Here is a 47,055-nt window from a genome sequence, read left to right on the forward strand (position 1 = left end):
TAACAATTATATGATTCGAGTTCTCAGTTCCTGTTTCATTGACTCTACATTAGATTCCTCTCATCCCTTATGTCAAGCCTAATTGAGATGCTCTTACCCTGATATTTATACCCAAACTATTTGCATATTTAAAATAAACCCTGGTAAAATATCTTCACCGGATAATTCTGGAGGAAATTCTGATATTTCCACTGGTTTACCAAGACGATAAATTTGAACTTGATGCATTTTTCGATTAATTAACCAACCAGATTTAACTTCGTAATATAGAAAAGCTGTATTAATTATTTCATCATTATTATAAATCCAATATGGAAGAACTAAATTTAATCTCAGATGCAGCTAATATCCGAGAGATATATATTGAACAACCATTTCCAAAAAGTAACATTGCTATTGCCGAGGTGCGATTAGAAGATGGTAAAGCTTTTGGAATGGGTGCAACATCTAGAGCCAAGAGTCCAGCACCTAAACCAGAACCTAAGTCAAATGGTGGACAATTTGAACCTACTGTAGATTCTCGTTTACAACGTACTACCCCTATGGATACTGATGCGGAATATAAGGTTTTGTCAGCTATTGCAGAAACTTTAGAATTTATCTACAATAAGGATAATAACCGCGTTAGAGGGCAACTGTATCTTTACACAGAAAGAAAACCCTGTGAAAGTTGTCAAAGTGTTATCAATCAGTTTGAGCAAAAATTTCCTGAAATAAAAATAACTATCTCCTGGACACATCCTTATCCGTAGCAATTAACTATGACATTCATATCATGTGAAGTTGAAAAATATTCTCTCATTTTATCTCCTGAAATTCCTAATTCTTTACGTTTAGTCATAGAGAGAATTCAAGGATATTCTTATGCAGAATTATATGAAGAAAAAGATATTCAGGGAATAAGTTTAGAAGATTCTTTAATCACAGTATTTGATGCAATAGAAAAAGAGAAAAATAGTTTAGATATAAGTTATTGCTATTTCTTTATGGCTATAGTTATGGGAATTGCTGTGCAACCAACCATTAAAACTTATTTACGTCGTGAGACAATCACTGGTAATATATTCCAGTATCTTTTTCAAAATTGGATATATCCTCAAGATAATTATCAGCCAAATTTAAACGTTTCATTTCGGGATTATCAGAATTATTGGGGACAATATCAGGCTCTGGATGAAGCTGTTGATGTTTTTGAGAATATGCTGCAAGTGCTGGAGTCTGTTAAACCCAGAGAAGCCATATTAAATATTTTGGATGATTGCTTCCAGGGTTATGCTATTTTTCCAGGATCACAAGGTAGACGGGAACTTTTTGATTGGTGGTTATTAGATGTTGTTCCATCTGTTTTTTGTGGACGTTTACCTAAAAATATTCATACTTTAAAGGGAGTTGATAAAATGACTAAACATATTTCTAAAATACGAAACTATTTTTGGAAAGTAGTCGAGAATAATCAGTCTCAAGTAAATATAGATTTGGAAAAACAAAATTTATTATTGAGTTTTCTAGCTAGATAGTTTTAGTTAATTTCTAAAAGAAAAAGTAATATCTATCCCCAAATAATTTGCATATTTAAAATAAACCCTGGTAAAACATCTTCCCCGGATAATTCTTGGGGAAAGTCTAATATTTCCACTGGTTTACCAAGACGATAAATTTCAACTTGACACATTTTACGATTAATTAACCAACCTAATTTAACTCCGTTATTTATATATTCTTGCATTTTGGTTTGCGTTTCCTGCAAACTATCGCTAGGTGACATTAATTCTAAAACAAAATCTGGGGCAATTGGTGAAAACTTTTCCTGTTCTTCTGGTGTAAGTGCATCCCATCTTTCTTTTTTTATCCAAGCAACATCAGGAGAACGATTTGCACCATTGGGAAGTTTAAAACAAGTGGAAGAATCGAAACAAACACCTAATTTAGTTTGACGATTCCAAAACACAAAATCTGCTGCAACTTCCACATTACGTTTTCCTGTTCCTCCTCCTGTTGGTGACATGATCAATATTTCTCCTTTTGCATTACGTTCAAATTTTACTTCAGGATTTTCCTGACAGAGTTGATAAAATTGGTTGTCGCTAAGTTGGATAATAGGGTTTAAGTTGATGGTGATAGCTGTCATGATGAATCTCCTTGAGGATGATATCAACCTTAACTAAATTATAAAGTAAGTCGCAATTTTTGTCATCACATATTAAGTTAATTAGATAATCCCAATTTGATTTTTAATATAGCCAAATCCAGCATCAAAATTAAATAATATTCGGCAACTATATCTATCTAAAGCTTCTTGAATATCTGGATTATCGAAATCTTTAGAGTTTCTATTAATAAAGCAACGTTGTCGTTCACTTGACTTATTCAAATGTTCAATAACCGAAGCGTAAACAATAGCATCTTGGGGTGTAAATTCAAGCTCGGACTGATATCCTATAGCTGCGGTTAGTATCTCCACTGTTAAAGGGATGACTTTGCTAACCACTAATAATTTCTCTACAACTATTTGGAATCTTTGCTTTTCTTCTTTGCCACTATTTACCAAAAACTCAGTAATCTCTTGATAAGTATGCACCTGCTGTTGGTAAGGTAGAGAACGTCCAAGCTGAGAAAGCTCTCTATGCAAATCTTGTGATAAATTCCGGCGGTTTTTTTCCCTACGAATCAGCGTTTCATAAGGTTCTGTAAGACTAAATGCGGGTAAAATCAAATTTATTCGTCCTGCTTCTGCCAAGTCTAGCAGTTTTTGACAACTTTCCTGTTGCTCCTGAAGCAGCGCTAGTTCTAAGACAAAATTAGTTTCTACATAAACATTCATTGTAATTAAACCAGTTCCTCCAATTTTAGGTGTCCGTGGTGAATAGCATCAAATAGACCTGAACTCACTAACCAATCCATATTTGGAGGGAGTAAATCAACAGATGGTATTGTTAATATTTGATGAAGCCAAGCAGAAACTATCAACTCAAAACCTTCACTACTAATTTCATAATTTGGAATATATGCTTTAGGGTAATAAGGCTTAAGAAAAGGTTCAGGGTTAATTTCATAATCTGGCTCTATCAAATCAGTAGATAAGCCTATGTTTTTCCACAAATAAAATTTATCTGGAAGTGCTAATAGAAAAAAAGGTGCTTCTGGAAGTAAACCATGAGCATACATATTGCGTCGCATTTTAGCAGCCCAAATTTTAGATGCACCACGTTTACGTTTAACTTCCACTAAAAGCTGTAAATGTCTATCTTTTCCGTGTACTGCCATATCAGCATAATACATCTATATCACCTCATAACTAAGGAATGACTAACCTATTCTGAAATTTCATTTTAACGCTTCCTTTAACAACTCCCGATGCAAAAAAGCGCCATTTATCAAAGATTGAATTTTCTCGGATGACAAAGAGTCACCCTGATGATAATAATCAATCCAAGTTTTACTAATTAAATTTACATCATCTGGTAAATCTTTTAAATCCCATCCAGGTATTTCTAAATCTTCCATTAAGCGATTTACTTTTGGGTCATAACTCAATGCAAAACAACGAGAACCTTCACTCGCTGCCATAATTAAACTATGTAGACGCATTCCTATGGACATTTCTACACCGCGAAACACGCCTTTTAAAATTTGTGGATCTTCCAAACAAATAATTTTACTAACGTCTTGTAATTGAGTTTGAATTTTTTCAGCAATTCCTAAATCTTCGCTTTTTTGAAATGGCAATAATAAAATAAAAGCTTGAGTAGATTTTTGCAAATTAACTATAGCTTGAGTTAAATTTGCTAACCGAGTTTCTGTAAGTTGAGGATGATTTCTTAAAGTAACTGCAATTCTGGGTTTTGGTAAATCGGCTAATTCCGGTACTGGCTTCGACTCTAACGCCCAAACCGGGTCAGGTGCAAGGATATGGGGTATACTCCAATCTGATAATAAACTAGAACTAGAGCGATCGCGCACACTCACTTTCGTACAACCTGCAAAATTGCTCTTGGCTAAAAATCGAGTTTGGGGACGCAACAGAGGACCTATACCCTGTCCCCAAGCCACAGTTTTCAAATTCATAACTTGAGCTAAAGCCATCAATCCGCCATAATAAAAAGGGCTAATAATGCTAGTCACATCTTGAATTAAACTCCCACCACCCCAAATAAAAGCATCACAAGAACGCAAAGCCTTGATTACCTGTAAAAACGCCATGCGGTTGTAACATTCCACACCATAACGCCGATGAGTTTCTTCAGGATTTCCAGAAAGCACCACAGGAGTGACATCAGATGGTAGCATTTGCAGAAGTGTAGCTAACAAAGCTTCATCACCACCATTACCCTTACCGTAATACCCAGACAATAAAACTCGCATTTTCCCCATTTTGAATTTTAGATTTTAAATTTTAGATTTTGGATTACCAATGTTTTTAAACTAGTTATCTACCACTAACAACCGACAACTGACTATTAATTATGCACGCACTTTCGATTCCTACCTGGATAATTCATATTTCTAGCGTCATTGAGTGGATAGCCGCAATTTGGCTAATTTGGATATATGGCGAACTGACAAAAAATCGTAGTTGGTGGGGATTATCTTTTGGTATGTTACCAGCTTTAATTAGTGCAATGTGTGCTTGCACTTGGCATTATTTCGACAATTCTGAATCTCTAGAATGGTTAGTCACACTGCAAGCTACCATGACATTAGTTGGTAATTTTACCTTGTGGGCAGCAGCTTATCTAATTTGGCGTTCCACCAAGTCTGCAAACTCAATTGAAGCACAATCTATCAAATCAGAACAATGATATCAAAAGAAACCCTCTTTGCCCTCTCTCTCTTTCCCTATTTGGGTTTCTTGTGGTTTATCAGCCGCAGTTCACAAATGCCACGTCTAGCCCTATATGGATTTTACGGCACATTGGTATTTGTCGCTGTCACCATTCCCGCCGGCATTTACGCCAAAGTTCATTATGGAGAACAGTTAGCTAATATAGACTGGTTACATGGTAGCGCAGAAGTCTTTTTAACTCTTTCTAACATCTTACTAGTCTTAGGTTTTCGCCAAGCCGTACAAGAATTAAAAAGCAAACATTAAGTACAGAAAAACTCTGTCTTTCTCCTTTGCGCCTCTGCGCCTCTGCGTGAGAAAAAAATTATTGTTTATCAGGAAAAAATAAATGGAAGTCATACCAGCAATTGATTTACTAGAAGGTCGCTGTGTGCGACTATATAAAGGAGACTACGAGCGATCGCAAGTATTTAGCGAAAATCCCGTTGAAGTTGCGAAAATGTGGGCAGACCAAGGCGCAACCAGATTACATTTAGTTGATTTAGATGGCGCAAAAGCTGGTAAAGTCGTCAACCTAGCCGCAATTGAAGCCATTAGAAATAATCTTGACATACCCATTGAAGTTGGTGGAGGTTTGCGCGATCGCTCCAGTGTGCAACAATTATTTAATCTGGGTGTAAATTGGGCAATTCTCGGAACTGTCGCAGTCGAACAACCGCAGCTAGTCCAAGAACTTTGTCAAGAATTTCCCGAACAAATTATCATTGGTATAGATGCCCGTAACGGCTTAGTTGCAACTCGTGGTTGGTTAGAAACCTCAGCAGTATTAGCCACCCAACTAGCCACACAAATGCAAGAATTAGGTGCAGCAGCCATAATTTACACCGATATTAACCGTGACGGGACGTTAGAGGGGCCAAATTTAGACGCATTACGAGAACTCGCAGCGGCAATTTCCATACCCGTAATTGCTTCTGGTGGTGTGAGTTCCGTCACCGATTTGTTAAGTTTATTAGCTTTAGAACCCCAAGGTGTAACAGGTGTGATAGTGGGGAAAGCCTTGTATACCGGCGATATTATTCTCCAAGAAGGATTAAAAGCTATTGGACCAGGAAGACTTCAAGATATTCCTCCCAATTTCGACTTTTCTAACTTCGCTTAATAAGTCTCTCCCTAAAGCTGCACCAATTTCTGGAATCATTGAAATTCTTGGTGTAGCTAAAATCATCACCGATTATACAGTTAACTTTTTATGTCTGATAAAAACGGCAATTCTAACCAAAATTCCAACCAAAACCAGACAAACAAAAACACAAAAAATAAAAGAAAACAACCACCTCCAGGATTAGGAAAACCAAAAACAGAATAATTGCACAATTCAGAAGTTCGTAGGGGTAAAGCGCAGTGCTAAACCCCTTTTTTAATAGGGGTTGCTGAAAAAATGCAAAACGCAGATAAATCAAAAGTTTGAGGCTGATAAATAGGAAAAAGTGCAAGGGTTTTGAAGGATATACGTGAAAAAGTGTGCATTTTTTGGTATTTCGAGAGATGGGAAAGGAATTTTCAAACCTCCTCCTGACTCCTGACTCCTGACTCCTGACTCCTATCCCATCATGGAAAGACTTTCTCAGCAACCCCTAATTAAGTTATTTATTTTTAACTTGACTTTTTGCTTGTTCTAAAGCTATTTCTTTAATAGCCTGATAGGAATTTACATTTGCAGTTCCTTCAATTGCTTTAACTGCTAAATCCTGAACTTGTTTGAGTGCAGATTCCAGTTGTCTAGAAAGGTTCTCAAGTCGCGTTTGCTGATTAGTAATTGTCAGTTCTAGAGATTGCAATCTTTGTTCATAAAACCGCTTTTGTCCTTCCACTTCTTTTCCATATAAATCTGCTTTCACTTTAGCCTGATAACCAGCAATACCTTTACCTTCTTCTGTAGCTTTTTTAATCGCAGCTTCTTTTTCTTTCGGGAACACCTCTACCTTAGTTTTCAACTCCTCAAATTGTTTTTCTCGTTCAGAAATTGCTTTTTCCCGTTCAGCCCACTGTTTATCTGTTTCTTGTTGCAGTTCTTCTAGTTGTTTAGATAAAATTTTCTGTTGTTGTTCATATTCATCATTTCCTAGTTTACGCTGAAGTTCTAAATTATATTTATACTCGGCTGCGTCCCTTTGTCTAGTTCTGTTAAGATTTTCATTGCGTTCTTTAATTATCCGTTGATGTTCTTCCTGTTCTTTTGTCCAAGTATTTTTAAGTTCTAATATTTCTTGAGATAAGACTTCATAGCGTTGACTATACTCTTCATGATAAGCCTTTTCATTATTATCATAAGATGCAATAAGAGTATCTAAAATATTTTCAGATACCTCTAAGTTATGCAGTTGGGCTAATTGTTGAATTTCATTTTCTACAGATTCACCAATTTCTGCTAACTTGGAAGCTTTCGTACTTAGCTGTTCTGACAATTCATTTGCAGCACTACCAAAACCTAGCTGGATTTTGGATAAGCTTTCAATAGTATTATTCATCTTTTGTTGAATGCTAGTAGTTGGAGTCATAGCGATTTTAAGTTCTGTTTTGGCTTCTGCTTTGGGTTTTTCTTGAGAAACAGATTGAGTTACCTTTTGCGCTTGTTCAAGTTGAGATTTTAGGGCTGCTTGTTCTTTTGCTAATTCTTCATAAGCCTGAAGAATTTCCGCTTTCGTATTTTTATCGTTCGGTTTTTTAGTTACCATGAGAAATTTCCTAAAATTCAAAATTCATCTATTTCAAAAAAGAATTAAATCTCTTTCACAGACTTAATTTATATCTCTGCAACTTTTATTCACACTTTATTATTACTTACGCAAGATGTAACTGAAAACCTGATTCTTGCGTAGTAGTGGTAATTCATGAATTACCACTACGTTCATTCGGTTTTGCGTCAGTCCTGTTTATTTACTATTAGAAGTATCAAAAGCCCTCATTGCCAAATCTTGTGCTTGTTTTAGTGCAGTTTGTAATTGAGTAGCAATACCTTCAATTTGCTCAGTTTGTTTAGTAATTGTTTCTTCCAGAGATTGAATTTTAAATTCATAACTCTGTTTGGTAGATTCCCATTCTTTTTCAAATAAATCAGCCTCAATTTTTGCTTTTTGGCTGGTGTCTTTAATAGCCTCTTCCCTAGCTTTCTTAATTGCTTCTTCTAGTTCGGTGGGAAATGTAGCTACTTTTTGCTGGTATTCAGTTAATAGAGGTTGACGTTCGGTAAGAATTTTTTCCCGTTCCGACCAGTCTTTATCTTTCTGTTGTGTAATTTCTTGAATTTGTAATTCTAATTTGCGTTTTCTCGCTTCATATGCATCTGTATTGAGTTTGCGAGTTGTTTCTAATTTATATTGAAATTCCTCTTCTTCCTGCTGGCGTTCTTTCCCTAATAATTCATTGTAAGTTTGCAGTTTTTCTTCAAATTCTGTTTGCTCTTTTTGCCATTCTTTCCGCCTCAGAGCAACTTCTTTTTCTAATTCTTCTCGTTTATTCGTTGTATCTTGTTCTAAAACTTTTAATTTTTCTTGATGTTCTTGTGTGAAAATATCTAGAGTATCTGCTACAATTCTAATTTGCTGTAGCTCTTGTAGGCGTTGCATTTCAATTTCTATTGCTTGATTGAGTTCATCTAATTTAGAGTTTTCTCTGGCTAATTTTTCAGCTAGTGCATTGACTATACTGCCAAATTCTAACTGCAAATCTGCTAAACCTTTAACAATACTATCAACTGTGTAGGTAGAAGCTGCTGTTAGAATTTCTTGGTTTTTGGCTTTTTCTGCTTCTTCTTGTTTAGTGGCTATTTTGGATTCTAGTTTTTTTCTTTCAACACGAATCTGTTGAAATGCTTGCACAAGTTGTTGTTTGCTGTCTTTAATTGCACCTGTAGTCATCTTTCAACTCCCTGGAATCGGTAATGATTAATTGAGTAGTATAAACGGCTAAAATTTGAACTTCTATAAAATTGCGAAAAAACCCTGATGTGTAAAGGTTTCGCATTGCGCTTTACCCCTACCTATAAAATCACATGATTAAGCCATATCGAAATATAACCTATGCAGACATAAGGTTAGCTTTTAGGCGATCGCTTGGATTACAGTATAAATACTGAATCAAGAGAATATATACACACCTTGTAGTCAAGATTTGTTAAGTTCAAATTTCTTTGGTGAAACTAGTATAGTATTTATGTACTAATAAATTTTAGTCAAGCAATTTGCTCTTGTCAAGAAGGAATCCAAATTATTTAAAATAATATACAAAGTCGCCAAAAATACTTGGACGCAGGTAGTCAATGTGATTTATAATATATTCGGTTTGTTATATACAATACAATTTACCAAAAATAAATCCACAGTCAAAGAATTATCGATACAAGCATAATCTCAACATATTTTGTTATCAATGTATACCAGCGAATTAACTAAGTATTCTGCCAAAGCGGATATCGGACAAACCAGCCGCATTCTAGTAGTGGAAGATGAAGAACTGATCCGGGAAATGTTAGTAGTGGCCTTGGAAGAAGAAGGTTATGGGGTAATTGCTGCTGCTGATGGACGATCAGCCATAGAATACCTCAAAAGCTGCGAATCTAATTCTGGAGACTTGCCTTTTGATTTGGTACTTTTAGACTTAATGCTGCCGCAAATTAATGGACTGGATATCTGCCGTCTGTTACGTCATCAAGGCAACTCAGTACCGATTTTAATGCTGAGTGCTAAGGGTAGCGAAACTGACCGTGTGCTGGGTTTAGAAGTAGGCGCAGATGACTACCTAACTAAACCATTTAGTATGCGAGAATTAGTAGCAAGGTGTCGCGCCCTCATCCGTCGTCAACGTTTAAGTATTGTGCCGCAAGTCCCAATCCTCAAGTATAAAGATGTTAGCCTCAATCCTCAAGAGTGTCGTGTACTGGTACGCGGACAAGAGGTAAATCTTTCGCCTAAAGAATTTCGCTTGCTGGAATTATTTATGAGTTATACCCGACGGGTATGGTCACGAGAACAATTGCTAGATCAGGTTTGGGGTCCCGATTTTGTTGGAGATAGCAAAACTGTGGATGTTCATATCCGGTGGTTACGAGAAAAATTGGAGCAAGACCCCAGCCATCCAGAATATATTGTGACTGTGAGAGGTTTTGGCTATAGATTTGGCTAATTGTTGGCGATAGTTGTTAGTTTTTAATAATTACACCGCAACTAACGACTCAAATGCTCTTATTGGGATTTTTTCTGGGTTTAGCAGTCGGACTGGGATTTTGGCTTTGGCAACAGGTTCAACTAAACGGCTATTTGGAGGGAGTACTCCAACCTTTAACCTCCCATTCTCATAAAACAGAGTTACCATTGCTTGGTCGCTTAAGGCAAGAAATGTCAATGGTGAAGCGTCAGCAGCAGGATTTGCAACTTTCTTTGCAAACCTACAAAGAATTGCTAGATTTTGCACCTTTGGGATATTTGCAAGTAGATGAAGAAAATCAGTTGCTATGGTGCAATCAGCAAGCGCGGGAAATGTTGCATCTGCAAAGGTGGCAAGCCGGACAGGTACGTTTGTTGTTAGAGTTGGTAAGGTCTTATGAACTTGATCAGTTAATTGAGCAAACTCGTGATTGGCAAAAACCTCAAGTGAGAGAGTGGGTTTTTCATCCCTCTCGTGAAAATGCTACAGCCATGTCAGAGTTAAAATCTTTAGCTTTACAGGCATCCAGCTTGCCTTTACCCAAGGGACAAGTGGGAGTATTCTTAGAAAATCATCAGCCGTTGCTAGATATGAATCAGCAGCGCGATCGCTCTTTTTCTGATTTAGCTCATGAACTCAGAACTCCTCTCACTTCCATTCGTCTGGTGGCAGAAACCCTTCAATCCCGCTTAGAACCGCCCTTTGACCGTTGGGTTAACCGCTTGATGCAGGAAGTTGACCGGCTGATTAATTTGGTGCAAAGCTGGCTGGAACTGACGCAAATGGAGACTAACTCAACCATGCAATTGCAACTGGAAACAGTGGAAGTGCGATCGCTGATTGCATCGGTATGGGAAACCCTCGAACCACTAGCCAAGCTTAATTCCCTAAATATGACTTATTGTGGTTCCGAAAATATCTGCATTAAGGCAGATAAATCGCGGATGTATCAGGTATTTGTCAATCTATTGGATAACAGCATCAAATACAGCCCTCCTTCCACAACTATTCATATTGAAGCTAAATTTATAACAGCAAAAGAATTTTTTCCAGGCGATCGCCATTCTCAAATTCTGGAAATTAATATCATTGACTCCGGTGTTGGTTTTTCCCCTGAAGATCTACACCACGTATTTGAGCGTTTCTATCGAGGGGATAAAGCCAGATATCGCTCCCCAGTGTCAGAAGGTAGTTCAACAACCGCTATTACTGGTAGTGGCTTAGGTTTAGCGATCGTCCGGCAAATGATTCTAGCTCATGGCGGTGACATTAAGGCTATGAATCATCCAGAAACAGGTGGAGCCTGGATGCAAATCCAACTCCCTGGAGTCGTGGCAAACTCATCCCGACAAGACTATAGTTAAAAAAATATCTTCTATTTTGAGATTACAAGTGTGAAAGCTGTTGTTCATAATCCCAATTCTGAAAAAGCACAGCCAGATCGCGCTATCAGGCGATTAGAGCGTGATGTGTTGCGTATGGGAGCTTTGGTGGAACAATCATTCCGTCTCAGTCACCAAGCATTATTTGCCCGCGATTTAACAGCGGCCGAAGAACTTCCCCGATTAGATAAAAAAATTGATCGCTTTTATAGACAAATAGAATCTGACTGTACATCGATTATGATATCCCAAGCACCTACGGCGCAAGACTTGCGTTGTTTAAGTGCTTTTATGCAGTTAGTAAGAGACTTAGAACGGATCGGCGATTACGCCAAAGATTTAGCCAAGATAGCAATCAAAATTTTTCCTTATCCGCCTCATGCTTCTTTACCAGAAATTGCCCTCATGTCCTACCATGCCCAGGCAATGTTAGCAACTAGCCTAGTAGCTTTGGCGGATTTAGATGAAGTTAGTGGGCTACGGATCAAATACTTAGATGATACTGTCGATAATGCCTACGACAAATTGTATCAAATTTTAGCATACCAGCGAGATGTCCCAGGGATAATTGAGCCAATTCTACTCTTAACATTAGCAATTCGTTGCCTAGAGCGTATGGCAGATCATGCTACTAATATTGGTCAACGAGTGGCTTATATCGTCACTGGTCAACGCCATTAACAGTTATCAGTGAAAAGTTATTCAGTGATCAATTATCAGTCTGTTCACTGAATTTAATTTTTTACTGTTGACTACTTTTTCCCATTTATAACCAACGTATTAATAATAACATATAATTCAAACTAATAAGTTAACCAACATACATTTCACTAAAAGCTTACCTGTTCTTAAACTTTCACCATTAAAGTATCGAAAGATAGCTTACATCAGTTAATTATGTTCCCTAATAATTGATTATTAGGATACGTAAGTATTCAGGATAGAGAATACTCTAAGTCAGGACAATAAAGGCTTTTTGAGTCAAATTTAATGATTTTGATAAAATCTTGCTTTTCTCTATTCTTCATTTCATAAGCATTCTGACTCCTGAACGGCAGTTGCTTTATGCCGGGGAACCCGTCCACCGCACTGCCTCCTCCTGACTCCTGACTCACTCCTGAATTCTTACTAGGATACTTCATTTCAATTTATTATTTATCTAACATTAAAATGACGTATTCTACTACAAATCACACCCTAAAATCCACTGTAAACAAGCAGTTAACCCAACATTTATTCACTCGTCGAGCAGTGATTCCAGTCCGCAAGGATGTACTATGGCGTATTGAGCGAGGAATAGTTCGTACCTTAACCTGGAGTGAAGATGGAACATCAATTACCTTGGGTTATTGGGGCTTAGGTGATATTGTTGGCTATCCTTTATCGACAGTTAATCCCTATCAAATAGAATGCTTAACAAGTGTGGAAGCAACCATTCTTCCTCCTCATCTTTGGCATGAAGATATCAATGCTTTATTATGCCATATCCAGCAAGCCGAAGAACTTTTAAGCATATTACATCGCAAACCAACATCACTAAAACTATGGCAATTTTTGGTCTGGTTAAGTGAAAAATTTGGCCGAGATTTAGAACAGGGGAAATTAATTGATTTGAATGTTACTCATCAGGATATCTCGGAGGTTCTCAACACAACGCGAGTCACAGTAACACGTCTGTTGCAGAAATTTGAAGAAGAAGGAAAGATATTACGTCATAAACGTAGTATTGTGCTGAATTTACCTACTCAATTAACCAAGCATTGAGTATTAAAGGTTAGCAGAGGGGGTTGTGCTAATTATGAATGATATTGTATAGTAGTTACATAGAATTTATGTGTAAATTCTCTGAATAAAACAGAGACTTTATCATAATTGGCAGTTTGTTTAGGTGTGAGAGAGATTAAAAACATGACAAAACTATTTTGGAATGTTCTAAAGGTTAGTCCAGTTATTGCAGCCACTTTCCTGTCCGCTAACAGCGCTTTGGCTGCGGAAGTTAACGAACAAGCAACAAGCGTTGCTCAGTTATCCAAAGAAGCTAACAACATTGGTCAGGTAACATCTGTTTCTCAATTTTCCGACGTGCAACCCACAGACTGGGCGTTCCAAGCTTTACAGTCTTTAGTTGAACGCTACGGTTGTATTGCCGGTTATCCCAACGGTACATACCGTGGTAATCGTGCCTTGACTCGGTATGAATTTGCAGCTGGTTTGAATGCCTGCTTAGACCGGGTTAATGAACTGATTGCTACAGCAACAGCTGACATAGTAAACAAGCAAGACTTGGCTACCTTACAGCGTTTGCAAGAAGAATTTTCTGCTGAATTAGCAACTCTGCGTGGTCGCGTAGACGCACTAGAAGCTCGTACTAGTGAATTAGAAGCTAATCAATTCTCCACCACCACCAAGTTGTCTGGGGAAGCAATTTTCAGCGTGTCTCAAGCTTTTGGGGATGAAAGAGTTGGCGGTAGTAGCTTAGAGTCTAATACGACTTTTTCAAACCGGGTGCGGTTGACCTTAAACAGTAGCTTCACAGGAACAGACCAATTGCAAACCCGGCTGAATGCAGGGAATATTGTCCAAAATAGTTCAGTAACAGGCACTAACATGACCCGCCTGGGCTACGACGGCAATAGCAATAACAGTGTTAGTATCGACAAACTCAACTACGCTTTCAACTTCGGTGAAAGAATCCGCGTCAAGATTGACGCTGTAGGTGGTGAGTTGAATGAGAACGTCAACGTCTTCAACCCCGATTTTAGAAGCAGTGGTTCAGGCGCGCTCTCTCGCTACGGACGGTTCAGCCCTATCTATCGCCAAGCTGGTGATGGTTCAGGTATAACTGTTAACGTCAATCCCAATGGACCTTTGACATTAAGTGCAGCTTATTTTGCAACAGGCAGAAATAGTGCTGCTGATCCTGCTGATGGTAGAGGACTATTCGATGGTAGTAACACCATTTTCGGTCAGTTAGCTTTCAAGCCTAATCAAGCCTTGAATATCGGTCTGACTTATGCCCGCTCTTATCAAGCTGCTGCAGGAAATTTTTTCTATGGAACAGGAAGCGACTTAGCTAATGGTGTCGGCAGTAACGTCCGTACTGAATCCAATCACTACGGTGTACAAGCAAGCTTAAAACCTAGCGAGAAGATCACACTTGGCGGTTGGGTAGGCTTCAGCCAAATAGAAGCTAAAACAGCTGATGCCCCCCGTAACATTCAGGCAGGTGATAGCGCCGACGCGTTCTATTGGGCTGCAACTTTGGGTATCCAAGACTTCGGTAAAGAAGGTAACGTATTAGGTTTAATCTTTGGACAATCACCTAAAATCACTAGTAGTGATGTCAGAATTAATGGTGTAGAGCAGAAAGATCCTAATACTTCCTATCATGCAGAAGCTCTCTACAAGATGAAGTTTTCCGATAACATTCTCATTACACCCGGTTTGTTAGTGATCTTCAATCCTGAACATAACGATGCGAACAGTACCGAATACGTTGGTACTCTGCGTACCACCTTCACTTTCTAAGATTGTTTGAGCGCATAAAATTTGCATCTACACAAACTAAGGTAAAATTTGATTTTTCCTGTATAGATGTAGTTTTAATTTACTTATACAAATGTAGAGATGTTGAATAAAACGTCTCTACATTGTTGTTTTTAACCTCATTTTTGTTCAAACAAATTCCTTGGGGGGGTAGGGCGATCGCTACTCCAAGCCCACCAAGCACAACCACAATGACAATGGTAGAATTCTTGCCATTTGCGACGATGATCCGTTGTTGTTACGGGCGATCGCCTATTTAGCCAAACCTCTACAGCTTCTCGACTACTTGAGTGACATTTAGGACAGCAAAACTCATAGGCGTGAAATGCCTGATTTGTCCATTCTGGCGGAGTGGCAGCAAAAGCATCCATATGAATTATAAAAGTCTAACCTTAGTAGTAATTTAATATACCTATATTATAGGAATAATATTTGATTTTTGAAATATATGTAGGGTTTGCATTGCCCACCAAACCCTTGCTAAGAGGTTGTTTTAAAAGTTTCTGGCTGTGACTTTAAGCACTTATTGATCCCCCCTAACCCCCCTTTACAAGGGGGGAACTTGAATTAAAGTCCCCCTTAAAAAGGGGGATTTAGGGGGATCTAAAAGTTTTTGATACATAACTAAAGACTTTTCAAACATCCTCTAAGGTCGTCAATGCCAGCCCTACACTATTTAATATTTTTCAGGAATCATTTAGGAGTCCTAATATTTATTAGATTTCGTTCATAAAACTATATGTAAATATTAATGTGAAATTGTTAAGAAATAATGCACAATAGTTCTCAAGAGGTCAAGCAACCCAGAGTGATGCAAACCTCCCACTAGTTAACAGCTGATTGAGTTAATAAATTGTGGTGACAATATGACATTCACTTCTGATTCAGCTTCAACCCGCTTTTCTAAGGCTTTTAACTACGGCATCCAGAGTGATGCTGTGGCTTCAACCACTGCTGTATTCAAAGCCCTCAGCGTGGATGATCAACTAGCTGTACTTTGGTATGCATACACAGAGATGGGTCGTTCCATCACCCCAGCCGCTACAGGTGCTGCACGTTTGCAACTAGCCGAAGGTCTTTTGAATCAAATTCAACAGATGTCTCATGCAGAGCAGTTAGAAGTAATGCGGGACTTGGCTGCTCAACGAAATTCACAAGTTTCTCGTGCTTACGGTATTTTCAGTGTCAATACAAAGTTAGCTTTCTGGTACGAGCTATCAGAATTAATGGTGAAAGGATTGGTTATTCCTGTACCAGCAGGTTATCAAATCTCTCGTGATGGCGCACAAGTGTTAGAAACACTCAAGGAATTAGATTTTGGTCAACAAATCACAGTACTGCGAAAAGTAGTTGCTGACATGGGTGTTGATCCTCTAGCTGACTAAGCAAGTTTAAAAAATTCGTAATTTGCGGATTTAATTATCCCTTTTCCATACCTAATTTTGTTTTTTGTAGGGGTCTAAATCAACACCTGTAAGCCTTAAGTCTCTGATCAGGTGTGACTTTCTGAAATTACGAATTATTTTGATATCCTCCCAACCTCAATGTTTGAATAAATAGTTCTCAGATACGGCTCTGGGGACTATTCTTTATTAAAAATCCCAAATCCCCAATCCCATAAAACGGTTATGACATCTGCTGAATTTTCGCTGTCAACAGAATTTAAGATTGAAGGAATTACAGAAACCAGTATCCTGCGTTATTTTTCTACGTTAAACGCTGGAGATTTTACAGCTACTGCTGCGTTATTTGCTGAAAATGGTGTGATGCACCCACCCTTTGAGTCGGGTATTGTGGGAAGAGATGCGATCGCTGCATACTTACAACAAGAAGCCCAAGACATCAAAGCTGAACCCCGTCAAGGAATTACCGAAAACCTGCCAGATAACTATATCCAAATCCAAGTAACAGGAAAAGTACAAACTTCTTGGTGCGGTGTCAATGTTCTCTGGCTGTTTATCCTTAACCAACAAGGGAAAATTTTAGACACTCACATCAAACTTTTAGCCTCTAAGAAAGAGTTACTTTCTGTGCGTCCACCTGACAAAGAATATACAATTACTTCAGAAATCATTTAACCTTTAGTAGCAATAGTTTGCTCTAAAGAACGCAATAACAATCTTCTTCCTAGCTCAACATCTGATGGTGAACATTGCCAATCTGGATGTGCTGTCATTAACAGGCTATCTAAAGTTTCTTGATCAAAAAGATGCCATACAGGAGCATCATTAATTCTACTTTCTAGAGCAAAACAGTTAGGAGAAATGCAGCGAATCATACAACGGCTGGAAACTCTAGCCAAACTCATCATCTCCCCAGGTTGTAGAGAGCGAAATTTGCGGATCACTTCTTTAAACTCATCAAAAGAAGAGACTATTAACCCAGGAAGAGCCAATGTAACCTTCTTGTCTCCATTCACCGCAATCCAGTAATGACGACTGGGATCAATTCCTTGTAACCAGGGTGATTCATCATCAAGACGATAGCGAGGTGACAAACAAAATAAAGGTTGCATAGTATAAATTTGGTATTAATTTCAAGATTTCTATTACCCAAAAGGAATTTCCAGACTATGGAATTAGCCTTTGTATAGCCTTTAAATAAATTATTTGATAAATAACACTAATAAAGCAAATAAATTTAGCAAAAGTTATTATATTACTTAATAATTCTTAATCTATTTCTTAAATCTATACAAATAAATTGATCAGAAATTAATTGGATTAATCGATGAATTTTCAATATTGCACCCTATTTTAACAAAAGAGGGTAATCATACACCCTGGGTAAAAAGGTAAATGGTTGTGGGCTATTTTACTAATTTTGGTAAAGTTGCTTCTAGCTTGAGACAATTAGCACCATTAACTTGCAACTTATACTCTACCTTATCCATCAGGCGATTCATAATCAGCCACCCATAACCACCTTCTTGCTTTTCTGTGGGATTGGGTGCAAAATAAGTGGACATATCAAAGCCTTCTCCATAGTCCCAAACTTCGATGGATAGTTCACGATCTTTTAGTTCCAGACGCAATAACACTGGCAGATTTGGCTTGTCTTTGTGAGCATGACGTACCACATTGGAGTATGCTTCCACCAACGCCAGCCGCAAACGACCTGATTGCTCTGACCAATCCACAGATTCTCCTAGTTGGATTTTCAAGCATCCCAGCAACCAAGTTTCGACGATGTTTACGAAACTCAAATCACTGGGTACGTGAAGCTCACTTTTCATTACTTACAAAACCTCCAGAGAAAGTATAGTTTGGTCATCTTCTTGGACATGATTATCTGCTTGAATATGAGTTAGTAAATTTTCAAGAGACAGAGGTTCAGGTTGGTTTTGTATGAGTAGCCACAAACCTTCTTGATTTAACATAGAACCATTTATTGTCCCAGAGCTATTATCGGCTTTTACATAGTCTTTTATTTTATCTAATACTCTAACTTCCGTAATGCCGTCACTAGCTAGTAGTAAGGTGTCCCCTGAAGCAAGTGTCAATCTTCCCGACTGTGCCTGCCAGTTCGGTAAAATCCCTAAAGGTACACTGCGGACTTTAAGGTACTCAGGTTGAGTGACTAAATTTGCTGGACGTGACCACAGCAAAGGATATATGTGACCAGCATTAGCATAGACAAGCTCCTTAGTAGCAGGGGTATAAGATGCAATCACAAGAGTAATAAAGTAATTGTTACTGATTAAGTCATCAGCAAGAGCGTAGTTGAGATTTTGCATGACAACATTTGGCTCGGCTGGTGATTCTTGTGATAATTCCCGACGCAACAAGGAAATAGCGCTGGCCATAAATAGAGCCGCTGGAACACCTTTACCGGAAACATCACCTACAGCTATCCACAAGTCACCTTTAGGATGAACAAACACTTCAAAAAAATCTCCTCCCACTTCCCTTGCGGGGTAGCAGCAAGCTTGTACCTTTACACCTTCAAGATGAGGTAAGGTTTGGCGGAGTAGGTTGTTTTGGATTTGACGTGCTACTTGTAATTCAACCCGGATTTGCTGTTGTTTTTCTTGCAAACTTTGGTAGAGTTTGGCCTGGGACAGAGCTAAGGCGGCTTGTTCTGCCACACCTGTAATTAGTTGAATGTCTTCTTCTTGCCAAGGATGCTCATTTCCCCAATGATAAAGAGACAGAATTGCTAGTAAATGCTGTTGGTAGGTAAATGGTACAACTAAATATTGACAGGGGTGTCCATTATGTTTGTCTTGAATTAGTTGATAATGCTGGCTTTGCAGGGCTGCTTCAATTAAATCAATGGGGTCCCTGGGTAGACTGACGGCTGGAGATTTAGGATCTTGATAGGAAAACTGGTTTTGTGTCAGGCGATTATCCTCTACTAGTCTCAGTAGACAACTAGTAGCAGTAAATGTTTGTCCAATAGTGACAACAATATTCTGCAAAATACTGTCATAGTCTAAAGATTCCCTAATTGCGGTTGTGACAGCGTTAAATAAAGATTCGCGTCTGAGGGCATGACGCAGTTCTTTTGTCCGCTTTTTTACCAGACGATATGTATCGCGGGCTTGCTCAACTAATGCCTTTAGCTGTTCAGGTTTCCAAGGTTTAGTGATGTACTTGAATACCTGACCAGAGTTAATTGCATCTACTAAATCTTCGACATCAGTAAAACCAGTCAGCAAAATCCGAATTGTATCGGGAAAGCGTTCCACTGTGCGACTGAACAATTCTGTGCCATTCATCTCTGGCATTCTTTGGTCAGAGATAATCACCGCCATTTCCCCTACTTGGTCTAAGATTGCCAAGGCATCATGGGCATTATCTGCTCTATATACTTTGAAGTCTCGCCAAAACGTGCGGTAGAGTAGGTCTAAGTTGTCTGGCTCGTCATCTACCACCATGAGCTTGAGCTTTTCTACCTCTGGTTCAGTCATATTTGACTATAATTTTCAGTTCGTTTCATGGCAAGATAATACCAAGTTTAGATCACTTAATCATCAACTAACCATCAAAAAACATTCCTTTACATTTATCACAAATTAAACAAGCCAAAAGGCTATTTCAAATCTATAATCTGCCTAAATTCGGAAAATTAGAGTGATCTATTATTCCACTAACCCAGAACGTAAAGCGTGTACCGCTGCCTGGGTGCGATCATCAGCACATAGCTTGTTGAGAATATTGCGAACGTGAGTTTTTACGGTGCCAATAGTGATGTAAAGTCTTTCCGCGATGACTGCGTTGCTACAACCTTCTACTATTAATTGCAACACTTCTAATTCCCTGTCTGTGAGGGAGTTAGATTCAATAGACTGTTGAGGTTCGGTGGATTCTGAAGAATCTACAAAATATTTGGGGTATGAGGATTTAGATGCTGGGTTAGGTAGGTTTTGTTGGGCTTGTTGCAAGACTATGCGAGCGATCGCAGGATCGATCCATGCATTGCCATTATAAGTGACTCGCACAGCTTCTAGTAAATTATCAAATTTGATATCCTTCATGCAGTAAGAGTCTGCTCCAGCAGCAAAAGCTGCCAACACTGCCTCTTTATTATCCCGTAGTGTCAAAATTAACACTTTTGTATCTAAATCTTCATCTTCAATAATAGCTTTTACCTCTCTTGTTAGCTCAATACCATCCTTATCTGGTAAACCGATATCGACAATCGCAATATCGGGATGTAATTTTTTTAACATTTTTAATCCTTCAGCGGCATTGGTTGCTTCTCCTACAACTTCAATTTCATCTTTTTGTAGTAGTGCTGTCCGAATGCCCACACGAGTGAGATCATGATCTTCAATTAGCGCGATCCGAATTTTACTCATAGTCAACTTACAACAGTTACACTCAGTTTTACACTGCTCACGCCTAAAAAGCATGAGACTCTTAACTTACAGTCAGTTTAACTAGTTTGCTTAACTTCTATGTCCGTAGTGTTGCGGGAATTTTCACCATTATGAATACTTGAGGCGTTACGCCATAAAAGCTAAAAAATGCGAATATAGGAGAAATGGTATAAATAAGTGCGCTAGAATTTGTGTAAAAAATTGATGAAAGGACTCAAACAGGTTAAAGGAGTTCGAGAACACCAAGAGTACTGAGGACTTTTCCCGCTTTGGGAATACATCAACTTTTATTTGATTCAGTCATATTCAAACTGGCAATTAATTAACTTAACAACACTAAGGACTATCCTATACGACACACCACAATGGAGAGATTGTAAACGGGCGCTATAGAATAATTGAATTTATTTGACAAAAAATATTAAATATGTATGGCTGTAAAAGCCACATTTACCGTAGGGGTAAAGCGCAGTGCTAAACTCCTACCCCACGGTTGATTTATCGGCAAAAATAGAATTACTTGCAGCTTGAAATAAGGTATTTTGGTGAAGCCATATCATGATTGATTTGTACAGTGCGTAAGTACTATAGACATAGCAGTCAAAATTAAATATGCTTGATCCTCAGGGTAGGAATTCTCGGCTCTAAATTCTTTTCTAAAGATGTTTACTACGTAAGTACTAATCTATTTAAAATACCTAAAAACTTGTGTAATCGACCTTGTTAACTTTTAATGTTTAATTTCGAGAAAGCGATACCAGATTTTGGAACTTCAACGGGTATAAAACCAAAAGTAAGCTGATATGTACAATCTGCCTGGGAAAAAATTTGATAAACTAAGCTTCAATATAATTTGGTGTAGGTCTAATTAAGAATAGACTATGTATAAATCACTCAAGGTATCGTCAGTATTAGGTTTACCAGTTCATGTAATGACAAATTATACAGACTGGTTACTAGAATGCCTACAACAAGGCAAAGGAACTCATGTAGTCACCCTCAATGCAGAAATGACTATACAGGCAGAACGAAATCCATCTCTAACAGAGGTAATTCAAAATGCTGACTTAGTAATTCCAGATGGTGCAGGGGTTGTTCTGTATTTGCAGTGGCTGTTAAGGCAAGAAGTACAACGCTGTCCTGGAATTGAACTAGCAGAAAAACTGTTACAAGAACTTGGTCAAAACCAAACCGCACCTAAGGTATTTTTCTATGGAGGAGCGCCCGGAGTAGCCGCAACAGCAGCAAATTTATTGCAGAGGGAAGTTCCACAACTGAATATAGCAGGTACTTACTCAGGCTATCATTGCTCAGAAGAAGAAGAAATATTACAACAAACCCTGACTGAGTTGCAGCCACAAGTTATATTTGTCGGTTTAGGAGTACCACGTCAAGAGTTATGGATTGCCAAAAATCGGCATTGGTGTCCGCAAGCAATTTGGATAGGAGTTGGTGGTAGTTTCGATATTTGGTCAGGGACAAAAACTCGCGCTCCCCGTTGGTTAGCGAATAACAATTTAGAATGGCTGTATCGTTTGTATCAAGAGCCTTGGCGTTGGCGACGAATGCTGGCGTTACCGGAGTTTGCCCTGAAAGCCTGTATTTATCGTTTGACGGGAAGAAGGAGCGTTAATGGTGTTGAGTGTTGATTAGAGATTAGAGATTAGATATTTAGATATTGGTAATTAGGGAAGAGGTGATTAGTACACAAGGGATAACTTATAACTGATAACTAATAACTTATAACTTATACGCGATGCCAATATTAAAAACTCCAGAAAAGACGGACACATCTGTTCATAACGAGGTAAACGATAGTCAACAGCAGGCTAGTCAAGCCCAGACAATAGTAGAATTACGCTCTGTAACTAAGACTTACAGCACAGGCTATCATGCCCTGTTGGATGTGAGCCTACAAATCAAACAAGGAGAATTCCTGTTTATTACAGGCGCTAGTGGTTCTGGGAAATCGACTTTTTTAAAATTATTGTATGGACAGGAGTTACCTACACTGGGAGAGGTCATTGTGGATGATTTGAATGTAGCAAACTTGCGGGGCGATCGCTTGTCATGTTTGCGCCGTCGCATAGGTATTGTCTTTCAAGATTATAAATTGATTCCCCAGCGCACAGTAGCGGAAAATATCACTTTTGTACTGCAAGCTCAAGGCTATACTCGTAAAGAAATTCAACGACGTTTAGAACCAACTTTAAAATTAGTAGGTTTATTATCTAAAGCTGACCGCTTTCCTGATCAACTTTCTGGGGGAGAACAGCAACGGGTAAGTATTGCGCGAGCAATTATTGCTACTCCTCCATTGATACTGGCAGATGAACCAACAGGGAATCTTGATCCTGATAACTCCTGGCAGGTAATGCAGATTCTGCAAAAGTTAAATACCTTTGGGGCGACAGTAATTGTTACTACCCATGATGAGCAACTAGTAAGGCGGTGTAATCAACCAGTTGTGCAGGTCAAAAATGGACGATTGTATCGAAAATAGTCCAATTCAAAATTCAAACTAATACTGCTCTACCTTCTCAGAACTTGTATTCAACTCTTTAAGTTGAGCAGATATAGGTACAAAAGGTTTGGCACTGCTAGATAATAGAACCTGTAGCCCTTCCAAGTTTTGTAAACTATTCAAAGCTGCCTCACGAATCACTGTTTCCTCTTCTTGACTTAATAGGAGTCGCAAGCATTCGATAACTTCTTGCTTTACTAAAGTATCAACTTGCTTACGAGTGATGAATTTAGTGAGTTGACGCACGGCGATTAAGCGTTTTAAGGGATCTGTTTCTGTTAAATTGTTCAATAATTGATCAAGATCGTCCTCCTCTCGATTTCCTTGAAGGCTGAAGATTTGCCACACTAACAAGATTAAAGTTAACAGCGTCCCCAAACCTTGGACAATAGTACCAATAGCAATCCAATGACTTGGGGAATCAACCCAGATTGCAGCAGTCATGTAAGTAAGGAGTGTAGCAATACCACCGCTAAACACTGCTAACGCTAATCGAATGTTGGTACTGTTTAAAAACCTATATATTTTTAACCAACTTAGTTGCCAATTCCATTTTGGTATTGAGTAAGCCAAGATCATTACTCCAATGCCAACTGCAAGTGCTAACAGCAACTTCCAGTTCCAAAACAGCATGGCAACGAAGATTGTCAGAAACCCAAGAATGCCTCCAGGTTCAGAGAAACGTTTTAACGTGTGCTGTTTTGGGCTTCCTGTCTTGATTTCTGGAAGTCGGTTGATTAATTGCCGCCAAGAAGACGAAGCCTGAGTCACAGATTTTACCTACTTGATTACAAAATTGCCTATTGATACGAGCTTTTGGTTGATGCTGTAATATTCACTAATATCAAAAAACCTTATTGTATACTAGTTTCAGTATAATTTTTTTGAATCATAGAAAAAACCATAATAAAACAGCACTAAATCTTGATCAGTCAATTAATGATTTTACATTTACTTAATCTACTTAATCTAACAATAGTCGGAAGTTATGGTGTTCTCTGTTCGCTGATAATAAACAAGTATGGGGCAAGTATGGGGAGTTGGTACTGAATAAGTAAGAACTCTCGATCTACCTTGGTGCTACTAATGCTCATTAGTTACAAAACAAACAAAGAAGATGTATGTTGCAACAACTGGGATTTGAGCAACGCTCTATCAATACCTCACTAGGTAAGATGGTATACTATACTGCTAGTGGTGTGCCTTGGCAGGATGAAAGTGAAAAAACTGACAGGGAAACTTTGGTATTTCTACATGGCTTTGGTGGTGGGTCTTCTGCTTATGAGTGGTCGAAGGTATATCCGGCTTTTGCGGCTGAATATCGGGTGATTGCACCTGATTTAATCGGTTGGGGTAGATCTAATCATCCGCAACGCAGTTACAAGATTGAGGATTATTTGACGACCATTCGAGAGTTTATTGAACAGACTTGTAAAACTCCAGTCACAGCGATCGCATCTTCTTTGACGGCAGCGTTTATAATTCGAGTTGCCATCGCTCATCCTGATCTATTTAAGTCGTTAATTTTGGTCAGTCCTGCTGGACTTTCGGACTTTGGCCAAGACTACTCCCGCAGCTTTTTTGCCCAATTGGTCAGCGTTCCCCTGGTTGACCGCTTGCTGTATAGTAGTGGAATTGCGACGGAAGCAGGTATTCGCAGCTTTTTAGAGCAGCGGCAATTTGCCGAAAGTAATCGAGTTTATCAAGAAATTGTGGAAGCTTATTTACAATCTGCACAACAACCAAATGCTGAATATGCAGCACTATCTTTTGTGCGTGGAGATTTGTGCTTTGATTTATCTCTTCACATTCAACAGCTAAAAACTCCCACTGCTATTATTTGGGGACAAAAATCACAATTTACAGGACCAGAAATTGGTCGTCGCTTTGCAGAAATGAATCCCCAAGCTATCCAGTATTTTCAACCTTTAGAAAATGTAGGGTTAACACCGCAATTAGAATTACCTGCGGTGACAATTGGATTAATTCGTAAATTTTTAACTTTGCTGAAGGAGTGATTGGAGACTGGGGACTGGGAACAGGGAGCAAGTAAGTACAGAGCGATGAGTAACGAGTAATGAGTAGGAACGAGAGTCAACCACTCGGTACTCGGTACTCACCTATTACCTATTAGCAAAATGCTATTTATCGTTTAACCGGATATCAATGACGGAAGCGTTGAAATTATAGTTAAAACCTTCTAATTCAAAAGGCATTCCGATTTTTACTTTATTTTTACCTAAAACTGGCCCGCTGTCGGTAACTTCAGCTTTTCCTTCTAAGGTCAAAATAAAATCTCTACTAAAATTATTGGATCTGGGGTCTGGTAATTCTTTAACAGAACCATCTGGTTGAGGAACAGTAATTGTTCTGGGTAGCTCTTGAATGGATTTAATTCCGATTTGACCATAGGGTTGATTGCGAATAATTACATTTGTTTTACCGCCTTTGCTAAATCCTTGTTTGAATAACTGTTCAGGGTCACGGACATTTAAACCACGAACTACTAAGTCTACTTCCATAGGTAGTGTTTTTGTACCTAGTTGAGCCACAGAACCGTAAGTTCCAGGAAATATAAAGATGCCAAATATAACTAGCAAAATTACCAGTGCAGCACCTAAATCGAGTAAATTGATTTTGCCGAATAAGCGACCTTTGGAATCTAAAATAGGCATAACAAGTTTTGTCAGTGATTGTAAGAGCAAGGTTTGACAAGAAAGTAGCAATTTTATCTAATTGGTAATAAGTTAAAGCGGCTTGGTCTTGCGGTCATGGGACAGTCTATCATGTACTGGGATAGTTCCAAGCAATGGCAGCCGAAAGCCAACTAACTTGGAATTAAGAATTTCTGATTTTTAATCATAGCTCAGACTTTGAGGGTTTTCCGCGTGGTAATCTTGGAGTTGATATAGTTGTTGAGATTAAGGGTATTAAGTTGAGAATGCAACTTCAGTAGCTATAAATACGTCCCCTATTTTAAGTTCTCATACAACGCTATTTTCTGAAGATTATGATTAACTGGAATGGATTTTTGAGAAATTACCGATTATGGCAGCGACGCTGGTTGTATCCGTTGATTTCGCTAAGTGTTGCTCTAAGTCTGTGCTTGAGTACACCTCTACCCAGTAAAGCTTTCGATTTTTTACCGCTGTTATTGCAAGGTGTACAGGTATTTCAGTTGTCTAATATGTCTGCTCGTCAGGAAGTTGAGCTTGGTAAGCAGATGAATGATGAGTTGCGCCAAGAAGTTAGAATTTCTCGTAATCAACAGCTTAATAGTTACGTAGAGCAAATTGGCAGACGTTTAGCTGCTAATAGCGCTCGCCCAAATATCCCTTATACTTTCCAAGTAGTTGAGGATAAAGCTGTTAACGCTTTTGCCACTACGGGTGGTTTTGTTTATATTAATACAGGGTTGCTAGAAGCTGCGGACAATGAAGCAGAACTAGCCAGTGTCATTGGTCACGAAATGGGTCACATTGAGGGTCAACACTTAATTAAGCAGATGCGGCAAAGAGCGATCGCTAGTGGTGTAGCTACAGCAACTGGCTTAAGTCGCAGTCAAGCAGTAGGTATAGGTGTTGATTTAGCTCTCAATCGTCCACGTAGTCGTCAAGATGAATATGATGCTGATAGCAGAGGACTAGCAACTTTAACACGGGCTGGTTATTCTCAGTTAGCAATGGTTTCGTTTATGCAAAAGCTACAGGGAAGGAGTTCTGTTCCCACATTTTTGAGTACACACCCTGGAGCAAGCGATCGCGTGAAGGCTCTTCAACGTCAAATCAATAGTCAACCTAGTAAAGGCAATTATGGCTTGGATAGTACGACTTATAAAGCTAATATCCGAGCCTTTTTACCCTAAAAATACTGCTTTCGCTCGTCAAAAACCCCCCTTATTGTCATTTCTCTAAACCTGAACTTTCATCTCAGGCTCGTTGCTTGTAACGGTGACTAACTTTTACTTTCTTTGGCTCAACTATAGTTACTGCTTTTTCCAAAGGCAGAGTCCGAACGCAGTGGTTAAAAACATTGGCTTGATAAACCAGTTTATTGGTAATATCCAGTCCGGTTAACCAACCACTGCGAGGATGATAAGCACCAGTATCAATGTCTAGCCAGCCTTGTCCTTGTGCTAATTGACCGGGAGTCACCCCTGGTAGACTAAAGGTGATAGTATGACCAACGATAATTAATTTATCGTGAAAGTACGGCTGTTCAAGGCTGTGGAATTCATCACGTATCCAGCAAAGCTCATCTGCGGTTTGTTCGGATACAGATTTGCTGGGATCTACACCTGCATGAGTTAACCAAACATCTCCCAAGTCAAGATAGATTGGTAAACTCTGAAACCAATCAATATGCTCTTGGGGAATTTGGGCGGCTTGATAACTAGTAATAGTTGCTTGTCCGCCACTATACAGCCATGCGTGCATTGTTTGATTAGATCTATATTTATTACCAAGCACGCTCAGTAACATCTGTTCATGATTACCTAGCAGACAAGAATAGTTATTTTGTTTCACAAAATCTACTACCTGTGCGCTTTGCGGTCCGCGATCTATTAAGTCTCCCAAAAAATACACTTGATCTGTTGATGTGGGAGCAATTGCCTTAAACAGAGTCATTAAGCCTTGATAGTAACCATGCACATCCCCAATAATAATTCTTCGTGGACTATTTTCGCTCATCGGCTCTTGCCTTGAATAAATTTACTGGATAGTTTTACTACAGTCTTATTGGTCTGATTTTGCCTGAATTAGGTCACTAAATACCTGATTAATTACATAACTTTCTATTTAACAAATATATTTAGTGACTCAGTAAAATTCTATCAGATATAACATGGCTATTGTAAATCCCAGACCAGTATAGCTTAGAATATAGACGATATTTATCTATCTCAGTGGGAGCCGCACAATGTCTGATCAGTTCTCTCCAGAAATTAGCGATCGCATCTGTAAACACATGAACGAGGATCATGCCAATGCTGTTGTCATCTACGCTCAGGCTTTTGGAAGTGTAAAAAATGCCACTACCGCCCAGATGCTCTCAATAGATGCCGAGGGTATGAATTTAACAGCCGAGGTGAACGGAGAAACAGTACCAGTTCGCATCCAGTTTGATCATGTTTTAACAGATGCTGAAGATGCTCATCAAACCTTGATTGCAATGGTGAAGCAAGCGCGGGTTAAGTAGTACCGAGTATTGAATATTGAGTATTGAGTACCGAGTACTGAGTACCGAGTACCGAGTATTGAGTATTAGCCCATATTTAAAACTAGGGGATAAAAAGAAGGGCGTTGCTGATTAAGAGTATAATTTTGTTTTGCCTACGGCACGCTGTGCGAACACGCAGAGGAGCCAGTGCGTTGCGCGGGTTTCCAAGGCACTCCGTTGGGCGGGCAATGCCCGACTTGTTCGCGTAGCGTCTCCGATAGGAGAAGGAAGTGCCGCCGCGTTGTAGCAACTGGCGTAGCGCAGAGTCACAGAGAGTAAGAGTTTGAAATCATTGATTTTTCAATTTCATACTTCAGTTCAGCAATTCCAAAAGAAGAAGAGAGTAGGAACATCTGCAAATAATTTTCTGGCTTTTTTGGATCTTGGACAACTACATTGTTAAGTGATATTACAAAGCTTGGAAAAATATTTAGAAAATGACCATCAGCCAAACATGGCTCTAAGGTAGAACCTATAGGATAAAATTGAGGCAATAAGATGAATAAGAATAATATTCAAAACTATCGGTTTGTCTGCACCTTGACATTTGGTGATATCTACGGTCAAATTATTGTTTGGTTAATCACAATTACTATCAGTTTGGCATCGGCGTTGGCGCTCATGGGTGCAAGAAGACCAGTATATGCTCTAGCTACAGTCGGATTAGTAGTTTTTCTGACACTGCCTTTCTTGCTGTTTGCCTTTGTGACAACATTGTTAAATCATATTGAATTAACTGCTATAGAACCAGGGACAAAGACTGAACCTATACCTGGTAACGTTTCTCAGCAACAACCTGTACAAGCAACCAGCTGAGAAATGAATAAATTTGGTAATGGAATAAACAGATAACTTAAGATAACATCCCTGTCTAGAGGCAGGGTATTTTTTTTGCACTGTGAGTTAAATTTATGTTAGAACATGATGTCATTATTGTTGGTGGCGGTTTGGCGGGATGTCGGGCTGCGGTAGAAATTGCCCGGACTGACCCTAGTTTAAATGTAGCAGTAGTTGCCAAAACCCATCCGATTCGTTCTCACTCTGTTGCTGCTCAAGGTGGTATGGCGGCATCTTTGAAAAATGTTGACCCAGAAGATAGTTGGGAAGCACACGCTTTTGATACTGTCAAGGGTTCTGATTATTTGGCAGATCAGGATGCTGTAGCTATTCTCACCCAAGAAGCGCCCAATGTGGTCATTGATTTAGAACACATGGGAGTTTTGTTCTCGCGTCTCCCTGATGGTAGGATTGCTCAACGAGCTTTTGGTGGACATTCTCACAACCGCACTTGTTACGCTGCTGATAAAACTGGTCATGCGATTCTGCACGAATTGGTGAATAATTTACGGCGTTATGGTGTGCAGATTTACGAAGAGTGGTATGTAATGCGCCTGATTTTAGAAGATGGTCAGGCTAAAGGTTTGGTGATGTTTCACCTGTTGGATGGGCAAATTGAGGTGGTGCGGGCTAAAGCGGTGATGTTTGCGACGGGGGGATATGGTCGCGTTTATAACACTACTTCTAATGATTATGCTTCGACCGGTGATGGTTTGGCAATGACTGCGATCGCTGGTTTGCCTTTAGAAGATATGGAATTTGTGCAGTTTCATCCCACCGGTTTATATCCTGTAGGAGTGCTGATTTCCGAGGCTGTGCGCGGGGAAGGGGCGTATTTGATTAATGCTGAGGGCGATCGCTTTATGGCCAATTATGCCCCTAGTAGAATGGAATTGGCTCCTCGTGATATTACCTCAAGAGCGATCGCTTACGAAATTCGCGCTGGAAGAGGTGTAAATTCTGACGGTAGCCCAGGAGGTAAATTTGTTTACCTGGATTTACGCCATCTGGGTAAAGAAAAAATCATGAGTCGCGTTCCCTTCTGTTGGGAAGAAGCACACCGTTTAGTAGGTGTTGATGCTGTCACTCAACCGATGCCAGTCCGTCCCACAATTCATTATTGCATGGGTGGTATACCAGTTAACACCGATGGACAAGTCCGCAGCAGTGGAGACGGCTTAGTTGAAGGCTTCTATGCCGCTGGAGAAACCTCTTGTGTTTCCGTTCATGGTGCAAATCGTCTCGGTAGTAATTCCCTCTTAGAATGTGTAGTTTATGGTAAGAGGGCAGGGGCAAGTATCGCCAGATATGTGCAGAACCGCAAATTACCAAATGTAAATGAGCAACATTATATTACCGCAGCAAAACAACAAATTCAATCTTTAATAGAACAACCTGGAAAATATCGCATTAACCAAATTCGCCAAGAATTTCAAGACACAATGACGCAATATTGTGGAGTGTTCAGAACAGAAGAATTAATGCAAGAAGGTTTGGAGAAACTTGAAAAATTACAACAACAATATCCAGAGATTTATTTAGATGATAAAGGCAGTTGTTGGAACACGGAATTAGTAGAAGCTTTAGAATTGCAGAGTTTAATGGTAGTAGGACAGACAATATTAGCATCAGCCTTAAATCGTCAAGAAAGTCGCGGCGCACATTTTCGAGAAGATTTCCCAAATAGGAATGATGGTGATTTTTTGAAACACACAATGGCTTATTATTCACCTGTGGGAATTGATATTCAATATCGTCCGGTAACGATTAATATGTTTGAGCCAAAGGAGAGAAAGTATTAGAATTTGAATAAATGATTAATTGTGAAGGATGAAATATTTTATCCTTCATATTTTTTTGCAAGCAAGTAGCAAGTCATTTTAGTAGTTCAAATATTTAGTGCTAATTTTCCATTATATAATTCTATCTATATGTTCTTATTTAAAAATGTACGTAATGCTTAGTTAAAGTCATTTGATCTAGTATTAAATTTGGAAATTTTCTGTATATAATATTTAGTAAAGAATCTGTAAATTCTGAAACTAAGACATTTTCTTCGACTATTTCCATCCAAATATCAGGGTAATACCTGCAAAGCATACCTAAACAAAATAATATTACAAAATGAGATATTATTTCTTGAAAATCCATCTCTTCTGAGGGTAGCTTATAAAATATTTTCCCATGAATATCATCAATCATAGGTGGTAAATACTCGAATTCAAAATTAGGCAAATGATCAGATTCAAATTCTCCTATTTCAAACTCATATTCTTTTTCGAGATTAAAAGCTATATTAAATTCATTCTTTTGATAGATATATTATGATTAGATTTGTTTTGATAAATTAAATTTAACATTTCTTGTTGTGTGGTTTCAATATTGTTTATAAAAAATAAAAGTTCAGCTATTGACTTACTAACCCTTTTATTTTCTTTTTCCTTCATGAAATCTGTTGAATGTAAATGTAAACTGCCCTCACATAAATTTGGTTTTATTTTTAATTGAGTTAGCATATGATAAAGTTCAGGTATATTCTTTATTATAGATAATAAATTGAAGCGTGTTTTATCATCAATTGGCACTTCATCAATTGGCATTTCATTAATTGTTAATCCACCATTGTTTTTTTGGAGTGGTCGTAATGATGAACAAGTCAATGGGTATGTTGACTGTAAAGGTACTATTCTTTCACGAAAAGTCTTGTAAGTATTGAGTCGAATTGCAGCAGGAACTAAACTTTCATAAAAAAGAGGGAAATTTCCCCAAGCAATTCCCCCTTGATTGCTATTAAAATAGCATTTACACTCTAATAATCTAAAAAAACTTTCCACACTTAAAGTACTTAAAGTATTGATATTTTGACTCTTAAAAGACTTACTTAGTTCTAATCCATGATGATTGTGCTTGTCTTTATTACGAAGTGCATCAAACGAATAATCACCATCTTTTTTAAGTAGAATTAACGCTTGAGATAGACTAACAGCACCGTAGTATAGTAAGATAGGACGAGTAGCTAAACTAACTTGTGATGCTGCTTCAAAATATTGTTCAGCTTGACGAATACAATAACCTATTTGTTTAGCTTGCTTGTTTATATTAGATTTGCGCTGTTTATATTCATTATCAGAAATTTTTTGAATACGACAATGTTGAGTACGACTAAACTCAACATCTTGAAAATATTTCAGAAATTTCCAAACTTCTTTAATAGGATTTTCTGAAGTGATATCTTTATAAGAATTAATCATAGACATGGGATTAATATATTAAATATTGTATTTCCAATCATACCAATTTTGTGTAAATTGTCATCAGTAGTTTGTGTCAAACCTTCTTTAGAAAATTTATTGGGTGCAGCCTCATCAAGAAATACCATAAATATACCATGTTTAATATGTATAACTTGGCGCGTCTAAAAAGCTATTCCTTTTAGCCACAACATCCAAATATTGCCACAAGTAAAAATTGGCATTCCTAGAGAAGATATTATCCTGGGTTTACATCCCCCTTATAAACGTCCGTATACAGATTATGGAGTTGCTTAGAAAATGTTATAAAAAAGATTGATAATGTATCAAAAATCCTCCTCTTCCTCTCCGCGCCTCCGCGTCTCTGCGTGCAAAAAAACCAACTTCCATAACCACACAAATAGCCTTAAAGTAAAAATAAACATCTACCATTAATAGACTATGCTTACCCAAGAAAAAAAACAAATCGACTGGAAACCCATCATCAAAAAATTTATTGCGGTTCTGGGAGAAAAAGGAGTAGTAAAACGCCGGGAAGAACTTCTCACTTATGAATGCGACGGCTTAACCAGCTATCGCCAAACACCCCCAGTTGCGGTTTTACCCCGCACCACAGAACAAGTAGCCGAAGTTGTCAAAATTTGCAATCAACACTCCGTCCCCTTCATTGCTAGAGGTTCAGGAACAGGTTTATCAGGTGGCGCTTTACCATCAGAAGATTCGGTTTTAATTGTCACATCTTTAATGAGACAAATCATCAAAATTGATTTAGAAAATCAGTTGGCTGTGGTTCAACCTGGGGTAATTAATAGCTGGGTGACACAAGCTGTTAGCGGTGCTGGATTTTATTATGCACCAGACCCTTCTAGTCAAATTATCTGCTCAATTGGTGGTAATATTGCTGAAAATTCCGGTGGAGTACATTGTTTAAAATATGGTGTGACGACTAATCATGTTTTGGGTTTAAAACTTGTACTTCCTGACGGTTCTATTGTTGATGTCGGGGGACAAATTCCCGAAATGCCAGGTTATGATTTAACAGGTGTATTTGTCGGTTCAGAAGGAACTTTAGGAATTGCGACAGAAATCACTTTACGAATTCTCAAAAGTGCAGAATCAATTTGTGTGCTTTTGGCAGATTTTACCAGTGTAGAAGCTGCGGCTGCGAGTGTTTCTGATATTATCAGTGCTGGCATTATTCCCGGTGGTATGGAAATGATGGATAATGTTAGTATTAATGCTGTTGAAGATGTGGTTGCTACTAATTGTTATCCTCGTGATGCAACGGCAATTTTATTAGTAGAAATTGATGGTTTAGAAGTGGAAGTTGCAGCAAATAAACAGAGAGTAGCAGAAATTTGTTTAAAAAATGGGGCGCGGAATATTACTTCTGCATCTGACCCAGAAACGCGGTTAAAATTATGGAAAGGGAGGAAAGCTGCTTTTGCTGCTGCGGGACATATCAGCCCTGATTATTATGTCCAAGATGGGGTAATTCCTCGGACTCAATTACCTTATGTATTGAATGAAATTGAGGCTATCAGCCAAAAATATGGTTATCAAATTGCGAATGTGTTTCATGCTGGGGATGGAAATCTACATCCTTTGATTTTATTTGATAATTCTATCCCCGGAGAGTTGGAAAAAGTGGAAGAAGCGGGGGGAGAAATTCTCAAGCTGTGTGTAAAAGTCGGTGGTAGCATTTCTGGTGAACATGGTATTGGTGCAGACAAAAAATGTTATATGCCCGATATGTTTAGTGATGCTGATTTAGAAACTATGCAATGGGTGCGACAGGTTTTTAATCCGCAAGGTTTAGCAAACCCTGGGAAAATTTTCCCCACACCTCGCACTTGTGGAGAAGCAGCAAAGGCTTCAATTCAGCAATTTTCAGGAGTGGAGAGATTTTAATTACGAAAGTATCAGCCAATACAGTTTATTGGAGAAACCAAAATCAATATTTACGTAGGTTGGTTAAGTGAAAGCGCAACCCAACCTACATTTTTTTATTATTTTATCAACAAATCTTGATATCATTACATAATCCTGATAAATATAATTTGATTTTGTAGTTATATATAGAGGATAAAACTAAGTTTAGTTTCCCAATGAATAGGGTGTTACGCCGTTGTTTTTTATTATTCCTATGTTTAGGATTTGTATTCAGTTTAACAGTATTGCCAATTTCTTCAACTCTGGTTTCTTCTCAAAAAACAAGTCTTGTCACTACAGAAATTCGTGGTGTTTGGCTGACTAATGTTGCTAGTGGTGTACTTTTTGTTCCTTGGGGTATTAACCGCGCTATCAATCAATTAGCTGCACTGAATTTTAATACAATTTATCCGGTAGTCTGGAATAGAGGTTACACTTTTTATAAAAGTGATGTTGCTAAAAGTATAACGGGTGAAGATGTTCAACCTTTTCTTAATTTCGTGCATGGGGGAAATGACGTTTTAGCTAAGTTAGTAAGGTTGGCTAAAAAGCAAAATTTGAGTGTGATTCCTTGGTTTGAATATGGGTTAATGACTCCACCTAATTCTAAATTAGCAGAGTTAAAACCAGAATGGTTGACAATTGGACAACAAGGTATAAATTCTGTTGATGAAAACCTACCGGAAGAGATTAATGATGGTGTGTTTAATCGACAAGCTTGGCTAAATCCTCTTCACCCACAAGTACAGAAATTTCTTAAAAGTTTAATTTTGGAAGTTGTTAACAATTATGATGTAGATGGAATTCAAGTTGATGATCATTTTGGAATGCCTGTACAATTTGGTTATGATACCTTTACTATTCAACTTTATCAAAAAGAACATTTAGGTAAAATTCCACCTAGCAATCCTTTTGATCCAGAATGGATGCGTTGGAGAGCGGATAAAATTACTGATTTTATGTTCCAAATTAATAAAGAGGTAAAAGCAATTAAGCCTCAGGCTAAAATATCTCTTTCTCCTAATTCACAGTATTTTGCCTATAAATACTATTTACAAGATTGGGAAAGTTGGGTAAATCAAGGTTTAGTAGATGAATTGATTTTGCAGGTATATCGAGACGATAAAAATTCTTTTATTGCAGAAATTGAAAAACCTACGGTACAATTAGCTTTGACGAAGATTCCTGTGAGTATTGGCATATTAACGGGAACTTTAATCAATCCTGTGGAGATTAATCGTATTAAAGAAAAAGTACAAATTGTGCGTGAACACAATTTCTTTGGCTTCTCTTTTTTCTATTGGGAAAGTTTGTGGGGTTACATTTCTCCCGAATCACCTCAAAAGCGGAGAAATGCTTTTTTAGAAATGTTTTATAACAAAGCTGTCAAACCTTTAAAACTAAAAAAATTGTGATGCATTTAGCGTTTGAAAAATCTAAATATAGTATTTTGAGTTTTACATCTTTGTGGATTTTTGCCACTTTGGGTGGTTTTTTCTTAAGTTTGCTTTGGATTGAAATTGGTGAAAAGTCGGATATTGGTTTACTAGAAGCAGGTGTAGGTGGATTAGCGATCGCACTCCCCCAATCTTATATACTTAGGCATAGGATCTTTCCCCTGGGCTGGGTATTATCCACCATTTTCAGTTGGGTGCTAATTGCGGCTATTGGTGTAGGTGCGGTAGGTTGGTGTGTACCCTCAAGTGAATTTTTCCCTCTGAGAATTTTCTTAGGGATTATTTCCGGAAGTATAGGCGGTTTAGTCATTGGTCTGGCACAATGGTGGATAGCAATGCCTCAATCAGTTCCGTGGGTATGGTGTTGGATGTTTGTAAGTTCAGCAAGTTGGGCTGTTGCTGTTTCCACTGGTTCAGCTGTTGGGCTATTTCTGCACCGTCTCACACAGCTATTTTTAGGTGAAGTTGTCGGTTTAGCTATTACCTGGTTAATTGTGGGAATCTTGACAGGAATTAGCGCTTATAAATTGCTTAAATACAGCAGAATTCAGGAGTCAGGAGTCAGGAGTCAGGAGTAAAACTGGCGAATGTGTCTAGGTTTCAATTTAGATTCTGTACCCCATTTATCTGCAATCTGCTGTAACTTTTAACTGCTCATGAGGAGACATTCCCACGAAAACGTCTTGACGATAATGTAAAGAATTGTTAAGATTATGAGATTTACCTAAGTCTGTAACTCAGTATATGCGATAATAATAAAGGATAACTAAAAATACTTTCAGTATCGTTCCCCGAAAATACAAATGTATTTTTGCCTGCAAACATCAGGAATGCTTGAGTTTACGCCTATTCACTGGGTGGGCTTAATTAAATATAATATCTCTTTGCAAACCTCTCCCCGACTACAAAGGGAGAGGATTTTAGTCTCCCCTTCTCTATTAGGGACGGGGTTGGGGGTGAGTTTAGTATTTGTGTTTAATTACACCATTTTATGTAGCTTACGGCAATTTTGGATTATTAAGTAGAGAAAGATATAAATCTATGAACAACATCTGAACAACACTTAGCTTTAGGCGCTAAGGGAAATTTGTTATCACCATTAATATGATGTAAGAGAGAGCGCCTAGATAGAGTCAGCAGTCCAAAATAGAGGCTCTCCCATGAAAATCAATCGAGTTGAATCGATCTCAAATTTGACAAACTCAGCACCACCGCAGATTTTTTTCGGCACAGAAGCAGATAAAAAAAGTAGTAGTGAGCAATTTCTACTCAGTATGTACGATTCTGTGCAGACATCTATATTTATTGTCGATGTTCTGGAAGACGGGGATTTTCGCTATCTAGCACTTAATCCTACCCATGAACGGTGGCTTGGTATTCGCTCTGAAGAACTCCGGGGTAAAAAACCAGAGGATATTCTCTCTCCCGTTGATGCTGCTAGTGTACGTCAGCGTTATGCTGATTGTGTGCGTTTTGGGAAAACGATTTCCTATGAACAATGTTTACAATTTCAGGGAATATTCACTTGGTGGAGTACAACTTTAACGCCATTGCGAGATGCTGACTCTAGAATTTATAGACTGATTGGCACTAGTAGCAATATTACTCCCTCAAAGCTGGCAGAACAAGCTGGAAAAATAGAAGGGGAAAGGGAACGCTTATTAGCATCAACAACGCTGAGAATTCGCCAATGTCAAGACTTAGAAACGATTCTCCAGCAGACAGTTAAAGAAATTCGGCATTTATTAGAAAGCGATCGCATTTTAATTTACCGCTTTGAGCCGGATAATGGGGGGATAATCTTGGCCGAATCCACAATTACCGCTGGTGATTTCCTCCTCGGACGAAAAATCAAAGATCCCTGTTTTGATGCCAAACATCGAGAACGTTACAGACGTGGTTGTATTCACGTAGTGGAAGATATTTATGCCACAGGTTTGCATCCTTGTCAACGAGATTTTTTGGCTTCCATGCAGGTGCAAGCTAATCTAGTTGTACCGATTTTATTAAAACAGAATTTGTGGGGACTTTTGATTGCTCAACATTGCCGAGAAAAACGACAATGGCAACAAGCAGAAATCGATTTATTCAAACAAATAGCTATTCAACTGGGTATTGCTGCCCAGCAAGCAGAACTACAAAAACAAGTACAATATCTGCAAGAACAACTAGAATTACAAAAACAACAGCATACATCCCAGTTAAATAAAGCACAGAACTTTCAAGCATTGGTGCGAAGGATTACTGAACAAATCCGTGATAGTGTGGATGCTCAGGAAGTTCTCCAAACCGCAGTTCAAGAATTAGCAAAATTATTGCAACTGGAACGATGTCAAATCGAACTTTATAATCCTTCCCAAACTTCAGCCACCGTCACCTGTGAGTATAGTAATAGTTCACCTCATTGTCAGGGATTAATTAGAGAAATTGCCGACTTTCCCGAAGTATATCAGCCACTTTGGCAAAAACAAACTTTGCAATCTGTGGAAATTCTGCCCGGAAACTATCTACAAGTACAGGTTGTCTCCCAACTAGCTTGTCCAATTTTTGATTCTCAGGGGATTTTGGGCAATATTTGGTTAATTAAACCAACAGAGGAGATATTTGAGCCATTGGAGATATCCTTAGTACAGGAGATAGCTAATGAATGTGCGATCGCAATTCGCCAATCTCAACTACAGGAAAAAACCAAAGCACAGGTAAAAGAACTAGAAAAACGGGAACGTCACAAAAACGAATTCCTAAAAACTCTTTCCCAAGAACTTCGTACACCCGTAACTAGTATTAGTCTTGCTGCTCAAACTCTAGAAGGTCTGTTAACCCCAAGTGGTATTCTCGATCTAGAATTAGTACCGCAACTTTTACAAATTTTACATCATGAATGCGGGAGAGAAAGCAAGTTAATTAACGATTTGCTCACCCTCACCTATCTCAAAATTGAACCCGAACCCCCGACATTAATTGCCATTGACTTACAAACCTGGCTAACTCCCATTGTCGAATCTTTTCGCGATGTTGCCAATTGTCAAAAACAAAACTTAAACTTAGATATTGCCGCAAAACTTCCGTCTTTAGAAACCGATATCACCGATTTTGAGCGAATTATCACCCAACTGCTTAACCAAGCTTGTAAATGCACTCCCGCAGGTGAATCAATTACCGTTTCTGCTGAATTGAGCGCAAACACAGTAGAGTTAAAGGTGAGCCATTCCGGTGCAGAGATTCCCAGTCATGAACTAGCAAAAGTTTTCCAGCCATTTTATCGCTTTACCAACAATGCTCCCTGGAAATCCAGCAATTCTGGACTAGAACTGGCTTTGGTGAAAGCAATGGTTAAACGTTTAAACGGTTCAATTCACGTCGAAAGTGCCGATAATCAAATTACTTTCACCATTAAATTCCCGCTTTAGCCAGTTTTTTAACTGCAACACTAGCGCCAGCATCAAAAGTCTGATATCATGAGTCCTAGTGTGGGTGAGTAGCTCAACGGTAGAGCAGTTGACTCTTAATCAATTGGTTGCGGGTTCGATTCCCTCCTCACCCACTAGCTTTCAGGTTTTCTAAATACTGGCTTTGACTAATTCTTGCCTAATTTACAGGAATACCCCCTCATAAATCCTGGATTTACAAGCAAAACACCATCTAGATTTTGACTAAATTTCATAAAAATCCTCTACAGGGAGAGTATTTGTACTCTTCCTTCTGTCGTTTGTGCGATCGCATTTTCGCTGCTACTCAAGTACTACTAGTGTAATATAGCTATATATCTACAAGCTATATGACTTTATGCCAAAATCTACATTGACTGAAGTATTTGGAGCGGGTGCAACACAAACCGCAACTTCCTGGACAATTCAAAAAGCAGATTTCCCCACACTAGAAGCTGCTATTTCAAATTCTGGCTCCTCCCTTTTAGCTGCACTGCTATTAAGGCTTAAAACGGTATTAACCCAAGCCGCGTACGACGCGGACATAGAAAAATCCATCTATTTACAAAGCAGTGATTTTCCCTCTATTCTTCCCAGGGGAGAGCAAAATACACCCTATCGTATTGACCAGATAACCATTAATCTGAGTAAGCCTGATACAGTGACAGAACTCGACCCGGACAATTACTAACATGACATTCAAAGGAATAGAAACCAAGACTAAATTCGCTAAATCATTAACAACCGATTCGGCTGATACGATTAGCGATTTACTGACAATAACTCCTCTATCAATACCGGGCTATCGCATCATTCAAAAGTGGAATAGAATTGAGAATATCAATATCTGCAATATGATTAAATCACTTGCAGCTATTGAATATCCTAAATTTGGAATCTCGGCATCAGAAAGTGAAGAACAACTTGCTCTTTTAAACTTGCAATGGACATCAGAGCGGTTTCATCTAAACTTTTATCTTGATATTCAGGGGCAAGACAGGACTTTTCTCACTACATATTCTCTGCTCTCAGTCGTTCCTTACCCTTATGCAAATATCCCCGTCGAGCCAATAAATCTAGGCGATGGTGACATGATTTCGATAGGAATTGAAGATGCAGGATATGGATTATTGCAAGCCCAAGATAAAGTAATTATCTCTGGGGAATTAATTCAAAATCTGTGGTTAGAAAAATCTAGTGATTCAGCAATCAAAATTGCTAATTTAATTACCACCAATCCATCATTAATAGTCAACTCAAATCCACTGAGAACAGGTATTGATATGGTTAACATAACTGACAAAACCATCTACCTGGACACACAAAACACTGTATCTGATACTTCCTACTTGCGAAAATTACTCCCCGGAGATGAATTATCAGAGGCAGGAAATTCACCATATACAGGTGAATATTATGCGGTAGTGGAGGAGGGAACTGCCAATCTTGAAATAAGAGAGTATACCTAATGCCTTTAGTTAGAAGAATTAATTCAATTACTTTGGCACAATCCCCGTCAATAGAATCAGTAAATATTCCGCCTAATCCTAGTTTGAATCAAAAATGGGACAAAATTGACAATGCTGGTGCGCCATCTTCTAGATGGTATTGGAATGGTACTTATTGGATTGAAAGGGAGGACAGAATCCTTAATTTTTTAGGATGGGTAGACCATCCTTATTCAGTACCCAAAATTTCCGATAGTAGCGGAATCTGGATTAAAAGCTTTCGCAGTACAACTACTGGAGGAGAATTTAACAGCGACACTAAATATATACGGTACAGATTGGGGGACATGAATACAGCTAATTCATTTAGCGTCATAGTATTAGCGGTAAATGAATCGAGAATTCCCACAGGAAGGGGTGAATATGTTTCGGATGTCAATGTAATTTATCCAATAGTCCCTTCGGGATTAAACATTACCCATGTCAATGTTGGTGGGTCTTCAGAAAATTCAAGTTATTCAGGGCATTCAATTATTTACAGATGCGTAAGATAAATGATGAAAATTGTGCATAATCTCAATGGTCAAGTCACCGCTATATTCGTATTAATCAGGGGCATTTATTGCCCCATCCCTTTCAATCCAGAAACTAAAGAAATAGATTTTAATTTAATCGAGTATCCACCAACTCGATCATCATTGCAATCAGCATGGGAGCAATGGTGCATAGGGAAAGACTTAGGCATTGAATTAGCGGATATTGAGCCATCTTCAATACCGCCAAATCCTGATTGGGATGAATTGAAAAATAGAATTCTTTCAGGGAATCTACACCCCTTATTTGAACGCTTGACAATGGCAGCAATGCAAGGCAACTCTCCCGGCATATCAACTGCTCAAATTCATATATCTATAGCAATTCTAAATCTGAAAAATGAAGACGCTTTATCGGCCGGAATTACTTTACTTACACAAGTAGCTGGCTACATTTTTACTAGTGAAGAGAAAACGCTATGGAACCAAGCTGCGACAGAATTAGGTTTTTCTAATTTGGTGCATATTTAATTATGTTTGCTAAACCACAAAAGGGGCTAGTGCCAATTGGAAATAACTTTTACGCTACTCCCAACACCCCACAGAAACCAAAATACTACAAACCATTCGCAATTACGAATAAACCATTAGGAATAGGCATCAATCTAATATTTGATGGATGCAACATTGGACTTCAAGCAACAGGATTTTTACTATGGATGGCTTTACCATCCTTTCAAATTTTGTGGCGAAATCCATCAAATGATTGCACACCACCACCATCTGAAGACATCCCAGAAGCCACACCACCACCAAACACAACATCTATTTATGGGGATGGATTTGGAATACTTTGCCACTGCACTAGTAGCGATTCCACAATCAACTACTTCATAGAGGGGCAATCCGCGCAGCGTATTAAACGAAGCATAACATCATGTACCTCGATTAAAAAAGATAATACTCATCAGATACCTACAGGCGGGTTTGATGAAAATGGTAATTCTGTCTACGTTCTATCAACTCATATCCTAGACATATCTTGGTCGTTTTATCAAAACGACACTTACTACTATCCACTGCTTGAAATATCACCAATCGATATCCAAGATAGCTTTAAGTATGCCATCAGCTTAACAGGTGGAACGCAGAACGACGGGGTAACGCCTCGATATGCAAAGTTAGTTTCCGGCGTTATATCCAAGCAAGGATATAACGCCCAACACGTTATTTATTTAGCTGATTCACAAAGCATCCCCGTATACGTCGCGGGGATTCAAAATCGCGTACCTAGAGAATTCGATACAACTTATTCATTTCAAGTTGTATTCGTAGGAGTAGGCTCCACCCCCCCTAAGCCACCACCGCCACCACCACCGGAGAAAAAGATGTGCGACTGTAAAAAGGAATCAGCTTTGATTAAAATTCTGTTACAAAAAGTAGCGGCTGCTGAACAAAAAATAGCAGAGGCTGAAAACGAAATTGATGATATAGAAAATTACATCAACAAGCTAGATTTAATTGGAAAACAACTTTCAAATTCAATGTCGAGGTTCAATGTAGCAGTCACTGTTGTAGGGATATTTATTCGTAATTTATTCAGATTATTATTCAGGAAATAGAATAGAATGCCCGTACCAGGAAACCCATCATTCAGCGACTTACCGAGTAGATTTAACCAGGGCATAGACAACTTACAGAAGCGATTTGGATGGCAACCAGAATATGATAAAGGAAATCCGAACGCGATGATTCAACGGCAAATTGACGAGCTAAAACGTCAAATTGCTGAAATTAACAAAAAATCTGAAGCTCAAAATAGAAGAATTCAAATATTAGAATTTAAATTTGATGGTGAGAAGGTAGCGAATGCTGCGGAACATAAGTCTTTATGGGGTGCGATTGGGTTGCTTCAAAAGCTTGTAGCAGGTTTAACTGCTGGACTACCAGCATTAGTTAAATCGATTATTTTATCTATCATTGGTAGCATTCTTCTCTCCAAACTAATAGACCTTGGAATGGAAGCATTCCTTAAAAATGGCAAGTTTGATTTATCAGGAATTCTTGCACTTATTCAAGGTGCAAAAGCCGATGCACGAGCAGCAGCTACTATCGCAGTGAAAGCCGAAGGGAAAGCGGATAAAGCATTGACCAGGGCTGAAGCTGCACTAGAAAATATTAAATTTCTAGAAAAATCCGCATTAAATGCCATGAAGCGATTAGAGGCATTTATTAAAGATGAAATCAAATTTTTAACCAGTTCCACAAAGAACGCCTTACTAAGGCTGCAAGATAGAGTTATAAGCTTAGAGAAAGTAGTTGCTGGTGTCCAATCATCCCTCAATGCTTTACAAGCTAAATTAAATCAATTTGTTGCATCATTAAATTCCCAAATAAAAAGCATCAATTCAACAATTCAAAAAATCAATGCTGACTTGAGCAAATCCATTCAGAAGGTAAATGCTGACCTTTTAAAGACTATTCAGGGCATAAAAACTGAATTTCTCAAGGCACTTGAAAAAATCAATGTTGATTTACCCAAGGAACTGAATAAGCTAAAAAATGATTTTGGAGGTGAACTTAATAAAATAAAATCCGGTGTACTTCAAGAGCTTCAAAAAATCAAACCATTAACAGATAAAATCCCAGAAATACTTGCTAAAATCGCCACCTTCTCTATTGAAGTAGCAGCAATTTGGCTGGCGATTAATGCGATAAAAGCCGTTCTAGGAGCATTAAAGGTAGGGATAACAAAGCCAGTGACAATTATCAATAATTACACAACCAACAACTACAACAATCCCGACTTGGGGCTGCTGAAAAAAATCGACATAACAACAACAGCCAATTTGGCTCTGACAAAAAATGTACAAGCTGCTGTTACTGCGGTTTCTCTGAAGTTGATAGCTGGGTTTAAGTGGCTTCAATTAGACAGGTTGTTAAACGTCTTGATTTTTGCAGCAACGATACATAACGCCTTCCAATTAAGCTCAAATATCGGTGTTACGCTGATGCAAGTAATACAGAATGTGCTTGATACTATTGGATTAAAGGATGACTCAGGGGCAACTTTCGACGTAACAACCGCTATTAATTCAACTGTAGAAAATGTTGTCAAAACTATTATTGGGGAGGACAATTACACCACTATTAAAAAGGAATGGGCTAAATACAACCGCATTTATCAAGCGGCTGGCAATCTATTTTCTTCCCTGCTTGATATGGCAGACACAACTTTATATGCATTACAAGTAATTGCGGGTCAAACTTCAAAAATAGGTAATGCTTTGAGGAATGCGGGTGAGGTGTTTGAAAACGCCTACGGGTGGTTCAATCCCACGCCAAACTTCTCCAATCCTTTACTTACTAAACTAAATCAATTGGAGGACACTGCAAGCATCGTAGAAAATGTATCTCAACAGCCATTAAACGTGAAATCGGCTAAGGAAGATTTGGAGCAATCAGCCGCAAATTTGGCAGATAGTTTGGAGCAGAAAGAAGGCGCACCGCAAGGCAAGGAAATTCCAGAGGCTAAAAAAGTAAAAGAAGCTGAAGATGCGGGAAAAGCCGTTTCAGCCGGAAAAGATATTACTGACCCTATAGACAAAGTTGAGGATGATTCATAATGGCTTTACCAGATGGATATAAACCGTGGGAGCATTTACAAGATATGCTCAGACGCGACCACAATAAATTATTAGCAAGATATTTCAAGGATTTAGGTCCGAATTGGGAGCCTGAAATCGGAACTACTAGAGGTGCAATTAGAACAGCGGTGACAATTCAAGATAGAGATACATCTACTATCACTTTAATTCGGCTTTTTTATTTTTACGTGGTGCTGGGATATGCCTTCCGTGGCTTGGCTCCAGTTTTCGGTGTGCCGAGTCAACAATTTCAAGAAGCCTATGAACTGCACCCGCAAATATTCCTTTACTTCTCGCAAGATAGAGCATCTGTACCCGATGGGCTTCGCCCTGTGGAAGCTGAAATTTCTTTCCGAGTAATGGGGCATACAAAAGAAAGCATGACCCCAGCAAAGGCGCTACCTTTCGCCTCAAGGATTGCAGAAGAATTCACAGAATTAAATAAAGGAATTACCTTCAATAAAGGTAAGCAAATAGTTTCTTATGCTGACCCGAAAAATGGGCTAAAAACTTTGAAAATTTTTGCACTTTCTCAGGCAGAAGGTGTTGATGTTATTAAAAAAGTTTGTAAGATTCTGCTATTGCCTTTCTCTGATGATTTAATCGGTCTTTCGGACAAACCAAAAAAATCTTCGGTAACAAAACCCGTGGGGAATGAGGTAGTTTACGGAAAATCCGTGAAAAAGAAGCGATGGAGACCCAGCGCGAAGGTGCGGTTTCGATTCGCCTACATGGTGATTGATAATAGGGAATTCCCTATTAGCTTGGTAGACACAACCGGGAGATTCCCGGAGGCTATTATCACGAAATATCCAACGTAGAAACAGTCCCGTATAAAAACGCGGATATATAATATATGTCCGCAGGGTATGAAGCCTGATTCATATGCCAGAATGCTTGATATGAAAGGATTAGGGCATTATGGTAAAAAAGAAATCTGCGTATAGAATCGATGTTGGTGCAACTGGCTGCGTGTACCTGAAAGCCTACCCCAACGTAATAGGTGGGATTGCCACTGAGATTGGATGGACTCTGGATGATGACGGTGTACCCCCTGCGGGTAAAGTCATTATCGCCGAGAATCGAAGCGATGCACTCGACAGGGGGCTTGTTGCGTTTCGGATTACCTACAAGAAGAATAAGAAGCGGCTGGGTACTGTGATTTTAGTCGCGCCTGACAAGGCTGATACCGCTAAAGATGAGTTGCTTGGCAAGGCGTACAACGGCGGGGTAATCAGCAAAGTCACTTCACCGCGTCGAGTCAAATACGTAGCTGGGTAATTGGTCTGATATTTCAGTTTATTAATTAAGGAAAAGTAATCGATGGAATACGTGATTGTGAAAGTCGAGGCAGGTGCTGTCACTGGCTATTGGGATGGATCGGTTTTTCAAGCCAACATCGACCTCTCCGACGTGCAGGGAACTGTAGAGGATGCACGATTTCTACAGGGGTCGGTACAGACTCAAGACCTGAGTTTTGATGTAGAGTACCGTGAAGCCAACGTTACTATCGTTCTTGTTTAATTAATTGGGTGAAAATTATTATGTGGTCAAAGATTGGCGAGAGAAAATTTACGGATTTATTCGTTAGTCCCAAACCTACAATAATTTTTATCCACAATTGGACAAATAGAAGAATAGCTGTATCTTGCGAAGTACCGGGTAGGGAATGGGAGCAAGTTGCATGGCTTATCCCATTCATGAATACTCCTGCGGGGAGATTCGATGGAACGTGGTACAGGCTTTTTGAGGGGTCAAAGATGTTTACTTTGCCCAAGGAAGAGTTGATTGGATGTTCTTTGGAAATACGTCCAAGACCCCCCATAAAAACTATAACTATTAAGGTCTACGAATCTTTCTTGAACGACGAATTTTCAATAATCAATAATGAGGAATCATTGCTTTCGGTTAAGGAAGAATTGCAAAAATCTATCAATGCCGTCCATCAAAAGGTAATTAAACTAAACAAAATAATTAAAAATAAGCAATGAATGCAGAAAGAGTAGGAATGATAGTTACATTAATAACCATCATTACT

49 protein-coding genes, 1 tRNA gene and 2 pseudogenes are annotated in these 47,055 nt (G+C 38.6%); 35 read left to right on the plus strand and 17 right to left on the minus strand.

All coding sequences use genetic code 11. The features are described from left to right. Positions 1–105: 105 nt before the first annotated feature. Positions 106–258, minus strand: a pseudogene (locus H6G59_RS27910) (Uma2 family endonuclease); the annotation flags it as partial. 53 nt (positions 259–311) lie between these two features. Here H6G59_RS27910 and H6G59_RS24815 point away from each other — a divergent pair. Continuing rightward, positions 312–752, plus strand: a complete 441-nt coding sequence (locus H6G59_RS24815; protein WP_190719996.1) for a deaminase domain-containing protein — start codon at positions 312–314, stop codon at positions 750–752. A 9-nt stretch (positions 753–761) separates the two neighbouring features. Beyond that, positions 762–1,517: a hypothetical protein gene (locus tag H6G59_RS24820; RefSeq protein ID WP_190719998.1), complete on the plus strand. Its 756-nt coding sequence runs from the start codon at positions 762–764 to the stop codon at positions 1,515–1,517. A 32-nt stretch (positions 1,518–1,549) separates the two neighbouring features. Here the strand turns inward: H6G59_RS24820 and H6G59_RS24825 are convergent, their stop codons facing one another. The 4 genes from H6G59_RS24825 to csaB all read right to left on the minus strand — a co-directional run bounded on the left by H6G59_RS24825 (position 1,550) and on the right by csaB (position 4,371). Continuing rightward, positions 1,550–2,128, minus strand: a complete 579-nt coding sequence (locus H6G59_RS24825) for a Uma2 family endonuclease (protein WP_190720001.1) — start codon at positions 2,126–2,128, stop codon at positions 1,550–1,552. A gap of 81 nt (positions 2,129–2,209) precedes the next feature. Then, complete coding sequence (locus H6G59_RS24830) at positions 2,210–2,821, minus strand: PIN domain-containing protein (protein ID WP_190720004.1); 612 nt, start codon at positions 2,819–2,821, stop codon at positions 2,210–2,212. 5 nt (positions 2,822–2,826) lie between these two features. After that, a complete protein-coding gene (locus H6G59_RS24835) occupies positions 2,827–3,279 on the minus strand; it encodes a hypothetical protein (protein WP_190720008.1) in 453 nt (150 codons plus the stop codon). Between the two features lie 45 nt (positions 3,280–3,324). Continuing rightward, a complete protein-coding gene (csaB, locus tag H6G59_RS24840; RefSeq protein ID WP_190720011.1) occupies positions 3,325–4,371 on the minus strand; it encodes a polysaccharide pyruvyl transferase CsaB in 1,047 nt (348 codons plus the stop codon). A gap of 92 nt (positions 4,372–4,463) precedes the next feature. On the opposite strand from csaB, the gene H6G59_RS24845 reads away from it, so the two are divergent. The 3 genes from H6G59_RS24845 to hisA all read left to right on the plus strand — a co-directional run bounded on the left by H6G59_RS24845 (position 4,464) and on the right by hisA (position 5,945). Beyond that, complete coding sequence (locus tag H6G59_RS24845) at positions 4,464–4,799, plus strand: DUF2499 domain-containing protein (RefSeq protein ID WP_190720014.1); 336 nt, start codon at positions 4,464–4,466, stop codon at positions 4,797–4,799. Then, on the plus strand, positions 4,796–5,089 hold the full coding sequence (locus H6G59_RS24850) for a DUF3593 domain-containing protein (RefSeq protein WP_190720017.1): 294 nt from the start codon (positions 4,796–4,798) through the stop codon (positions 5,087–5,089). Before H6G59_RS24845 ends, H6G59_RS24850 begins: the two co-directional genes overlap by 4 nt. A gap of 82 nt (positions 5,090–5,171) precedes the next feature. Beyond that, a complete protein-coding gene (hisA, locus tag H6G59_RS24855; protein WP_190720020.1) occupies positions 5,172–5,945 on the plus strand; it encodes a 1-(5-phosphoribosyl)-5-[(5-phosphoribosylamino)methylideneamino]imidazole-4-carboxamide isomerase in 774 nt (257 codons plus the stop codon). Between the two features lie 484 nt (positions 5,946–6,429). On the opposite strand, the gene H6G59_RS24860 is transcribed toward hisA, so the two are convergent. Both H6G59_RS24860 and H6G59_RS24865 read right to left on the minus strand, forming a co-directional pair. Next, positions 6,430–7,521, minus strand: a complete 1,092-nt coding sequence (locus H6G59_RS24860) for a coiled-coil domain-containing protein (protein WP_190720023.1) — start codon at positions 7,519–7,521, stop codon at positions 6,430–6,432. A 198-nt stretch (positions 7,522–7,719) separates the two neighbouring features. Continuing rightward, positions 7,720–8,703, minus strand: a complete 984-nt coding sequence (locus tag H6G59_RS24865) for a coiled-coil domain-containing protein (RefSeq protein ID WP_190720026.1) — start codon at positions 8,701–8,703, stop codon at positions 7,720–7,722. 511 nt (positions 8,704–9,214) lie between these two features. Between H6G59_RS24865 and H6G59_RS24870 the strand changes: the two genes are divergently transcribed. The 5 genes from H6G59_RS24870 to H6G59_RS24890 all read left to right on the plus strand — a co-directional run bounded on the left by H6G59_RS24870 (position 9,215) and on the right by H6G59_RS24890 (position 14,898). Further along, positions 9,215–9,967: a winged helix-turn-helix domain-containing protein gene (locus tag H6G59_RS24870; RefSeq protein ID WP_190720029.1), complete on the plus strand. Its 753-nt coding sequence runs from the start codon at positions 9,215–9,217 to the stop codon at positions 9,965–9,967. 53 nt (positions 9,968–10,020) lie between these two features. Further along, positions 10,021–11,352, plus strand: a complete 1,332-nt coding sequence (locus H6G59_RS24875; RefSeq protein WP_190720032.1) for a PAS domain-containing sensor histidine kinase — start codon at positions 10,021–10,023, stop codon at positions 11,350–11,352. A 30-nt stretch (positions 11,353–11,382) separates the two neighbouring features. Continuing rightward, entirely contained in the window at positions 11,383–12,051 is a 669-nt protein-coding gene (gene phoU, locus H6G59_RS24880; RefSeq protein ID WP_190720037.1) for a phosphate signaling complex protein PhoU, read from the plus strand. Positions 12,052–12,540: 489 nt separating this feature from the next. After that, positions 12,541–13,134 (plus strand): Crp/Fnr family transcriptional regulator, encoded by a 594-nt coding sequence (locus H6G59_RS24885; RefSeq protein ID WP_190720041.1) that lies wholly within the window; start codon positions 12,541–12,543, stop codon positions 13,132–13,134. 144 nt (positions 13,135–13,278) lie between these two features. Continuing rightward, entirely contained in the window at positions 13,279–14,898 is a 1,620-nt protein-coding gene (locus H6G59_RS24890) for an iron uptake porin (RefSeq protein WP_190720044.1), read from the plus strand. 137 nt (positions 14,899–15,035) lie between these two features. On the opposite strand, the gene H6G59_RS24895 is transcribed toward H6G59_RS24890, so the two are convergent. After that, the gene (locus tag H6G59_RS24895) at positions 15,036–15,287 is read right to left on the minus strand and encodes a hypothetical protein (RefSeq protein WP_190720047.1); all 252 of its coding nucleotides are present in this window, start codon (positions 15,285–15,287) and stop codon (positions 15,036–15,038) included. 495 nt (positions 15,288–15,782) lie between these two features. Between H6G59_RS24895 and H6G59_RS24900 the strand changes: the two genes are divergently transcribed. Together H6G59_RS24900 and H6G59_RS24905 are read left to right on the plus strand one after the other, a co-directional pair. Further along, the gene (locus tag H6G59_RS24900; protein WP_190720050.1) at positions 15,783–16,301 is read left to right on the plus strand and encodes an orange carotenoid protein N-terminal domain-containing protein; all 519 of its coding nucleotides are present in this window, start codon (positions 15,783–15,785) and stop codon (positions 16,299–16,301) included. Between the two features lie 243 nt (positions 16,302–16,544). Next, positions 16,545–16,994: a nuclear transport factor 2 family protein gene (locus tag H6G59_RS24905; RefSeq protein WP_190720053.1), complete on the plus strand. Its 450-nt coding sequence runs from the start codon at positions 16,545–16,547 to the stop codon at positions 16,992–16,994. Here H6G59_RS24905 and H6G59_RS24910 read toward each other — a convergent pair. From H6G59_RS24910 to H6G59_RS24925, 4 genes are all read right to left on the minus strand, one after another. Then, positions 16,991–17,431 carry a hypothetical protein gene (locus H6G59_RS24910; RefSeq protein ID WP_190720056.1) on the minus strand — a complete coding sequence of 147 codons (441 nt, stop codon included), beginning with the start codon at positions 17,429–17,431 and terminating at the stop codon, positions 16,991–16,993. The genes H6G59_RS24905 and H6G59_RS24910 overlap by 4 nt on opposite strands. A gap of 294 nt (positions 17,432–17,725) precedes the next feature. Next, positions 17,726–18,151: an ATP-binding protein gene (locus H6G59_RS24915; RefSeq protein WP_190720059.1), complete on the minus strand. Its 426-nt coding sequence runs from the start codon at positions 18,149–18,151 to the stop codon at positions 17,726–17,728. A gap of 3 nt (positions 18,152–18,154) precedes the next feature. Continuing rightward, positions 18,155–19,828, minus strand: a complete 1,674-nt coding sequence (locus tag H6G59_RS24920) for a SpoIIE family protein phosphatase (RefSeq protein ID WP_190720062.1) — start codon at positions 19,826–19,828, stop codon at positions 18,155–18,157. Between the two features lie 171 nt (positions 19,829–19,999). Beyond that, positions 20,000–20,719 (minus strand): response regulator, encoded by a 720-nt coding sequence (locus H6G59_RS24925; RefSeq protein ID WP_190720065.1) that lies wholly within the window; start codon positions 20,717–20,719, stop codon positions 20,000–20,002. A gap of 902 nt (positions 20,720–21,621) precedes the next feature. Here H6G59_RS24925 and H6G59_RS24930 point away from each other — a divergent pair. Both H6G59_RS24930 and ftsE read left to right on the plus strand, forming a co-directional pair. Then, on the plus strand, positions 21,622–22,389 hold the full coding sequence (locus H6G59_RS24930) for a WecB/TagA/CpsF family glycosyltransferase (protein ID WP_127051715.1): 768 nt from the start codon (positions 21,622–21,624) through the stop codon (positions 22,387–22,389). A 107-nt stretch (positions 22,390–22,496) separates the two neighbouring features. Beyond that, the gene (gene ftsE, locus H6G59_RS24935) at positions 22,497–23,243 is read left to right on the plus strand and encodes a cell division ATP-binding protein FtsE (protein ID WP_190720068.1); all 747 of its coding nucleotides are present in this window, start codon (positions 22,497–22,499) and stop codon (positions 23,241–23,243) included. An 18-nt stretch (positions 23,244–23,261) separates the two neighbouring features. Here the strand turns inward: ftsE and H6G59_RS24940 are convergent, their stop codons facing one another. Beyond that, positions 23,262–24,035, minus strand: a complete 774-nt coding sequence (locus H6G59_RS24940; RefSeq protein ID WP_190720070.1) for an armadillo-type fold-containing protein — start codon at positions 24,033–24,035, stop codon at positions 23,262–23,264. A gap of 350 nt (positions 24,036–24,385) precedes the next feature. On the opposite strand from H6G59_RS24940, the gene H6G59_RS24945 reads away from it, so the two are divergent. Continuing rightward, the gene (locus H6G59_RS24945; protein ID WP_190720073.1) at positions 24,386–25,282 is read left to right on the plus strand and encodes an alpha/beta fold hydrolase; all 897 of its coding nucleotides are present in this window, start codon (positions 24,386–24,388) and stop codon (positions 25,280–25,282) included. A gap of 123 nt (positions 25,283–25,405) precedes the next feature. Here the strand turns inward: H6G59_RS24945 and H6G59_RS24950 are convergent, their stop codons facing one another. Further along, a complete protein-coding gene (locus H6G59_RS24950; RefSeq protein ID WP_190720076.1) occupies positions 25,406–25,939 on the minus strand; it encodes a DUF4330 domain-containing protein in 534 nt (177 codons plus the stop codon). A 335-nt stretch (positions 25,940–26,274) separates the two neighbouring features. Between H6G59_RS24950 and H6G59_RS24955 the strand changes: the two genes are divergently transcribed. After that, positions 26,275–27,129, plus strand: coding sequence for a M48 family metallopeptidase (locus H6G59_RS24955; protein WP_190720079.1), 855 nt, complete (start codon positions 26,275–26,277; stop codon positions 27,127–27,129). A gap of 64 nt (positions 27,130–27,193) precedes the next feature. On the opposite strand, the gene H6G59_RS24960 is transcribed toward H6G59_RS24955, so the two are convergent. Beyond that, positions 27,194–27,955 carry a metallophosphoesterase family protein gene (locus tag H6G59_RS24960; RefSeq protein ID WP_190720082.1) on the minus strand — a complete coding sequence of 254 codons (762 nt, stop codon included), beginning with the start codon at positions 27,953–27,955 and terminating at the stop codon, positions 27,194–27,196. Between the two features lie 229 nt (positions 27,956–28,184). Between H6G59_RS24960 and H6G59_RS24965 the strand changes: the two genes are divergently transcribed. From H6G59_RS24965 to H6G59_RS24975, 3 genes are all read left to right on the plus strand, one after another. After that, the gene (locus H6G59_RS24965; RefSeq protein WP_190720086.1) at positions 28,185–28,463 is read left to right on the plus strand and encodes a DUF2470 domain-containing protein; all 279 of its coding nucleotides are present in this window, start codon (positions 28,185–28,187) and stop codon (positions 28,461–28,463) included. Between the two features lie 519 nt (positions 28,464–28,982). Next, on the plus strand, positions 28,983–29,300 hold the full coding sequence (locus H6G59_RS24970; protein WP_190720089.1) for a hypothetical protein: 318 nt from the start codon (positions 28,983–28,985) through the stop codon (positions 29,298–29,300). Between the two features lie 95 nt (positions 29,301–29,395). Continuing rightward, entirely contained in the window at positions 29,396–31,123 is a 1,728-nt protein-coding gene (locus H6G59_RS24975) for a succinate dehydrogenase/fumarate reductase flavoprotein subunit (RefSeq protein ID WP_190720092.1), read from the plus strand. Positions 31,124–31,262: 139 nt separating this feature from the next. On the opposite strand, the gene H6G59_RS24980 is transcribed toward H6G59_RS24975, so the two are convergent. Together H6G59_RS24980 and H6G59_RS24985 are read right to left on the minus strand one after the other, a co-directional pair. Next, a complete protein-coding gene (locus H6G59_RS24980; RefSeq protein ID WP_422603099.1) occupies positions 31,263–31,640 on the minus strand; it encodes a YaaC family protein in 378 nt (125 codons plus the stop codon). After that, on the minus strand, positions 31,613–32,572 hold the full coding sequence (locus H6G59_RS24985) for a YaaC family protein (protein WP_190720098.1): 960 nt from the start codon (positions 32,570–32,572) through the stop codon (positions 31,613–31,615). Before H6G59_RS24985 ends, H6G59_RS24980 begins: the two co-directional genes overlap by 28 nt. A 210-nt stretch (positions 32,573–32,782) precedes the next feature. Here H6G59_RS24985 and H6G59_RS24990 point away from each other — a divergent pair. From H6G59_RS24990 to H6G59_RS25065, 16 genes and pseudogenes are all read left to right on the plus strand, one after another. Next, positions 32,783–32,869: pseudogene (locus H6G59_RS24990) on the plus strand (element excision factor XisI family protein); the annotation flags it as partial. A gap of 144 nt (positions 32,870–33,013) precedes the next feature. Beyond that, complete coding sequence (glcD, locus tag H6G59_RS24995; protein ID WP_190720101.1) at positions 33,014–34,483, plus strand: glycolate oxidase subunit GlcD; 1,470 nt, start codon at positions 33,014–33,016, stop codon at positions 34,481–34,483. A 197-nt stretch (positions 34,484–34,680) separates the two neighbouring features. After that, positions 34,681–35,919, plus strand: a complete 1,239-nt coding sequence (locus tag H6G59_RS25000) for a glycoside hydrolase family 10-like protein (RefSeq protein ID WP_190720103.1) — start codon at positions 34,681–34,683, stop codon at positions 35,917–35,919. Then, complete coding sequence (locus H6G59_RS25005; RefSeq protein WP_190720106.1) at positions 35,919–36,539, plus strand: hypothetical protein; 621 nt, start codon at positions 35,919–35,921, stop codon at positions 36,537–36,539. The genes H6G59_RS25000 and H6G59_RS25005 overlap by 1 nt, the downstream gene beginning before the upstream one ends. 582 nt (positions 36,540–37,121) lie before the next feature. Next, positions 37,122–39,371 carry a sensor histidine kinase gene (locus H6G59_RS25010; RefSeq protein WP_190720120.1) on the plus strand — a complete coding sequence of 750 codons (2,250 nt, stop codon included), beginning with the start codon at positions 37,122–37,124 and terminating at the stop codon, positions 39,369–39,371. A gap of 62 nt (positions 39,372–39,433) precedes the next feature. Next, positions 39,434–39,505: transfer RNA gene (locus H6G59_RS25015), tRNA-Lys, on the plus strand. 242 nt (positions 39,506–39,747) lie between these two features. Continuing rightward, complete coding sequence (locus H6G59_RS25020) at positions 39,748–40,080, plus strand: hypothetical protein (protein ID WP_190720123.1); 333 nt, start codon at positions 39,748–39,750, stop codon at positions 40,078–40,080. 1 nt (position 40,081) lies between these two features. Then, entirely contained in the window at positions 40,082–40,858 is a 777-nt protein-coding gene (locus H6G59_RS25025) for a hypothetical protein (RefSeq protein WP_190720126.1), read from the plus strand. Beyond that, on the plus strand, positions 40,858–41,391 hold the full coding sequence (locus tag H6G59_RS25030) for a hypothetical protein (protein ID WP_190720129.1): 534 nt from the start codon (positions 40,858–40,860) through the stop codon (positions 41,389–41,391). The genes H6G59_RS25025 and H6G59_RS25030 overlap by 1 nt, the downstream gene beginning before the upstream one ends. Then, the gene (locus H6G59_RS25035; RefSeq protein ID WP_190720132.1) at positions 41,392–41,901 is read left to right on the plus strand and encodes a hypothetical protein; all 510 of its coding nucleotides are present in this window, start codon (positions 41,392–41,394) and stop codon (positions 41,899–41,901) included. Between the two features lie 2 nt (positions 41,902–41,903). Further along, positions 41,904–42,992, plus strand: a complete 1,089-nt coding sequence (locus H6G59_RS25040) for a hypothetical protein (protein ID WP_190720135.1) — start codon at positions 41,904–41,906, stop codon at positions 42,990–42,992. Positions 42,993–43,118: 126 nt separating this feature from the next. Further along, entirely contained in the window at positions 43,119–44,996 is a 1,878-nt protein-coding gene (locus tag H6G59_RS25045; RefSeq protein WP_190720137.1) for a coiled-coil domain-containing protein, read from the plus strand. Further along, positions 44,996–45,838, plus strand: coding sequence for a hypothetical protein (locus H6G59_RS25050; protein ID WP_190720140.1), 843 nt, complete (start codon positions 44,996–44,998; stop codon positions 45,836–45,838). The genes H6G59_RS25045 and H6G59_RS25050 overlap by 1 nt, the downstream gene beginning before the upstream one ends. Positions 45,839–45,938: 100 nt before the next feature. Continuing rightward, on the plus strand, positions 45,939–46,298 hold the full coding sequence (locus H6G59_RS25055; RefSeq protein WP_190720143.1) for a hypothetical protein: 360 nt from the start codon (positions 45,939–45,941) through the stop codon (positions 46,296–46,298). Positions 46,299–46,340: 42 nt separating this feature from the next. Further along, positions 46,341–46,541: a hypothetical protein gene (locus tag H6G59_RS25060; RefSeq protein ID WP_190720146.1), complete on the plus strand. Its 201-nt coding sequence runs from the start codon at positions 46,341–46,343 to the stop codon at positions 46,539–46,541. Between the two features lie 20 nt (positions 46,542–46,561). Next, positions 46,562–47,008 carry a hypothetical protein gene (locus tag H6G59_RS25065; RefSeq protein WP_190720149.1) on the plus strand — a complete coding sequence of 149 codons (447 nt, stop codon included), beginning with the start codon at positions 46,562–46,564 and terminating at the stop codon, positions 47,006–47,008. Positions 47,009–47,055: the final 47 nt, after the last annotated feature.

The sequence above is a fragment of the Anabaena lutea FACHB-196 genome, from assembly GCF_014698305.1.
Taxonomy (GTDB): domain Bacteria; phylum Cyanobacteriota; class Cyanobacteriia; order Cyanobacteriales; family Nostocaceae; genus Anabaena; species Anabaena lutea.

What these genes read in the sequence shown, in the direction of transcription:
- H6G59_RS24815 (WP_190719996.1), top strand. Translation starts at nt 312, where the DNA reads ATGGAAGAACTAAATTTAATCTCAGATGCAGCTAATATCCGAGAGATA.
- H6G59_RS24820 (WP_190719998.1), top strand. Translation starts at nt 762, where the DNA reads ATGACATTCATATCATGTGAAGTTGAAAAATATTCTCTCATTTTATCT.
- H6G59_RS24825 (WP_190720001.1), bottom strand. Translation starts at nt 2,128, where the DNA reads ATGACAGCTATCACCATCAACTTAAACCCTATTATCCAACTTAGCGAC.
- H6G59_RS24830 (WP_190720004.1), bottom strand. Translation starts at nt 2,821, where the DNA reads ATGAATGTTTATGTAGAAACTAATTTTGTCTTAGAACTAGCGCTGCTT.
- H6G59_RS24835 (WP_190720008.1), bottom strand. Translation starts at nt 3,279, where the DNA reads ATGTATTATGCTGATATGGCAGTACACGGAAAAGATAGACATTTACAG.
- csaB (WP_190720011.1), bottom strand. Translation starts at nt 4,371, where the DNA reads ATGGGGAAAATGCGAGTTTTATTGTCTGGGTATTACGGTAAGGGTAAT.
- H6G59_RS24845 (WP_190720014.1), top strand. Translation starts at nt 4,464, where the DNA reads ATGCACGCACTTTCGATTCCTACCTGGATAATTCATATTTCTAGCGTC.
- H6G59_RS24850 (WP_190720017.1), top strand. Translation starts at nt 4,796, where the DNA reads ATGATATCAAAAGAAACCCTCTTTGCCCTCTCTCTCTTTCCCTATTTG.
- hisA (WP_190720020.1), top strand. Translation starts at nt 5,172, where the DNA reads ATGGAAGTCATACCAGCAATTGATTTACTAGAAGGTCGCTGTGTGCGA.
- H6G59_RS24860 (WP_190720023.1), bottom strand. Translation starts at nt 7,521, where the DNA reads ATGGTAACTAAAAAACCGAACGATAAAAATACGAAAGCGGAAATTCTT.
- H6G59_RS24865 (WP_190720026.1), bottom strand. Translation starts at nt 8,703, where the DNA reads ATGACTACAGGTGCAATTAAAGACAGCAAACAACAACTTGTGCAAGCA.
- H6G59_RS24870 (WP_190720029.1), top strand. Translation starts at nt 9,215, where the DNA reads ATGTATACCAGCGAATTAACTAAGTATTCTGCCAAAGCGGATATCGGA.
- H6G59_RS24875 (WP_190720032.1), top strand. Translation starts at nt 10,021, where the DNA reads ATGCTCTTATTGGGATTTTTTCTGGGTTTAGCAGTCGGACTGGGATTT.
- H6G59_RS24885 (WP_190720041.1), top strand. Translation starts at nt 12,541, where the DNA reads ATGACGTATTCTACTACAAATCACACCCTAAAATCCACTGTAAACAAG.
- H6G59_RS24890 (WP_190720044.1), top strand. Translation starts at nt 13,279, where the DNA reads ATGACAAAACTATTTTGGAATGTTCTAAAGGTTAGTCCAGTTATTGCA.
- H6G59_RS24895 (WP_190720047.1), bottom strand. Translation starts at nt 15,287, where the DNA reads ATGGATGCTTTTGCTGCCACTCCGCCAGAATGGACAAATCAGGCATTT.
- H6G59_RS24900 (WP_190720050.1), top strand. Translation starts at nt 15,783, where the DNA reads ATGACATTCACTTCTGATTCAGCTTCAACCCGCTTTTCTAAGGCTTTT.
- H6G59_RS24905 (WP_190720053.1), top strand. Translation starts at nt 16,545, where the DNA reads ATGACATCTGCTGAATTTTCGCTGTCAACAGAATTTAAGATTGAAGGA.
- H6G59_RS24910 (WP_190720056.1), bottom strand. Translation starts at nt 17,431, where the DNA reads ATGCAACCTTTATTTTGTTTGTCACCTCGCTATCGTCTTGATGATGAA.
- H6G59_RS24915 (WP_190720059.1), bottom strand. Translation starts at nt 18,151, where the DNA reads ATGAAAAGTGAGCTTCACGTACCCAGTGATTTGAGTTTCGTAAACATC.
- H6G59_RS24920 (WP_190720062.1), bottom strand. Translation starts at nt 19,828, where the DNA reads ATGACTGAACCAGAGGTAGAAAAGCTCAAGCTCATGGTGGTAGATGAC.
- H6G59_RS24925 (WP_190720065.1), bottom strand. Translation starts at nt 20,719, where the DNA reads ATGAGTAAAATTCGGATCGCGCTAATTGAAGATCATGATCTCACTCGT.
- H6G59_RS24930 (WP_127051715.1), top strand. Translation starts at nt 21,622, where the DNA reads ATGTATAAATCACTCAAGGTATCGTCAGTATTAGGTTTACCAGTTCAT.
- ftsE (WP_190720068.1), top strand. Translation starts at nt 22,497, where the DNA reads ATGCCAATATTAAAAACTCCAGAAAAGACGGACACATCTGTTCATAAC.
- H6G59_RS24945 (WP_190720073.1), top strand. Translation starts at nt 24,386, where the DNA reads ATGTTGCAACAACTGGGATTTGAGCAACGCTCTATCAATACCTCACTA.
- H6G59_RS24950 (WP_190720076.1), bottom strand. Translation starts at nt 25,939, where the DNA reads ATGCCTATTTTAGATTCCAAAGGTCGCTTATTCGGCAAAATCAATTTA.
- H6G59_RS24955 (WP_190720079.1), top strand. Translation starts at nt 26,275, where the DNA reads ATGATTAACTGGAATGGATTTTTGAGAAATTACCGATTATGGCAGCGA.
- H6G59_RS24960 (WP_190720082.1), bottom strand. Translation starts at nt 27,955, where the DNA reads ATGAGCGAAAATAGTCCACGAAGAATTATTATTGGGGATGTGCATGGT.
- H6G59_RS24965 (WP_190720086.1), top strand. Translation starts at nt 28,185, where the DNA reads ATGTCTGATCAGTTCTCTCCAGAAATTAGCGATCGCATCTGTAAACAC.
- H6G59_RS24970 (WP_190720089.1), top strand. Translation starts at nt 28,983, where the DNA reads ATGAATAAGAATAATATTCAAAACTATCGGTTTGTCTGCACCTTGACA.
- H6G59_RS24975 (WP_190720092.1), top strand. Translation starts at nt 29,396, where the DNA reads ATGTTAGAACATGATGTCATTATTGTTGGTGGCGGTTTGGCGGGATGT.
- H6G59_RS24985 (WP_190720098.1), bottom strand. Translation starts at nt 32,572, where the DNA reads ATGATTAATTCTTATAAAGATATCACTTCAGAAAATCCTATTAAAGAA.
- glcD (WP_190720101.1), top strand. Translation starts at nt 33,014, where the DNA reads ATGCTTACCCAAGAAAAAAAACAAATCGACTGGAAACCCATCATCAAA.
- H6G59_RS25000 (WP_190720103.1), top strand. Translation starts at nt 34,681, where the DNA reads ATGAATAGGGTGTTACGCCGTTGTTTTTTATTATTCCTATGTTTAGGA.
- H6G59_RS25005 (WP_190720106.1), top strand. Translation starts at nt 35,919, where the DNA reads ATGCATTTAGCGTTTGAAAAATCTAAATATAGTATTTTGAGTTTTACA.
- H6G59_RS25010 (WP_190720120.1), top strand. Translation starts at nt 37,122, where the DNA reads ATGAAAATCAATCGAGTTGAATCGATCTCAAATTTGACAAACTCAGCA.
- H6G59_RS25020 (WP_190720123.1), top strand. Translation starts at nt 39,748, where the DNA reads ATGCCAAAATCTACATTGACTGAAGTATTTGGAGCGGGTGCAACACAA.
- H6G59_RS25025 (WP_190720126.1), top strand. Translation starts at nt 40,082, where the DNA reads ATGACATTCAAAGGAATAGAAACCAAGACTAAATTCGCTAAATCATTA.
- H6G59_RS25030 (WP_190720129.1), top strand. Translation starts at nt 40,858, where the DNA reads ATGCCTTTAGTTAGAAGAATTAATTCAATTACTTTGGCACAATCCCCG.
- H6G59_RS25035 (WP_190720132.1), top strand. Translation starts at nt 41,392, where the DNA reads ATGATGAAAATTGTGCATAATCTCAATGGTCAAGTCACCGCTATATTC.
- H6G59_RS25040 (WP_190720135.1), top strand. Translation starts at nt 41,904, where the DNA reads ATGTTTGCTAAACCACAAAAGGGGCTAGTGCCAATTGGAAATAACTTT.
- H6G59_RS25045 (WP_190720137.1), top strand. Translation starts at nt 43,119, where the DNA reads ATGATTCAACGGCAAATTGACGAGCTAAAACGTCAAATTGCTGAAATT.
- H6G59_RS25050 (WP_190720140.1), top strand. Translation starts at nt 44,996, where the DNA reads ATGGCTTTACCAGATGGATATAAACCGTGGGAGCATTTACAAGATATG.
- H6G59_RS25055 (WP_190720143.1), top strand. Translation starts at nt 45,939, where the DNA reads ATGGTAAAAAAGAAATCTGCGTATAGAATCGATGTTGGTGCAACTGGC.
- H6G59_RS25060 (WP_190720146.1), top strand. Translation starts at nt 46,341, where the DNA reads ATGGAATACGTGATTGTGAAAGTCGAGGCAGGTGCTGTCACTGGCTAT.
- H6G59_RS25065 (WP_190720149.1), top strand. Translation starts at nt 46,562, where the DNA reads ATGTGGTCAAAGATTGGCGAGAGAAAATTTACGGATTTATTCGTTAGT.